General features: G+C 71.9%; 50 protein-coding genes and 2 pseudogenes (2 of these 52 cut by a window edge). 28 read left to right on the plus strand and 24 right to left on the minus strand.

The features are described from left to right. The 3 genes from SLAV_RS05905 to SLAV_RS05915 all read right to left on the minus strand — a co-directional run. On the minus strand, window positions 1-2878 hold the 5' portion of the coding sequence (locus tag SLAV_RS05905; protein WP_030229905.1) for a hypothetical protein. It extends 2627 nt beyond the left edge of the window; the window shows 2878 of its 5505 coding nt (coding positions 1-2878); it begins with the start codon at window positions 2876-2878; its stop codon lies beyond the left edge, outside the window. After that, on the minus strand, window positions 2875-6045 hold the full coding sequence (locus tag SLAV_RS05910) for a DEAD/DEAH box helicase (RefSeq protein WP_030229906.1): 3171 nt from the start codon (window positions 6043-6045) through the stop codon (window positions 2875-2877). The genes SLAV_RS05905 and SLAV_RS05910 overlap by 4 nt, the downstream gene beginning before the upstream one ends. A 172-nt stretch (window positions 6046-6217) precedes the next feature. Beyond that, window positions 6218-7396 (minus strand): serine/threonine-protein kinase, encoded by a 1179-nt coding sequence (locus SLAV_RS05915; protein ID WP_030229907.1) that lies wholly within the window; start codon window positions 7394-7396, stop codon window positions 6218-6220. 343 nt (window positions 7397-7739) lie between these two features. Here SLAV_RS05915 and SLAV_RS05920 point away from each other — a divergent pair, with 343 nt between their 5' ends. Then, entirely contained in the window at window positions 7740-9449 is a 1710-nt protein-coding gene (locus SLAV_RS05920) for a serine/threonine protein kinase (RefSeq protein WP_051840896.1), read from the plus strand. Window positions 9450-9617: 168 nt separating this feature from the next. After that, the gene (locus SLAV_RS05925; RefSeq protein WP_030229909.1) at window positions 9618-10649 is read left to right on the plus strand and encodes an NAD-dependent epimerase/dehydratase family protein; all 1032 of its coding nucleotides are present in this window, start codon (window positions 9618-9620) and stop codon (window positions 10647-10649) included. 21 nt (window positions 10650-10670) lie between these two features. Here SLAV_RS05925 and SLAV_RS05930 read toward each other — a convergent pair whose 3' ends face one another. Beyond that, window positions 10671-11993: an NsdA family TPR-like regulatory protein gene (locus SLAV_RS05930; protein WP_030229910.1), complete on the minus strand. Its 1323-nt coding sequence runs from the start codon at window positions 11991-11993 to the stop codon at window positions 10671-10673. Window positions 11994-12228: 235 nt separating this feature from the next. Between SLAV_RS05930 and SLAV_RS05935 the strand changes: the two genes are divergently transcribed. The 5 genes from SLAV_RS05935 (at window position 12229) to SLAV_RS05960 (ending at window position 16208) form a co-directional block, all read left to right on the plus strand. Then, window positions 12229-12444, plus strand: a complete 216-nt coding sequence (locus tag SLAV_RS05935; RefSeq protein WP_030229911.1) for a hypothetical protein — start codon at window positions 12229-12231, stop codon at window positions 12442-12444. Beyond that, window positions 12441-12707, plus strand: a complete 267-nt coding sequence (locus SLAV_RS05940) for a hypothetical protein (protein WP_030229912.1) — start codon at window positions 12441-12443, stop codon at window positions 12705-12707. The genes SLAV_RS05935 and SLAV_RS05940 overlap by 4 nt, the downstream gene beginning before the upstream one ends. 167 nt (window positions 12708-12874) lie before the next feature. Then, complete coding sequence (locus SLAV_RS05950; protein WP_234333590.1) at window positions 12875-14539, plus strand: radical SAM protein; 1665 nt, start codon at window positions 12875-12877, stop codon at window positions 14537-14539. Beyond that, on the plus strand, window positions 14536-15411 hold the full coding sequence (locus SLAV_RS05955; protein ID WP_030229914.1) for a radical SAM protein: 876 nt from the start codon (window positions 14536-14538) through the stop codon (window positions 15409-15411). Before SLAV_RS05950 ends, SLAV_RS05955 begins: the two co-directional genes overlap by 4 nt. 14 nt (window positions 15412-15425) lie before the next feature. Next, the gene (locus SLAV_RS05960) at window positions 15426-16208 is read left to right on the plus strand and encodes a hypothetical protein (RefSeq protein ID WP_158740658.1); all 783 of its coding nucleotides are present in this window, start codon (window positions 15426-15428) and stop codon (window positions 16206-16208) included. Window positions 16209-16269: 61 nt separating this feature from the next. Here the strand turns inward: SLAV_RS05960 and aspS are convergent, their stop codons facing one another. Further along, window positions 16270-17586 (minus strand): aspartate--tRNA(Asn) ligase, encoded by a 1317-nt coding sequence (gene aspS, locus SLAV_RS05965; RefSeq protein ID WP_030229915.1) that lies wholly within the window; start codon window positions 17584-17586, stop codon window positions 16270-16272. A 462-nt stretch (window positions 17587-18048) separates the two neighbouring features. Here aspS and SLAV_RS05970 point away from each other — a divergent pair, with 462 nt between their 5' ends. After that, window positions 18049-19044 (plus strand): competence protein CoiA family protein, encoded by a 996-nt coding sequence (locus tag SLAV_RS05970; protein WP_078950328.1) that lies wholly within the window; start codon window positions 18049-18051, stop codon window positions 19042-19044. Between the two features lie 21 nt (window positions 19045-19065). Here SLAV_RS05970 and SLAV_RS05975 read toward each other — a convergent pair. Further along, a pseudogene (locus SLAV_RS05975) lies at window positions 19066-19188 on the minus strand (IS5/IS1182 family transposase); the annotation flags it as partial. Window positions 19189-19402: 214 nt separating this feature from the next. Here SLAV_RS05975 and SLAV_RS05980 point away from each other — a divergent pair. Further along, complete coding sequence (locus tag SLAV_RS05980; RefSeq protein WP_030229917.1) at window positions 19403-19897, plus strand: hypothetical protein; 495 nt, start codon at window positions 19403-19405, stop codon at window positions 19895-19897. Window positions 19898-20207: 310 nt separating this feature from the next. Here SLAV_RS05980 and SLAV_RS05985 read toward each other — a convergent pair whose 3' ends face one another. Continuing rightward, window positions 20208-21173 carry a pirin family protein gene (locus tag SLAV_RS05985; protein WP_030229918.1) on the minus strand — a complete coding sequence of 322 codons (966 nt, stop codon included), beginning with the start codon at window positions 21171-21173 and terminating at the stop codon, window positions 20208-20210. A gap of 129 nt (window positions 21174-21302) precedes the next feature. Between SLAV_RS05985 and SLAV_RS05990 the strand changes: the two genes are divergently transcribed. The 6 genes from SLAV_RS05990 (at window position 21303) to SLAV_RS06015 (ending at window position 25594) form a co-directional block, all read left to right on the plus strand. Further along, entirely contained in the window at window positions 21303-21686 is a 384-nt protein-coding gene (locus SLAV_RS05990; RefSeq protein ID WP_051840902.1) for a tetratricopeptide repeat protein, read from the plus strand. A 70-nt stretch (window positions 21687-21756) separates the two neighbouring features. Continuing rightward, entirely contained in the window at window positions 21757-22953 is a 1197-nt protein-coding gene (locus SLAV_RS05995; RefSeq protein WP_037687305.1) for a methyltransferase, read from the plus strand. Window positions 22954-22981: 28 nt separating this feature from the next. Further along, window positions 22982-23737, plus strand: coding sequence for a MerR family transcriptional regulator (locus SLAV_RS06000; protein WP_037687272.1), 756 nt, complete (start codon window positions 22982-22984; stop codon window positions 23735-23737). A gap of 224 nt (window positions 23738-23961) precedes the next feature. After that, the gene (locus SLAV_RS06005) at window positions 23962-24519 is read left to right on the plus strand and encodes a DUF6230 family protein (RefSeq protein ID WP_030229922.1); all 558 of its coding nucleotides are present in this window, start codon (window positions 23962-23964) and stop codon (window positions 24517-24519) included. Continuing rightward, the gene (locus SLAV_RS06010) at window positions 24510-24947 is read left to right on the plus strand and encodes a DUF6114 domain-containing protein (RefSeq protein WP_037687274.1); all 438 of its coding nucleotides are present in this window, start codon (window positions 24510-24512) and stop codon (window positions 24945-24947) included. The genes SLAV_RS06005 and SLAV_RS06010 overlap by 10 nt, the downstream gene beginning before the upstream one ends. Then, on the plus strand, window positions 24944-25594 hold the full coding sequence (locus tag SLAV_RS06015; protein WP_030229924.1) for a hypothetical protein: 651 nt from the start codon (window positions 24944-24946) through the stop codon (window positions 25592-25594). Before SLAV_RS06010 ends, SLAV_RS06015 begins: the two co-directional genes overlap by 4 nt. A gap of 80 nt (window positions 25595-25674) precedes the next feature. Here the strand turns inward: SLAV_RS06015 and SLAV_RS06020 are convergent, their stop codons facing one another. The 9 genes from SLAV_RS06020 to SLAV_RS06060 form a co-directional block, all read right to left on the minus strand. Further along, entirely contained in the window at window positions 25675-26439 is a 765-nt protein-coding gene (locus SLAV_RS06020) for a metallophosphoesterase (RefSeq protein ID WP_030229925.1), read from the minus strand. A 168-nt stretch (window positions 26440-26607) separates the two neighbouring features. Next, window positions 26608-26763: a hypothetical protein gene (locus SLAV_RS40915; protein ID WP_158740660.1), complete on the minus strand. Its 156-nt coding sequence runs from the start codon at window positions 26761-26763 to the stop codon at window positions 26608-26610. Between the two features lie 189 nt (window positions 26764-26952). Then, window positions 26953-27996 carry a hypothetical protein gene (locus tag SLAV_RS06030; protein WP_037687277.1) on the minus strand — a complete coding sequence of 348 codons (1044 nt, stop codon included), beginning with the start codon at window positions 27994-27996 and terminating at the stop codon, window positions 26953-26955. A gap of 408 nt (window positions 27997-28404) precedes the next feature. Then, complete coding sequence (locus SLAV_RS06035; RefSeq protein WP_234333592.1) at window positions 28405-28953, minus strand: hypothetical protein; 549 nt, start codon at window positions 28951-28953, stop codon at window positions 28405-28407. Continuing rightward, window positions 28920-30350 carry a dihydrolipoyl dehydrogenase family protein gene (locus SLAV_RS06040; RefSeq protein ID WP_030229927.1) on the minus strand — a complete coding sequence of 477 codons (1431 nt, stop codon included), beginning with the start codon at window positions 30348-30350 and terminating at the stop codon, window positions 28920-28922. Before SLAV_RS06040 ends, SLAV_RS06035 begins: the two co-directional genes overlap by 34 nt. A 43-nt stretch (window positions 30351-30393) precedes the next feature. Next, the gene (locus SLAV_RS06045) at window positions 30394-30795 is read right to left on the minus strand and encodes a thioredoxin family protein (protein WP_030229928.1); all 402 of its coding nucleotides are present in this window, start codon (window positions 30793-30795) and stop codon (window positions 30394-30396) included. A gap of 81 nt (window positions 30796-30876) precedes the next feature. After that, entirely contained in the window at window positions 30877-32316 is a 1440-nt protein-coding gene (locus SLAV_RS06050) for an aldehyde dehydrogenase family protein (RefSeq protein WP_030229929.1), read from the minus strand. Between the two features lie 151 nt (window positions 32317-32467). Next, window positions 32468-33667: a thiolase family protein gene (locus SLAV_RS06055; protein ID WP_030229930.1), complete on the minus strand. Its 1200-nt coding sequence runs from the start codon at window positions 33665-33667 to the stop codon at window positions 32468-32470. A gap of 228 nt (window positions 33668-33895) precedes the next feature. Then, entirely contained in the window at window positions 33896-34972 is a 1077-nt protein-coding gene (locus tag SLAV_RS06060) for a LacI family DNA-binding transcriptional regulator (RefSeq protein WP_051840904.1), read from the minus strand. A 264-nt stretch (window positions 34973-35236) separates the two neighbouring features. On the opposite strand from SLAV_RS06060, the gene SLAV_RS06065 reads away from it, so the two are divergent. From SLAV_RS06065 to SLAV_RS06085, 5 genes are all read left to right on the plus strand, one after another. Beyond that, a complete protein-coding gene (locus tag SLAV_RS06065; RefSeq protein WP_030229932.1) occupies window positions 35237-36493 on the plus strand; it encodes an MFS transporter in 1257 nt (418 codons plus the stop codon). Window positions 36494-36564: 71 nt separating this feature from the next. Next, on the plus strand, window positions 36565-37260 hold the full coding sequence (locus SLAV_RS06070; RefSeq protein ID WP_030229933.1) for an alpha/beta fold hydrolase: 696 nt from the start codon (window positions 36565-36567) through the stop codon (window positions 37258-37260). A gap of 88 nt (window positions 37261-37348) precedes the next feature. Further along, the gene (locus tag SLAV_RS06075) at window positions 37349-38833 is read left to right on the plus strand and encodes an amidase (RefSeq protein WP_051840907.1); all 1485 of its coding nucleotides are present in this window, start codon (window positions 37349-37351) and stop codon (window positions 38831-38833) included. A 235-nt stretch (window positions 38834-39068) separates the two neighbouring features. Beyond that, the gene (locus tag SLAV_RS06080; RefSeq protein WP_030229935.1) at window positions 39069-39413 is read left to right on the plus strand and encodes a hypothetical protein; all 345 of its coding nucleotides are present in this window, start codon (window positions 39069-39071) and stop codon (window positions 39411-39413) included. Between the two features lie 98 nt (window positions 39414-39511). After that, window positions 39512-40789, plus strand: coding sequence for a PA0049 C-terminal domain-containing protein (locus SLAV_RS06085; protein WP_051840908.1), 1278 nt, complete (start codon window positions 39512-39514; stop codon window positions 40787-40789). Here the strand turns inward: SLAV_RS06085 and SLAV_RS06090 are convergent. The 3 genes from SLAV_RS06090 to SLAV_RS06100 all read right to left on the minus strand — a co-directional run bounded on the left by SLAV_RS06090 (window position 40773) and on the right by SLAV_RS06100 (window position 44398). After that, the gene (locus SLAV_RS06090; protein ID WP_030229937.1) at window positions 40773-42269 is read right to left on the minus strand and encodes a cellulose binding domain-containing protein; all 1497 of its coding nucleotides are present in this window, start codon (window positions 42267-42269) and stop codon (window positions 40773-40775) included. The two genes, SLAV_RS06085 and SLAV_RS06090, sit on opposite strands and share 17 nt — an antisense overlap. A 185-nt stretch (window positions 42270-42454) precedes the next feature. Continuing rightward, entirely contained in the window at window positions 42455-42769 is a 315-nt protein-coding gene (locus tag SLAV_RS06095) for a hypothetical protein (protein ID WP_030229938.1), read from the minus strand. 84 nt (window positions 42770-42853) lie between these two features. Next, complete coding sequence (locus SLAV_RS06100; protein WP_030229939.1) at window positions 42854-44398, minus strand: RICIN domain-containing protein; 1545 nt, start codon at window positions 44396-44398, stop codon at window positions 42854-42856. A 135-nt stretch (window positions 44399-44533) separates the two neighbouring features. Here SLAV_RS06100 and SLAV_RS06105 point away from each other — a divergent pair, with 135 nt between their 5' ends. Then, the gene (locus SLAV_RS06105) at window positions 44534-44998 is read left to right on the plus strand and encodes a type II toxin-antitoxin system PemK/MazF family toxin (RefSeq protein WP_030229940.1); all 465 of its coding nucleotides are present in this window, start codon (window positions 44534-44536) and stop codon (window positions 44996-44998) included. Window positions 44999-45067: 69 nt separating this feature from the next. Here SLAV_RS06105 and SLAV_RS06110 read toward each other — a convergent pair whose 3' ends face one another. Further along, window positions 45068-45880 (minus strand): TIGR02452 family protein, encoded by an 813-nt coding sequence (locus SLAV_RS06110; RefSeq protein WP_030229941.1) that lies wholly within the window; start codon window positions 45878-45880, stop codon window positions 45068-45070. Between the two features lie 107 nt (window positions 45881-45987). Here SLAV_RS06110 and egtA point away from each other — a divergent pair, with 107 nt between their 5' ends. Genes egtA through egtD form a run of 4 tightly spaced genes read left to right on the plus strand, consistent with a single transcriptional unit; the run spans window position 45988 to window position 50373 of the window. Continuing rightward, window positions 45988-47301, plus strand: coding sequence for an ergothioneine biosynthesis glutamate--cysteine ligase EgtA (egtA, locus tag SLAV_RS06115; RefSeq protein WP_030229942.1), 1314 nt, complete (start codon window positions 45988-45990; stop codon window positions 47299-47301). Beyond that, the gene (gene egtB / locus SLAV_RS06120; RefSeq protein WP_030229943.1) at window positions 47298-48632 is read left to right on the plus strand and encodes an ergothioneine biosynthesis protein EgtB; all 1335 of its coding nucleotides are present in this window, start codon (window positions 47298-47300) and stop codon (window positions 48630-48632) included. Before egtA ends, egtB begins: the two co-directional genes overlap by 4 nt. Beyond that, window positions 48632-49390 (plus strand): ergothioneine biosynthesis protein EgtC, encoded by a 759-nt coding sequence (egtC, locus tag SLAV_RS06125; protein WP_030229944.1) that lies wholly within the window; start codon window positions 48632-48634, stop codon window positions 49388-49390. Before egtB ends, egtC begins: the two co-directional genes overlap by 1 nt. Before the next feature lie 11 nt (window positions 49391-49401). Further along, window positions 49402-50373 (plus strand): L-histidine N(alpha)-methyltransferase, encoded by a 972-nt coding sequence (egtD, locus tag SLAV_RS06130; protein WP_394298619.1) that lies wholly within the window; start codon window positions 49402-49404, stop codon window positions 50371-50373. Window positions 50374-50732: 359 nt separating this feature from the next. On the opposite strand, the pseudogene SLAV_RS42230 reads toward egtD, so the two are convergent. The 3 genes and pseudogenes from SLAV_RS42230 to SLAV_RS06145 form a co-directional block, all read right to left on the minus strand. Next, window positions 50733-51263, minus strand: a pseudogene (locus tag SLAV_RS42230) (lysophospholipid acyltransferase family protein); the annotation flags it as partial. Beyond that, on the minus strand, window positions 51260-52063 hold the full coding sequence (locus tag SLAV_RS06140; protein WP_208754732.1) for a GNAT family N-acetyltransferase: 804 nt from the start codon (window positions 52061-52063) through the stop codon (window positions 51260-51262). The gene SLAV_RS06140 and the pseudogene SLAV_RS42230, both read right to left, overlap by 4 nt. A 155-nt stretch (window positions 52064-52218) precedes the next feature. Next, the gene (locus tag SLAV_RS06145; RefSeq protein WP_030241589.1) at window positions 52219-53484 is read right to left on the minus strand and encodes an extracellular solute-binding protein; all 1266 of its coding nucleotides are present in this window, start codon (window positions 53482-53484) and stop codon (window positions 52219-52221) included. A 173-nt stretch (window positions 53485-53657) separates the two neighbouring features. Between SLAV_RS06145 and SLAV_RS06150 the strand changes: the two genes are divergently transcribed. Beyond that, a complete protein-coding gene (locus SLAV_RS06150; protein ID WP_030241592.1) occupies window positions 53658-53873 on the plus strand; it encodes a dodecin in 216 nt (71 codons plus the stop codon). A 108-nt stretch (window positions 53874-53981) separates the two neighbouring features. Here the strand turns inward: SLAV_RS06150 and SLAV_RS06155 are convergent, their stop codons facing one another. Beyond that, the gene (locus SLAV_RS06155) at window positions 53982-54476 is read right to left on the minus strand and encodes a phosphatase domain-containing protein (RefSeq protein ID WP_030241594.1); all 495 of its coding nucleotides are present in this window, start codon (window positions 54474-54476) and stop codon (window positions 53982-53984) included. A gap of 110 nt (window positions 54477-54586) precedes the next feature. On the opposite strand from SLAV_RS06155, the gene SLAV_RS06160 reads away from it, so the two are divergent. Together SLAV_RS06160 and SLAV_RS06165 are read left to right on the plus strand one after the other, a co-directional pair. Beyond that, window positions 54587-55579 carry an LLM class flavin-dependent oxidoreductase gene (locus tag SLAV_RS06160; RefSeq protein ID WP_030241596.1) on the plus strand — a complete coding sequence of 331 codons (993 nt, stop codon included), beginning with the start codon at window positions 54587-54589 and terminating at the stop codon, window positions 55577-55579. A gap of 18 nt (window positions 55580-55597) precedes the next feature. Beyond that, a protein-coding gene (locus SLAV_RS06165; protein WP_078950756.1) for an excinuclease ABC subunit UvrA crosses the window boundary here: on the plus strand, window positions 55598-57229 show its 5' portion. It continues 801 nt past the right edge of the window; 1632 of the gene's 2433 nt are visible here — the first part of the coding sequence; it begins with the start codon at window positions 55598-55600; its stop codon lies beyond the right edge, outside the window.

Genomic DNA, 57229 nt, shown 5'->3' on the forward strand with positions numbered 1-57229 from the left:
CAACCCCAGCCTCCGCCGTCACCACCGGAGCCGTTTTGTACTCCGCGTCCGTCCCGTCCAGCAGCCCCACTTTGTCCAGCGGCCAGAACCACAGCGCGCACCAAGCGTCCATGACCTGCTTGAGGCGCCAGTACGGGGAACCTTCTGCCTCGAAGAGGTCCCTGAAGACCTGCTCCTTGGTCAGCGGGAGGCTCTGGTCCGCGTTCTGCTTGTCGTGGCGGAGGAAGGCGTACTCCTCTGCGTCCTCCTTGCGGCCGGTCCCCCACACGTCGATGGTGCGGGCGATCTCCTGCTCGCTAAGCTCCATGCGTTTGGCGACGAGCTTCCACAAGAATTCGACACGACGTGCTGCAGACTGCAGCCGGGCGAGCTGGCTCGCCTTGCCGCCCGTCGTCTTGGGCTTGGCCTGTACGCCCTTCTTCCATGCCTTGAGCTGGTCCACCTGCGGCCGGGCGAGCTGCTCGACCAGCTTCTTCGCGTCGCCACTCGCCCCCGCGACCGCACCCCAACCAGGGGTGGGCAGGAGGAACTGGTGCACGGCCCCGTCCGGCAGAGGCTGCTCCGTACCGTCCCCGGCCGCACGGAACGGCAACTTGGTCGGCGTCTGCGCGCCGATGGTCCGCTCCTTCTTGATTCGCTCGGCCTCGTACACCCACCGCCGAGCCCCGATCAGGGAGTTGCCACGCCGCAGGTGCAGGCCGAACCAAGGCGCACGCATACCCGGGTGCATGGTGTTGAGCCACAGTGATACCTCGGCGAGCTCCACACCCGTCTCGTTGAGGTCAATCCCGTACGCGTTGTGAAGGGCGACGTACGCCTTCACCTTCTGCTTCGCCTCGAGCGCCTTCGACGTGTCCAGGTTGGCGCCCAGCTCCTCCTGGCGGCGCTTGAGGTACTCCTCCGCGACCAGGTCGATCGCCTTGTTGAGGAATGCTCCGGAGCCGAGGGCCGGTTCGCAGATCGTGTAGCGCAGGAGTTCGCTCGCGCGAGTCCGGACCGTGTTTCCGTCTGCGTCCTTCTCCTGGTCGAGGCGGTGCTTGAGCGCCAGCTCGATGGTGACCTCGGTGAGGGACTCGGGGGTGTAGTACGAGGCGGACGTCTCGCGGTCGCGGCCGGCCAGTCGGTAAACGAACCTGCCCGGGGCGTACTTCTTGGGGCCGCGCAGGCCGTGCTGTTCGGTGTCCTCGGCGGAGTACACGACGTGCGTGTTCTCCGGGTAGTCGTTCAGCCGCTCGGCGGGGACGAGCCAGGATCCCTTCTCAGGGTCGCCGTACTGCTTGCCGGCCTTCTTGGCGCCGGGCTTGGCGACCTCGGCCAGCTCCCTCTTCTCGTCGATGATGCCGGTGTACGACATCAGGCCTTCGTAGACGGCGCCGAGCTGGTTGATACCGAGGTTGCGGTAGGAGATGAAGCCGCCCTGCCGGCCCTTCTGGCCGGCCTCCTTCAGAGTGAGCAGACGCAGCACCTCGTGCAGGGTCTCGTTGCGCAGCCGCAGGTCCAACCACCGCGGCTGATCGTCCCCGTCCTCGTCCCAGCGGGGGTCTAGGACGCCAGTACCGATGAGGGTGATCGCCTTAGGGTCGAACAGCTCGCTGCGCAGCGGCTCGAAGCGGAGCCCGCGCTGTTCGCTGCGCTCGGCGACGGGCTTGTCGTCGCCGGCTTCGGTGCCGTGCGGACGGTGTCCGAAGTTGACCTTGTTGAAGAGGACGTCGAGGGAGGCGTAGAGGTGGAAGCCGTCTCGGCTGTCCTCGTCGACCAGCTTGCGCTCGCGCGCAACCAGCTCGCGCAGCCGGGCGATCGAGTAGCCGGCTTCGTAGGTGGAGTCGTCTGCGGGCAGGATGCCCAGCTCCGGGCGGGCCTCCGCGTACAGGAGGAACAGGATGCGGTAGAGGTAACGCAGAGATTCGCGGGTGAGCTGCTTGGCGAACGGGCCCTTCCGGAGGTCCTCGATCTCCCGCGGCTTGACCTTTGCCTCTCGTAGACGAGCGAGTACTTCGTTCGCGATGATCTCAACCGACTGTTGCAGTCCCTTGCGCAGCTCGGAGTTGACCCCGACGGCGTTGTCCCGGGACGCCTTCAGCAGGTCGTCGATGCGTCTGCCCTTGCCGTCTGGGCGGGGCGCGAGCATGTCGTACGAGAAGAGGGCTGCGAGGAGGGAGAGTTCACCCGCCTTCGCCGTGTCGTTGCGGGCGAAGGCCGCGTCCAGGCTGGCTGCGAGGTAGCGCCCTTCGGCCCAGGCGTTGCGGTCGGCGAGGATGAGCACGCCACCGCACAACAGCAGGACGAAGCGGGGTGCGTCACCGCCGGGCTCGTGGATTTCGCTCTGGAACAGCCAGCCCGCCAGCTTCTCGCCGACTTCGAGGAGACCGTCCGTGGTCTTGAAGGGGTGGAGGAGCGGCCCGGCCTCATCAGGGTCGAGGGCGTCGTCGAGGGAGGCGGTCCAGCCGCAGTCGATGGCGACAATGCCGTCTCCGTGCCACGCGACCTGGAGCTCGTACTCCTTGCCGGCGTTGTGCACGGTGATCGGCTCGGGCCGCTCGCCGTAGCCAAGGGCTTTGAGGACAGTGGAGTGCCAGGTGGCGAGGCGCTCGGCCCACTCCCCCGTCGGGTCGTCGTAGGTGCTGCCGGGCTCTTCCTGCTGGGCGCGGAAATGCAGGAAGGGGCGCACGGTGGCCAGGTAGTCACCTCGGAGGCGGGGTAGGAGTTCGCGCGGGGTGGGCTGGGGATCGTGGGGGTCTGTCTCACGGCCGGTCCACAGCGTAAACAAACCCTCGTCGCCCGCCTTGGCCCGCTTGAGGGTGTTCTCCAGCTCCTCGCTGAGGTAGTGGGCGGAGAGGTATTCGCCGCGGTTGGCGAAGGAGTCATAGGTGTAGCTCATCGTTCGGACTCCTCAGCGTGCGCGGTGGACGCGGTGGTGGCGTGAAGGGGTTCGAGGACGCAGAGGACCCGCAGCATCGGGTCACCCTCGGTCCGCAGGCGGCGCACGAGGTCACGGCGACGGGCTGCCGTGTCGTACACCTCCTTGATGCGGCGCTGCTGGTTTCCTACAGCGATCAGGGCGCCCTGCTCCCAGACCTGCACCCGGTCCTCGTACGGGGCGAGGTAGGAGTCGACCTGCTTGTCGTAATCGGCGCGGCGCTCGCGGAGGTGGCTCTCAGCCGCATCGACGGCTGCGGGCACGAGGCTCTCGAGGAGGTCGGGGTCAACGGGCTCGGCACGACCGGGCATGTCGGGGCCGACACCGCAGGCCGCGAGGAACGCCGAGTCCATGCGCCATACGCGAGGGCTGCCCGCGGCGAGGCCGGTGACGGCCATCCACTCCACGACGGTCGGCTTGCCCGCCGCGTTGGAGTACACCCCTTGCAGGAGGTAGATCGGGTCGGTAAGGGCATCGGGCAGGGCGGCGTCGATCCGCTGGGCCTTGGCGGGGTCGGGCCTGTAAGCGAGGACGAAAGCCTGGTCGTACTTGAGCTTGGCGAGGACCTTGTCCGTCACCCAGTCGAGCACCGGGTGGACGTCGGAGACATAGGAGACATTGGGCCACTGGGAGGTGGGCTGGTCCGTCTTGCCCTGCTTGGCGTTGCGGGCGGCCTCGAGACGGTTGGCGGCGTACTGCTTGTCGAAGGTGATGCTCAGAGTGCCGTCATACTTGGACGTCGTGAGGATCCTCTCCTGCTCCAGGTACGACTTCGGCAGCGCCCGGAAGCGGTACTGCAAGTCGTCGGGCGGAGTGAACTCGATTCGGCCATGGGCCGTCTCGGGCTTCCAGCCGAGGGCCGCGCGCTCTGCCTCCGGGTAGATGAGGTCCATCGCGGCGTGGAAGTACGCCTTGGTGTCGGTGAACACGTGGGGTACGTCGGCCTCGGGCACGGGGGCCGTGCCGAGGTTGGCAGCAGGGGCCGTGGGGTCGGCGAGCCGGGCGTTGGCGCCGGCGAGGAGTCCCGCGAGGACCCCACCGGACTCCTGCTGGGACTGCTTGATGGAGCGCTCAACGGTGCTGCCCTTGATGAGGTCGCGGGTGAGGCGGTCCTCTTCCTTCTTGTCGTTGTAAAGCCCCGTGACGGCCTCGGCGCTGCCCTCACCAGACTCGATCTCGTGCGCCTGGGCCTCGCGCCGCAGTAGGCGGGCGCCGACGAGCCGGTCGTCGAGCGTGAGCATCTCGCCGCTCTCTTCGTCGCGCCGCCAGGGCACGTCGGCGGTGAGGGTGACAGCACGGAACTCCGGGCTGACCGCCTGCCCGTAGCGGTCGATGCGTCCGTTGCGCTGCTCGATGCGGATGAGGGACCAGGGCAGGTCGTAGTGGATGAGGTCGTGGCACTGGTGGTGCAGGTTGACGCCTTCAGAGGCGATGTCACCGGTGAACAGCAGCCGTACCGGCTCTTCGAGCCGGCCGAAGCGGTCGACGATCTCCTGCTGTTGCTGGTCGTTGGTGGTGTCGCCGTGCATGACCTCAACGGCTCCGCCGTACGCCTTCCAGGGACGCGTCGCGTCGGCCTTCGCCTCGTTCTTCCTGAACCCGAGCCGCGCCGGGACCTCCTGGGCCAGCCAGTCCAGGGTGTGGATCCGCTCAGAGAAGATCACGACGCGGCGCTCGGAGCGCGGGTCGACGCCGAGTTCCTTGAGGGTGCGCACGAGCGCGTCGAGCTTGGCGGAGTCCTGGTCGGTGAAGTCCGTGACCAGCGCCTCCAGCTCCGCGAGCGCCTTGCTCTCGGCGGCGAGATCGGCGAGGCGCTCGGGGGTGTCCGCCGCGGCCTTGGCCTTACCCCTCGCAGTACCGGTCTTCGGTTTGTCCAGATAGGCGCGGCGGTTGGCGAGGGACTTCTGCAGGGCGACGTGAGAGGAGAGGAACGCCTTGAGGAAGTTGTAGCCGACCAGCGGATCGGCACAGACCGACGAACGGCTGGAGTTCCCCGGGGTCCACTCGCTCGCGAGCTTCTCCAGAACGGCAACCTCCTTCAGCGTCGCCGGAGCTGGCACCGGCAGGGATTCGCCGCGCTCGGCCCATGGCTTGCCCTTGAGGCTGTCGCGTACCTCACGGTCGGTTTTGGTGCGCCTGATGTAAAGGTGGTCGAGGTCGGCGACCTTGTAGTTCTTGGGGTCGGCGATGGCCGCCGGATCGAGCATCCGGATCAGCTCGGCGAAGGATTCGGCGTCGCCGTTGTGCGGGGTGGCGGAGGCTAGGATCAGCGCATCCGTCTGCTCGGCGAGGCGGCGGGCGAGGCGGTTGTTGCGAGTGCCCTTGTTCACGAGGTTGTGCGACTCGTCGATGACGACTGCGTCCCAGGTGATGTTCTCCAGGTGGTGGGCGTACGTCGCCGACTTGAGGGTGTCGACCGAGACGATGACACGCTTGAAGTGGGCGAACGGGTTCCGGCCTGCCGGGATCTCCTGCTGGATGCGCTGGATGCCGGTGGAGTCCAGGCGCACCAGCGGCAGGGAGAAGCGGGTCCACAGCTCTCGCTGGAACTGCTCCAGCACATGGGCGGGCGTGACCACGAGGATGCGCTCGCCGCGCCCCCGCCGAATCAGCTCCGAGAGCGTGATGCCGATCTCCAAGGTCTTGCCCAGACCGACGACGTCGGCGATCAGCAGCCGGGGCTGCGGATTGCGCATGGACAGGGCCAGCTCGGCGGGGCGCAGCTGATGCTGCTGCCGGTCCATGAGGAAGGAGTCGGCGAGGGCGATGCCGTGCTCGGTCTGCGGCAGCGCGGTCTTGCGGATGACCGCCTCCAGGTGGAGACGCGCCTTGGCATGCTTTGAGGTCTCGTCGGGCACGAGCTCGGTCTTGCGCGGATCGAGCACCTCGATCACGTCCAACCCGGAGTAGAAGATCGCATCCGTGCCACGGACGAACGAGGAAACGCCGCTGACCTCGACCATGAGTCCGTCACGGGACTCAGAGACGGACTTCACGAGCCACTGCTCATGGCGGATGCGCACCTGGGCACCCGGGGCGAAGACCGGCCTGGTACCGGCCGGGTATGCAGACTGCGCCGCATCGGCGTCGCGCCCTTCGGGAACCTCGGGCTGGATCGCCGTGGTCACGTGGTGCTCCTCTGTGGGCTCTGTACTCGTGATGTGCAGTGTGATCGTGCTAGGCCGGCCTGAGGCGGCCGAGAGCGATAAAACGGTCCCCGACGAATCCGAGATCGGTGGCCCTCGCCCTTTCTACCGTCCGGCGACCGGCCTCACCGGTAGAAGTGAGGAGACGAGCGGGTCAGCTCTTCGGCCAAGCGAGCGCCGGCCCCACGGCGTAGCGCTCCCGCAATTCCTCGGCGACCCTCCGGGAAGCCGGAGGACGGCCCCTTTGCGGTGCGGCTGCAGTCGGACTTCCGCCCGCAGGCTCAGACACCCGCTCGACCACGGATGAGGGGGAGGCCGGATCAGATTCACCGCCGCGTAGCGGGACCGAAGAGTCCGCGTCCCCCGGGGACGCGGACTCTTCGCGCAGCAGTTTCTCGAGCGAGTCGAGCCTGTCCAGCATCGGTCCATCAGGCTGCGGCAGCACCATCGTGGAATGGTCCTTCGCCGTCGTCTCCTGGATCAGGGCGCGCCGTGCACGAGCCGGACTCGTACCCAGCTGGCGCATGAGATCGGCGCACTGGCGGGTCACCTCCTCCAGAGAGGGCCGGTCGTCTGCCTTGTGTGCCAGCATGGCCGCCACGACGGGGACCAGTTCATCGGGCAGCCCGGACAGATCAGGGCCGATCTCGGGGTTGACCACCTGCGCGGCGACTGCCTCCCACCGGACGCCGTCGTACGGGTAGTGCTCGGTCGCCGCGTACAGCAGTACGCTGCCCAGGCCGTACACGTCAGCGGCCTGCGTGACGTCCACCTCGCCCAAGGCCTGCTCGGGCGGCATGCAGCGGACCGTGCCGATGACCATGCCGGCCTGCGTGAGCGTTCCCTTGGACGCTCCGACGAAAGCGCCGAGCCCAAAGTCGATGATCACCGGGCCGAAGTCGCCCAGGATGACGTTCTGCGCCTTCAGGTCGCGGTGCACCAGGCCCGCGGAGTGCACGGCGGCAAGCCCCTCGGCCAGCAGCGCGCCGAGGCTCGCCACGAGCGGCGCGGACAGTGCACCCTGGTGCCGCACGATGTCGGAAAGCGGGCAGCCGGGGACATAGTCCATGGCCAGCCAGGGCTGCTCGGCAAACGGATCTGCCTCGATAAAGCGGGCCACGCGGCCGGTCCCCGAGATCGTCCGCGCAATCGCCGCCTCGCGTTCGAAGCGTGCGCGCGTGTGCGGATCCGTACGGTCAGGCCGGATCACCTTCACGGCAACTGGTTCACCCGCGACCGAGTAGGCGAGGTACACCTCCCCCATCCCGCCCGCGCCGAGTCGGCGCTCGACGAGGTATGGACCGATACGCGACGGCAGAGGCGCGCTACTCACCGCACCCCCCTGACTTCCCGTAACGACATCACAGCCCCGCTCGGCGCCTGCCTCCGCTCCGCCGAAGAAAGAGCAGAGCGCAGCAGACAGGGACACCGATGGATCAAGCCCATAGCCTACCGATCACCATCCCACGGGAGAAAGTGATCACATCGGACTAGGCTGATCCCCTCGGCCTCGTGGCCGGAATCAAGCCACTGTGGATGCGGCTCGATGGTCAGCACCAGACGTCGACATCGCTTGCGTTGATCGGCCACAGGGGGCTTGAGTTGCCCGCTACCGTTCGGACGGTACCGCGCGACCCATCCCCGTGCTCAATCGTTGAGGATCTTCCTTGAGCTCTGTGATCAGCCCGCTCCTTTCCGGCGACCCGGTGCAGATCGCCTCGTACCGGCTCATCGGCCGTCTCGGCTCAGGCGGCATGGGTACGGTGTACGCAGCATTGGATGACCAGGCCCGCAGGGTTGCGCTCAAGGTGGTGCACCCTCAGTTCGCCGCTGACCCGCAGTTCCGCGCCAGGTTCCATCGCGAGGCAACGGTGCTCCGTAGGGTCTCCGGGCCGTGCTTGGTCCCCTTCGTCGACGCGGATCCGACCGCCGACATCCCGTGGCTGGTTACCGAATACGTGCCGGGCCCCACCCTGCACGAGCACTTGGTTACGCATGGCCCGTTGTCCGGCGTTCAGCTGAACCTGTTCGCGGCCGGCACGGCGGCCGCTCTGGCCGCAGTGCACGCCGCCAAAGTCGTCCACCGTGACCTCAAGCCGGCCAACGTGATCCTTTCCCCACACGGCCCCCGCGTTCTTGACTTCGGCATCGCCCATGTGACGGACGGAACCGCAGTCACACGCACGGGCGTCACAACCGGCACCCCGGGCTGGATCAGTCCAGAGCAGTACCGAGACGGCACGACAGACAGCCTGGGAGACGTGTTCGCCTGGGGTGCGCTCGTCGCCTACGCCGCCACCGGCCGCCCTGTGTTCGGGACAGGAGCCCCGGACGTGGTCGCGTACCGAGTCCTGAGCGAGGAACCCGACCTCGAAGGCGTACCTCAAGACCTCCGGGCAGTAATCGCGTCCTGTCTGGCCAAGAAGCCGTCCCAGCGCCTGCCCGCGAAGGATCTTGCTCGGACCACTTCCGACCTCCTCGGCAGCGCGGCAACTCAGATCCTTCCCGCCCCAGAGCAGCCGGCAGCAGTCCACGAGCTGATCGCCACACAGTGGCGCATTCCCACCGTCGAAGACCCGGCCTGGAGCACAGGCACCCAGCGCCGGCCAACCAGACGCGGAGTCTGGGTGCGCCGCGGAGCCTTTATCGCGAGCACGGCAGCCGTCGGTGCTCTCTGTGCTGCACTCCTCGGTCTCCTCCCGTCCGACGCTTCACCGACGGCGCCGTCTGACGGCGCCACCACATCCGCCCCTCTGGCCAGGGCCGACGACCGGCCGCCTGTTCCAGAGCCGTCGAACAGCACCCCCGCACCCACCGCTGTCGCGGACAAGCCGAGCCCCACGCCAGCCTCCTCCGTACCGCGGCTGACCCGAACCGAAGTCCACACCATCGCTCCATGGGCCGTCGGCGGCAGCGCCCCGGCCAAGGGAATCGTGGTCACAGAGGACCTTGTCGGGGCGTGCTGGAGCAGCTCGACCAAGACCCAGCGCACAGACGCCTGGCGCTGCACCGCCGACAGCACCATCCTCGACCCTTGCTTCGCTCCGGACGTGGGTCCGGAACACCCGGTACTGCTGTGTATGGGCGCCGACCCGAACCTCATGCGGCGCTTGACCCTCACCGAAACGCTGCCCGGCAACAACTTCCACATCCCCGGCGGCCCCGTCCCCACCCCCTTGATCATCGAGCTCGCCAACGGCAAAACGTGCGCATTCGCCGGGGGTGCTACCGACTCGCTCGCAGGCCAGCGCCTCAACTACTTCTGTGACGGCGGCGGAAGCGTGTACGGAGACCCCGACCAAGACCACCCTCTCTGGACCGCCGCCTATCGGGCAGAGCAGGCGAACACCACCATCAACACTCCCATCAAGGCTGCTTACCAATAGGCCACCGCCAACGGAGCGTTCGACCCTCAGTAGACGTGTACGTGCGGCGTGCCCTACTTCCCATTCCAGCGGCACCGTGGGATGGCCGTCCATCGTGACCTGGACGCCATGGCAGCTTCGAGACAGACGGGATGGTGCCGCATAGCGGTTCGTGGCAGGGTCGTCCTCATGCGGATTCTCGTGATGGGTGGCACCTGGTTCCTCGGCCGGGCGATCGTTGACGACGCGCTACGACGCGGGTGGGAAGTGACTGCGTTCAACCGCGGCCGTTCCGGTGCGGTCGACGGCGCCGAGACTGTCCGGGGAGACCGCACCAGCCCCGAGGACTTGAAGCGGCTCGCCACGCATGGGCCATGGGACGCCGTGATCGACACCTCCAGCAGCGAGTTCCCGCCCCGTGATGTGCTCCTCGCAGCCGATGTCCTGCGACCCGTCGCTGCCCGGTGGGTTCATGTCTCCACGGTGTCCGTATATCAGGGCTGGCCCCACCACCCGCTCACCGAGGACTCCCCGTTGCTGGAGTGCCCCCCGGACGCCGACGAATCATTCGGGCACACCGGCCCCGACGGCAGCCCGACGAAGTACGGGTTCCAGAAAGCGGGCGGAGAGGCCGCGGTGCGGGCTGCCTTCGGGGATGACGTGGTGTTCCTGCGGCCGGGGGTGATCTTGGGCCCCGGTGAGTACGTCGGCCGCCTTCCCTGGTGGCTTGCCCGTGCACAACGCGGCGGCCCGATCGTCGTCCCGGCACCGGCGGCACAGACGATCCAGCCCGTTGACGTGCGCGATGTCGCCGCCTTCGCCGTTGACCAAGCCGTCGCCGATGTAGCCGGCCGGGCATATCGGGCATATAACGTCGCCCATCCGGATGGCGTCAGCTGGGCAGAGTTCATCTCCACATGCCTCACGGTCACCGGTGGCGCCGGCCGCCCGGTGTGGGTCGATGCTTCGACTCTTACCGCGCACGGCGTCAAGCAGTGGACGGAGCTCCCTCTGTGGCGTACCCATGCCGGGGTGTGGTCCGTCGACGCCTCCCTCGCCGTTTCATCCGGGCTTCGCTGTCGTCCGATCGCTGAGACCATCGCCGAAACCTGGGCGTGGATGCAGGCAGATGGGCGACCGGTCGAACACCCGAGGTGGTCTGAGCACGGCGTGGAGGCGGGCAAAGAGGCCAAGATCCTCGCCTCCCTCGACCACCGGTAGGTACGGAGATGGCACGGGGGGTCAGGGTTCGATGGCGAGGAGTCGACCCCCGGTGCCCCACTGCCTCGGTGCAGACAGTCGCCCGAACTCCTCGATCTGCTCGCCGAGCGTGATGGCCTTTGCTGCCCCCTGGAACACGGGACCAGTCAACGCCCGCCGCAGTGTTCCGGTGCGTTCCAGCAGGCCCGCCACACGCTGCTCCGCCGGGATCGCCCACACCGTCTCCAGTGTCACTGCCGCGGCGTCCAGGTCACCCCGAAGAACCTGCGCGGCAGCAAGGTCAGCCGAGGCCTTCCCGCGGACTGATGCTGACTGCCGGGCCGACGGCCGCGACGCGACGAGATCCAGCGCTCGCTGAGCCGTCACCTCCGCTCCCGCCCCGTCACCGACGAGGAGGGCCGTGGTGCCGTTGGACATGAGCAGTCTTTCCTCGGTGAAGGCGAACTCACCGCCCACGTCGTCGTGCAGCTCGTCCCGCTCACCACTGTCCTGCTCCGTCGACGCGACGAGGGCCCGGGTCGCCCGCTCCCGGTCTCCGAGGTGCCCGTGAGCGCGGGCCTCAATGGACAACAGTCGCCGCCGGGCCGTGTCGCCCAGCCCCGCGTACGACAGCGCCGTGCGCGCCTGTCGTACGGCCTCCGATGGCCGACCCGTGAAGTACGCACAGATCGCCAAGGACCCAGTCGCGTAAGCCCGCAGCGGGTCGAAGCGCGCCATCTCCCCGTACAGAGCCGCCGAACGGGCGAGCCGGGCCGCGTCGTCCAAGGCTCCGAGGTCAAATGCGGCGGTCGAAAGCAGCGCGCACGCCTGCCCGGCCACAATCAGCAGGTCCTGTTGCTGGGCGGGCACCTGCGTGAGCCCCCTCTGATGCTCCGCCTCCGAGCGCAGAGCTTTCGCCCGCCGGAACGCGTCGAACGCGCTCACGGCGCCATACGAGCGGGCAAGGGACAGGGCGTCCTCGCGGAGCTGGTCAACGGTGGTATCGGATACGGACTGCGCGGCGGCAGCCCCCGCTTCATCAGCGGCGTCACGTGCGGTCATAGCAATGTCACCTTCAAGGTTGTACGCAGTGGGAGCGCCCGAGACCGGGGCTGACGAGGCAGGTGGAGGCCCGAATAACGCTGCGGCGTCCACGTCGAATAACTGCTCCAGCGCCCGGCACATGTCCGGCCCGGGCAGCGTCTTGACTCTGCCTGATGTCCACCGTCGAAACTGAGCCTCCGACACCGTCAGACCCGGCACGCCAGCCTGTGTCGCCGCCCGCTCGAAGGCCGTGACGAAGTCCCTGTACCGCCACTGCCGTTGCTGGACTAACAGCCACAGCAACGTCGCCGGCTCGTGCATCGGTCGCTCCCTCACTGTCAGGATTCGGGCCACATCGCCCCGCTCCCCTTCGTTGCCTACCCGTCAACGCCCATGCGACGCAATGGAATCCGCCCAGATGACATGACAGCGCCATCCCCATGACACCCCGCTCACCCTGGCGAGCACCAGATGACACCCGCCGCGTCGTGGTCGTGACACCCACACCAGAGGGACTCTTACGCCACCCCAACGAGCCCAGCGAAAGGGAGCGGACGTGAGCAGCCCCCGGCTTCCCCGCCGAACCCCCGGTGAGACCAATACGCAGTACGCGGCAGCCGTGGCCCCCTACACGGAGACGGACGCGAGCTCGCCGTCGGGACGCCGCAGTCTGCCCCGGGCCGCCGAGGCGTTCCGCACCCAGCAGGGCGACCCCGCCTCGTGGAGCTCCGCGCAGTGGGACGCCTTCCTCGACCTCGGGGGCGCTCAGTGATCACGACCACCGACGCGAACCTTTGGGTCACGGAGGACGTCAGTCACCGGCTCCTCGGCCGGGCGGTCGCGCAACCGTCCAGCGGACGGCGCGGAACTGTCGGCACCGTCCTGATCTACGCCTCGAAGGTCAGCAACAGGGTGGTCAAGACGGTGGCTCACATGCGCCCGCTCGACGACTCGGGACGGGAGTGGACCGCCGATCCGGGCACCCTCCAGCCCCTACGGCCGATCGCCTCCGACTTGCCCGCAGGCAAGAGCTGAACAGGCTTCCCTCCCTCTGTCGACGAAGGTCGGCAGAGGGAGGGGAACGGCGTCTCCAGGGCGCCGTGTGTGAATCCGCAGTGTCCTACAGCACCAGGCCGGCTGCTGCCGGAGCGAATCACAGCTGCCCAACCAGGGCAGTCACCCTCCCATCAAGGAGATCAGTCATGCCGAAGCCCAGGCGAGAGAAGCAGAACCACCTGATCTACGCGGACGTCGTGGACTCCAAGTCCAAGGCGGGCGTGTGGATGGGGGAGCGCGCCTCCTTCCGCGACAAGCAGGCCCGCATCCTCGAGGCCCTGAAGGACCGCACCGACTGGGTCAACCTGGAGGGCGCGGTCATGGTCATCAGCGCCGAGCCCGCCGGCCTCACGGTCATCGCGCCGAACCCGACGCTCCCCGGTGTCATCGTCCTCTCCGACGGTGGATCCCCCGCGGCTTCCGCCCGGCTCCAGGCCGACGCTGAGGACAAGGTCCGCGCCGTCATGGCCGAGCTGGGATCGCCGAAGAGGAAACGGCGGCCTGACCCAATGGCCACTCCCCAGCTGCTGTGGGGGAAATACTTCCAGTACGACCGGGACGGGGAGGCTGTCCTCCTCGACCCGATCACGCTGGAGAGTGTGCTTCTCGACTCCGGCGAGGTCTCTGACCTCGCCGGAGTCTCCCCGACCGCGACGCACTTAGCCCTCGCCGGGCTCGGCTTCACCCAGGACGGCCCCGCGGACGACCGCCGTGAAGCACTCCACCACCGCCTCCACACCCTGGGCATCGACCCGACGCCGCGCCGAATCAGCGGCCTCCGGGTGGTGCTCACCGACCGCTGCAACATGGCCTGCACGTACTGCTTCGTAGACACCAACACCGGCAAGCCGGACATGACGGAGCAGGAACTCGCCGCCGGCCTTGAGTTCCTGTTCGAGCAAAACGCCGGGCAGGAGGAGGTCTCGATCCAGTGGTTCGGCGGCGAGCCGACCATCCGCTTCGACCTCATGCAGTACGGCGACGAACTCGCCGACACCCTCGCAGCCCGCTACGGCGTCGAGCGGGTCCGGCGCACGGTCGTCACCAATGGCGCCCGTCTCACGGACGAGGCCCTCGATCATTTCGTACAGCGCGAGTACGGGGTGGGCATCTCCATCGACGGCCCTCCGGGGATCAACTCGGCGAACCGGCTGCTCCTCGGCGGGCAGCCGGCGGACGACCGCATCCGCCGCAACGTCCGGCGCCTGGTCGAGGCGAAGGGCCTGCACGTCGGCTGCAACCTCACCCCGACGGCGTCGAACATCGGGCGCCTGGCCGAGAGCGTGCAGTGGATCATCGACGACCTCGGCCTCAAGTTCATCTACGTCAACACGCCCATCCCCACCGGGGGCAAGTGGCGGGTGAACGGAGCGGAACTGGCCCGGGAGCTCTACGAGGCCCGTCTTACCGCGCTCGGGAAGGGCGGGATGCTGTTCTCCGTCCTCGATCGGGCTTTCCAGGCCCTCGACACCCGCCGGCCGATGCTCTTCGACCACATGCAGGGCGACCGCAGCCTCAATGCCGCTCTGCTGCCCGGCGACCGAGTCAGTGTGTGCGACATCAACTTCACCGAGCCCTCGTTCCTCCATACACTCGACGAGCTGCGCGCGGACCCCGCCCTTCTCACAAGCGCAACGAAGAAGGTCGCGCCCATCCCCGCGTGCGGCGACTGCCCGGCGCTTGCCATCTGCGGCGGCCCGTCCCGCAACGAGCAGGCGCTCATCGGCGGCAACACCCCCGACCCGCAGATGTGCGCCTTCTACACCAGCACCCTTGCCGTTGCGGTGTGGGACAACACGGGGGTGCAATGAGCGCCCCCGCGCGTACGGCACTGGTCTCGACGGCGGGGCATTGCGAGGTCGCTTGCAGTTTCTGCTTCCGGGCCGACCGCGCCCGCGGCTTCCTCACCATTGCGACGTACACACGTGCCCTGTCGCGGCTGAAGGAGACCGGGGTGGAGGGGGTGTGCCTGACCGGTGGTGAGCCGACCCACCACCCGGAGCTCCGGCAGCTCGTCCGCCTGGCTCTCCAGTTCGGCATGACGGTGTCGATGGTGACCTCGGCCCGCTCGGAGGCGGAGGTCTCCGCCCTCGCAGAGGTTGCTCACCTTTTGACCAACGTGACGGTCTCCGCAGACTCACAGGGCGCTATGGCACTCGGCCGCACTACCCGGACCGCGGCTTCGGCTGTCACGACGCTGGACGCCGTGGATACCCCCTCGAAAGTCCTGCACCTGACCTACTGGGACGTGGAGGGGGAGGAAGCCACACAGCTCGCCGGCCTCGTGGCGGGGAAGGGGATCAACGTCCAGCTGAGCCCCGTCCTCGTCTCCGAAGACGCCCTCCGCCGGGACGGTCGATCGATCCAGGACGCCTTGAGGCAGAGGGCACGCGATACTGCGTCGCTCGGTCAGCACCTCCGTCTGTCCAACGGATACCGGTCCTACCTCGACGATCTTCGGCGAATGCAGCTGACCAAGGAGGAGATCCACCCCTGCCGGTCGGTAACCCTCTACGTGTCCGCCAAGGGCGAGGTACGGCACTGCCCCTATGGCACATCCGAGATCAGCGTTCACGCCTCGCGTACCGAGATCCGCGCCTTCCTTGACGCGCCTGCCACGGACCGCGTCGTACCCGACTGCGCCGCCATCTGCCGACCCGCGTCCCGCGACTGTGCGGCCTGACCTTGGAGGTCCACGTGCAACCGTCGGTCTCCGTCACCGACCCTCACGACTTCAGCACCCACTGGAGGCAGCCGCCGAACTTCCGCATGCAGGTCCCGTTCGACTACCTGTTTCTGCCCGCGATCGACATCCTCGATCACATCCGTCGGGACGACGAGGTTCGCTTCACGGTCCTCGGCGAGGACGACTGGGCGGTGCGCATGGAGCGCACCGCGGCGTTCCGCACGGCCCCGGTCGAGGAGATCGCCACCTGGCCATTCCGCCTGGTGCACTTCAACCTTGCCCGGTTCTACGGCGAGCTCCTGGCCGGCTTCCAGGAAGAGGTAATGGTCCCCTGGCGCACCTACCTGTCGGCTCAGGGATTCACGTGGCAGCGGTGCGCACCCATTCTGTTCCTGTCCACCGAAGGAGCGGCCTCGACCTACCACAACGACAACTCGCACGGTCTTGTCTGGCAGGCCCAAGGGGTCAAGACCTTCCACAGCTACCACAACCCCGATAGGCACCTCTCACCCGAAGCCGCGGTCCTCGGTGAGACCACCGCCGAGGATCCCCCATCGCACGCCAAGGCAGACCGGCAGTCGGTGACGATGCAGCCAGGTGACCAGCTGTGGAGCCATGCCCTGACACCGCACTGGGTCACCACCGAATCGCCCCTCGCCCTCAGCGTCACCCTCTCCCACGGCGGGCTGTGCCGCCGCGGCCGGTACGCCGACCGTGAGCTGGCCCTGCGCAACCACTGGGACAAGAACCCCGACGAGGCGTGGACCCTCGACCTGGGGCACACCCGGTACTGAGCGAACCACCTCTGCCCCACCGCCATGCCAGCGGTGGGGCAGAGGTGCGTCTACCCCTGGCTCAGGGGGTGAGGCGGTTCGGCCCGCGGAACAGGAACGCGGCCTCGCGGATCGAGTCCAGGCCGAGCATGACCATCAGAATCCGGCCCAGGCCGGCGCCGAGGCCGCCGTGCGGCGGGCACCCGAAGCGGAAGATGTTCATGTAGTCCTGCATCGGCTCAGTGTTCATGCCCTTTTCCTCGGCCTGCTTGAGCAGTACGTCGGAGCGGTGCTCTCGCTGGGCCCCGGTGGTGATCTCCAGGCCTTTCCAGAGCAGGTCGAAGCTGAGCGTCAGGTCCGGCCGGTCTGCCGGACGCATGTGGTAGAAGGGCCGGATGCTCGCCGGGTAGTGCGTGATGAACACAAACTCGTGACCCGTCAGCTCCTTCATGTGGGCGGCGATGGCGCGCTCCCCTTCGGGGTCCAGGTCCTCCTTGACGCCTTCGGGGTCCCAGCCGCCGGCCCGCAGGATCTCCTGAGCCTCGGCCATCGTGATCCTGGGGAACGGGGCCTCCGGCACGACGACCTCGATGCCGAAGACTTCCCGGATGGCCTCACCATGGACCTCGGCGACCTTCGCGATGGCGTGGGCGAGCATCCGCTCCTCGAACGCCATCACGTCCTCGACGTCGTCGATCCACGACAGCTCGACGTCCACGCCGGTGAACTCGGTCGCGTGTCGGGAGGTGAACGACGGCTCAGCCCGGAAAACTGGACCGATCTCGAAGACCCGGTCGATGCCGGCTGCCACGGCCATCTGCTTGTAGAACTGCGGAGACTGGGCGAGGTAGGCCGACCGGTCGAAGTACCCGAGCTTGAACACCTCCGCGCCGGACTCCGAGGCCGTGCCCATCAGCTTCGGCGTGTGCATCTCGGTGCAGCCGTTCTGCATGGCGTACTCGCGCAGCCCCTGCTCCAGGGTGGTCTGCGCCGCAAATACCATCTGCGCCGTCGACCGCTTGCGTACGTCGAGGAACCGCCAGTCGAGCCGGTGCTCGGGGCCGGTGTTCTCGTCGATCGGCAGGGGCGTCTCCGCCCGGTTCAGCACCTCGACCGATTCAGGGACGAGCTCCAGGCCGCCCAGCTTGACCTGGGCCGCGTCCACGACGCGGCCAGTGATGCGGACGGCGGACTCGGGGGTAAGGGACTCCAGGACGGCTTCGAGCGGGCTGCCGTCGCGCTTGTGGGTCACCTGGACCATGCCGGAGTGGTCCCGCAGGATGACGAACTGCATCTTGCGTTGAAGCCGAAGGGCGTTCACCCAGCCGGATACGGTGACGGTCTGGTCGAGGTGTGCGCGTAGGTCGGAAGCCAGTACGCGGCTAGTCGTGTGGATCATCGCAGCCCTCCAGGGGCGTCGTCATGATCCCTTGGAAGCGTGGGCGAGAAGGGTACTCGCGGTGCCACCACGCCTTTGCCACCGCCAGATAGCGGCGGCCTCATTCAGCCCGATGACGGGGGCAAACCGGCGGGGCATTGGGCCCGAAGGCCTTTCCTCCCCGCGCTCGGGAGGGTCTTCACCACGGGTGCAAGTCCGCCTTCACAGCTGCCGGCGGCTCTCTCTGCTCGCGTGATCCGTGGTTACTTGTCTCCGTCAACGCATTGAGAGGAGGATACGGATACGTTCAGCCTCGACGCAACGGAAACGATCGAGACACGCTTCTGGAATCGCGCACAGCATGGGCCTCAGCACGTCTGTCCTATAACCCGAGCCCGTCGTCCACCACGCCATTGTGCTGATGCCCCCTGGTCGTAGCAGCCCGAGAATTGGATGCTGGCCGCGATATGGGAGGGGTGGAGCGTGCAAGACGACTTACTGGTGGTCGGCTTCGACCTGGAAACAGGGCGGGAAGTGCATGTGGCCGAGCAGCCGCCGGAATACTGGAGGCAGCGTGGCTACGGCGGCACACGACAACTGGTGTGCTTCTACTGCTTTCACGGGTTCGAGGCACCCGCCGGTACGCGTGTGCCGCTGCTGACCCGAGGGCGCCTGGGCGGAAAGGTGCGTACCCATTTCGCGCACCCCTCTGGACAAGCTCCCGAGGGCGGTCACCATCCCGAGACTGTCTGGCACATCACCACCAAGCACACGCTGGCCCGGTGGGCGCGTAGCCGCCCGGGTGTCACCGCCGTACGACTGGAGCAGTGGACCCCGGACCAGGACCGCCGCGCAGACGTTGCCGTTCGGCTGGAGGACGGCACACGCCTCGCACTGGAGGCGCAGCGGATGCTCATGACCGATGAGGCGTGGCGGGCCAGACACCGCGACTACCAGCGGCAGGGCATCGTCGACGTCTGGTTTTGGCCGCCCCGTGTCCACTTCCCCCACATAGTCCTGTCCGAGGGCCTGCCGGTGTGGTTCTACGTCCCCTCAAAGGGAATGGCTTGGACGGCGTTCGGCCGGGCGCACCAGAAGGTGCACCGGTGGTGGGAGGTGAAGAACCCGGCGGTGTTCGGTCTGCACCATCCGCCTTGCCCGCTGGACGATTTGGAACGGCAGGCCGTACCGCTTGGCGAGCTGAACCTGGACCAGCAGGGCGCTGTGCTCCCGCGGAACCTGCGACAGAAACTGAGCGACTCCCAGCGGGAAGCCCGCGAGGAGGCAGCGGTGCGGCGGGAGAGCGCAGCGCGGTACGCCCGCCAGCTGCGCGAAGCACAGCAGCGGCGCGACGAGGCCGACAGGCACCCGAAGCCACTGCCGGCCCCTCGACTGCCGCACGGCGCCTTGCGATGCACGGTGTGCCAGCGACCCTTGGCACCGGAACTGGCTGCGGCCGGACGTCACCTTCTGTGCTGACCAGAGGGCATCCCGACAGTAGACGCACTGAGCCAGGTCGGTGATGCGGGCGGTGCTGCAGCGGAGCTTCCGCCGGAGGCGCCAGCCTTTCCACTTAGCCATGGCCTGCTCGTCGAGGCAGCGGATCTTGGCGTGCGTGCTGTCTGGCAGCAGACGGACTCGAGAGCCCTGCTCAGGCAGGCCAGCCAGCAACGACTTTCGGTCAACATTATTCGGACGCAGCGAGACGCAGCTGGACGCCGGCGGACTCACACGAACACAGCCGAACGCAGTGGGGCGGGGCTTACCGGGGCTCCGCCTGTCCGGTCTGCATCCGCCCCTCGTTTCGGCCGGAGCGTACTGCGCAACACTTCATGTCATGCCGAGCTTTCAGCAGAGGAAGGCCGTGGGCGACGCTCACGAGAAGCACGTTGCCGAAGAGCTGACCGCGCGTGGGTGGTCGGTCAACCCGTGGGGGCAGGGAGTCCTCACCCAGCCTGTTCAAGCCGCGCTCTGCAAGACCGACAGCTCGCTCCGGTGGACTCCTGACCTCCTCGCCGCCAGGGGCGATCGCCTCACGATGATCGACTGCAAGAGCAGCATGACCAGTCGGGCCACGGGCCGCCACGCGATCGAGCGGGCCGCGGTCCGCTCGCACTTCCAGCTCGTCGCCTGGACCGAGCTGCCCATCTACTACGTGTTCGACAACCTCGACGTACTGACTCCGTACGACGCCCTCACTGCGGGGCAGACCGGCCCGCACTCGCTCTCGGGTTCGGGAGCGCCGTACCTGCTCGTGCCCACGACGGAGTGCCGCACCTTTGACTCCACCTTCGGCCTGCGGAAGCACCCCGTCGCACGCGAAGCTGCTTGAGCTCCGAGCCGCAGCGAGATCTGCCGCTCGGGTACAACAGGCTGCACTGAGCGAGATCACACCCCGTCGCTCCTACGACGCAGGCGTCTCGACACCTCCCCTGGCTGACGAACCGTCACCAAAGTCAGCATTGGGTCAGCATTGGTCCTGGCAAAGCTGACCCCAGCCGGTCATACATGGGAAGGATCGACACCCCAGAGATGGTCCTTCTGGAGCCTCGACAAGCCCCTCCGGCTGAACGATCACCACCGGATCGACCTCGCCCCTCGGCTGAGTCTCGGCCGATCCGCCTTCCTCACAAAACCGCAGGTCAGCGCACCCGTCCCCGCGACTTAAGACGCGTGGGCGGGAGCTCCGGAGCGGGGATCGGGGGGCCGTCGTAGCCCTTTACCTCGCCGAAGCGGGTGCCCTCCATCCAGTCCTGGCGGGCCTGTACGATCTCCTCGTTGGAGCGGCCGATCCAGTTCCAGAACATGACGATCTCCTCCTCGAACGGCTCGCCCCCCAGCAGCATCAGGCCCGCGTCCGAGAGGGCGTGCAGGGGGAGTTCGGTGCGGCCGCAGCCGAGGTAGAGCATCGAGCCCGGCAGGACGGGGACGCCGTCGACGCGGGCCTCGCCCGACATCGACAGGACCGCGTATTCGAAGTCCGGGTCCAGCGGGAGGCGGGTCTCGGTGCCGGCCGTGAGGGTGAGGTCCGCGCCGACGATGGGGGTGTACGCCGTGCCGGGCGAGGTCGCCGTGTCGAGGGTGCCCAGGATCACGGTCGCGGTGAGGCCCGGGGCGGTGACCGTCGGGAGGTCGGCGTGGTGCTGGAAGTGCGGGTCCACCTGCCGGTGGGCGTCCGGCAGGGCCACCCACAGCTGGGCTCCGTGCAGGAAGCGGGCGTGCGGGCGGGGGCTCTCCTCGGAGTGGCTGATGCCCCGGCCCGATGTCATCAGGCCCAGCTCGCGCGGGCGGATCGTGGCGAGGCTGCCGACGCTGTCCCGGTGCAGGACCTCGCCCTCGTGGAGCCAGCTGACCGTCTGGAGGCCGGAGTGCGGGTGCGGGGCGACCTGCATGCCGGACTCGTCCGCGATGTCGTCCGGGCCGTAGTGGTCGACGAAGCACCAGGCCCCCACCATGCGGCGGCCCAGGTTCGGCAGGAGGCGGCGGACCTCGGTGGCCTCCCCGAGCTTGACGGTGCGCGGGCTGAGGAGTTCGCGGACCGGTTCGGCGACGACGAAGCCGCGGCCGCCGCACGTGGCGAGAGCGGGCTGGCGATCGAGATTGCTCATACGGCACAACTTAACGCCGCCGGGCCCGGCAGCCCCCGTTCCGCTTCGCGGAATGTCCGTCCCCGCGACGGTGTTGCAGCCACCGATGACCGACAGCGCACACGAGAGCGAGCGGAAGGGGCCGACGGCATGGACGTGACGACGGGGAAGAAGAAGGTGGCGGACACCGCCGCGGACGCGTACCACGCGCACGGGACGACCGCCGAGCGCTGGGCGCGCGGGCAGCTGTTCTTCGAGGCCCGGGAGTACACGACGGCCGCCCGCGTCCTGGTGTCGGTCGCCGAAGAGGCCCCGGAGCAGCTGGCTCCGCGGCTGCTGCTGGCCCGCGCCTACTACCACTCCGCGCAGCTCTCCCGGGCCGAGGCCGAGCTGCGCGCCATCCTGGAGCGGTGGCCGGTGGAGGACTACGCGCGCCTGATGCTGGGCCGCACCCTGGAACGGCTCGGCCGGGCCGACGAGGCCCGCCCGCACCTGCGGATGGCGGCGGCGATGGCCGGGGAGTTCCCCCTGTAGGGCGCCGTCCGGCCCCGCGTGTGCGGGGCCGGGGGGCGGCCTCGGCTAGCCTGGGTTCCATATGAACCGCCTGACCACGCCATTCGGCTCCTACGAACTCACCCGCTTCCCCGCCGACCCGCGCGACCGGCTCCGTGCCTGGGACGCCGCCGACGAGTACCTGCTGCGTCATCTCGACGCCGGTACCGGCGAGCGCGGCCCGGTGGACCTGGCCGGCGCCGGGCAGATCACCGTGGTCGGCGACCGCTGGGGGGCGCTGACGACGGCCCTGGCCGCGTACCGTCCCACGCAGATCACCGACTCCTCGCTGACCCGCGCCGCCACCGAGGGGAACCTGGACCGGGCCGGCATCGGCACCGCGAAGTCCACGGTGACCCTGCTGACCACCCAGGACGCCCCGCCCGAGCGGATCGACGTCCTGCTGATCAGGGTGCCCAAGAGCCTGGCGCTGCTGGAGGACCAGCTCTACCGGCTGGCCCCGCACGTGCACGAGGGCACCGTGGTCGTCGGCGCCGGCATGGTGAAGGAGATCCACACCTCCACGCTGCGCCTGTTCGAGAAGGTCCTCGGGCCGACGAAGACCTCGCTCGCGGAGAAGAAGGCCCGCCTGATCTTCTGCACCCCCACCGCCCCGGGCGCGGCCCGTGCGGCGGGCACGGGGCCGTGGCCGGTCACGTACACGGTGGACGAGGACGGGGGCTCGGGCGCCGGGCTGACCGTGGTCAACCACGCCGGGATCTTCTGCGCGGACCGGCTGGACGTCGGCACCCGCTTCTTCCTCCAGAGCATCCCGACCAACACGGACGGGGCCCGCGTCGTGGACCTGGGCTGCGGCAACGGCGTCGTCGGCACGGCGGTGGCCGTCGCCGACCCGGACGCCGAGGTCGTCTTCACGGACGAGTCGTACCAGGCGGTCGCCTCCGCGCGGGCCACCTACGAGGCCAACGTCCCGCCGGGCCGGCGCACGGCGGAGTTCCGGGTGGGCGACGGGGTCGCGATGCTGGAGCCCGGTTCGGTGGACCTGGTGCTGAACAACCCGCCCTTCCACTCGCACCAGGCGACGACGGACGCGACGGCGCTGCGCATGTTCGCGCAGTCCCGCAAGGTGCTGCGCACCGGCGGGGAGCTGTGGGTGGTGGCCAACCGTCACATGGGCTACCACACGCACCTGCGGCGGCTCTTCGGCAACAGCGAAGTCGTCGCGAGCGAGCCGAAGTTCGTGGTCCTGCGGGCGGTCAAGCGGGAGGCGCGGCAGCGCCCCATGTGACCTGCCGGTACGTCCTACACTCGGCCGCGTGAGCAACGGGGCGCGGACGGACACGGGCGGGGAGCGGCGCTACCGCCGCGAGGAGGTGGCCCGGGCGGCCGGCGTGAAGGTGCGCAACCTGCGCTACTACCAGGAGCGTGGGCTGCTGCCCCCGCCGCGCCGCGAGGGCCGGATCGCCTGGTACTCCGACGACCACCTGACCCGGCTGCGCCTGGTCAGCGACCTGCTGGGGCGCGGCTACACCGTCAACGGCATCGCGGAGCTGCTCGCCGCCTGGGAGCAGGGCGGCGGTCTGTCCCAACTCCTGGGTCTGGAGCGGGAGATGACCCGGGACTGGGTGCAGGAGGACCCGGTGTCGATGACCCGGGCCGAGCTGCGCGAGCTGTTCGGCCCGGCGGCTTCGGCCGAGGACACCCGGCGGGCGGCCGAGCTGGGCTACGTACGCCTGGACGGGGACCGGGTCACGTACCCGAGCCGGCGGCTGCTGGAGGCCACGGTGGCGCTGGTGCGGCAGGGGGTGCCGCTGGCGGAGATCCTGGACGCCGGGGACTTCGTCCAGTCCCAGGCCGCCGCGCTCGCCGACCGGTTCGTGGGGCTGTTCCGGCGGCACGTGATCGGTCCGGACGGGCTGGAGCGGCTTTCGGCCACCCAGCTGGATCACATCCGGGAGGCGGTGGCGGCCCTGCGGCCGGTCGCGGGTGAGGTGGTGGCCGCCGAGTTCGCGCGGGCGATGGCGCGACGGGTGGAGGCGGAGGTAGCCGAACTGCTGCGTACGGAGCAGTAGGAGTCGGCCGAAAAGGTGCGCTCACGCAACCTTGCCAACCACCATTGGCACTCTTACATTCAACTCGTCGGTAACAAAGGTGCACAGCCGAGATAAGGGACGATCTCATGGCAAGCTCACCGAACTTATCCGAACCGCCCGGCGGGGAAGGCGCGGCCTCCCCGGACACCGCGGACGCAGCCGACAGAGGTGAGGGCCGGGTCCGCTGGCGCCGGTTCGCCCTGTTGACCCTGCCCGCCGTGGCGGTGACCGCGGGGCTGGGCATCGCCCTCGCCCAGGGGGCGCTCGCCGCCTCCTTCGCGGTGTCGGGGCAGCAGTTCAAGGTGTCGGCGACGAGCCTGGAGGGCGAGGGCTTCGCCCAGTACGGCAGCGTCGACGTCAACGCCCGCGAGGAGCTGATCCCGGTGGCGGTCACCGCCATCAAGGAGGCCAAGCTGCACAGCCTCTGCCAGTCGGTGGTCACCACCCTCCCGGTCATCGGCGACATCTCGCTCAACCTGACCGCGGGCAAGAAGGACCCCGTCGAGGCCAGCAACCTGTTCGTGGACGCGACCCAGCTCGCCGGCGACGCGGTCTTCAAGAACATCGAGATCGGCCGCGACGCCTCCACCCTCGACAAGGGACCGGCCGAGGCGGTCGGCATGCAGGACCTCTTCGCCCAGCAGGCCGACACGGTCACCATCTCCAACCTGCAGCAGACGGCGTGGGCGACCAACGCCGGCACCTTCAAGCTCTCCGGGCTGAGCATGAACATCAGCAAGGGCAAGAAGGAATGCTTCTGAGCCGCTGGCGGCGGTGGCGGCGCGCCCGGCCCTTCTGGGGCGGGCTCTTCGCGGTCCTGGCCGGGGCCTGGATCTGCGTACTGCCGCTGGCACCGCTGAAGATCATGCTCCAGCAGGGGGTGGCGGGGATCCCGTCCGTCCTGATGGGGATCATCATGATCGTCCTCGGTCTCACCGCCTGGTTCTCCCCCCGGCAGCGCTCCCTCGCCGGGGTCCTCACCACGCTCATCGCCACCGCCGCGCTGGTCCTGTCGAACCTCGGCGGGTTCCTGATCGGCACCCTGCTCGGCATCCTCGGCGGCGGGCTGATGTTCGCCTGGCAGCCGTACGCCGCCCCGCGCACCGGGGGCTCCGCCGCCCCCGCCCGGCCCTCCCCCGCCGGGGACTCCCCCACTCCGCACCCCGATCCCCAAGGAGCACAGCCATGAGCCGTACGCGTACCGCGCTCGCCCTCGGGATGGCGGCCGCGGCCGCCCTGACGGTGGCCTCCGCCACCGCCACCGCCGCGCCGTTACCGCTGGCCGGGTCGACGACCGTCACCCCGGCCGGGCACGCCTTCCAGGCCACCCTCAGCGGGAAGGCCACCCTCAAGGCCGGTTCGGTCACGGTGACCTGCTCGGTCTCCGTCTCCACCGGCACGGTGCCGGCCGCCCCCGGCAACCACAACGCAGCCGGGCCCGTCTCCTCGCCCATCTCGCCGCCGACCTACAGCTCGTGTACGTCGAGCATGCCGGGCGTGACCCCGACCGTGACCACCAGTGGCGCCTGGTCGGTGTCCATGCAGAACGGCTCCCCGATCACGGCCACCATGACGGTGCCGACCGGCGGTCTCGTCGTCCACACGACCGGACTCGCCACCTGCACCGTCACCGCCGCCCCCTCAGGTCCGGCGTCCGTGCCGGGCACCTGGGCCAACGGCGCCCCGTCGAGCCTGACCTTCACCAACGCCTCGGTCCCGGTCACCGTGACCGGCGGCTTCGGCTGCCCGACGAGCGCCACCTCGTCCACCTTCAACGCCGTCTACAAGGTCGCCGACACGACCGACCCGACGCAGCAGATCACCGTCGCCCCCTGACCGGTGCGTCCCCCGTACACCGCCGTCCCACCGTTGCCGGGAACCCCCGGTGCCGGTGGGACGTTCGGCTGCCGACGCCGCTACGGCCGGTCCACGACCACCCGGTAGTGCGTCGTGAGCCGCCCGTCGTCGCCGATCACGTGGAAGGCGACGGCTGGCGGCTCGTCGAGGTGGACGTGGTGCCCGGGATCCGTCTGCGTCTCCCAGGGCAGGCGCAGGGTGGACACCACCCCGGGCGCCACGAGCAGCGGGCGGCCCGCGAAGGTGGTCGCCGCCGCCGTGTGGGCGTGCCCGCACAGGAAGGCGAGCAGGTGGGGGTGGCGCTCCGCCAGGGCCGCGAGCCGCTCCTCGCCGAACTGCCTGATCCCGTCCACGTACGGGGTGTGCAGCGGGACCGGCGGGTGGTGGAAGGCGACCAGTACCGGCACCTCGTGCGGGGTCCCGGTGAGGATGCCGTCGAGCCAGGCGAGCGTGGAGTCCTCCAGGTACCCCTCGTGCTTCCCGGGGACCGAGGAGTCGCACACGGCCAGGACGAAGCCCTCGCCGCGCAGCACCTGGTCGACGGGCTCCGCGGACGGCTCCTCCTGGCCCAGCAGGACCCGGCGGAACGCGACGCGCTCGTCGTGGTTGCCGGGGCAGACGACGGCCGGATGGCGGGTGGCGAGCGCCTTGCGGGCCTCCTCGTACTCGGCCTCCGTCCCGTGATCGGCTATGTCACCGCTCATCAGGACCGCGTCCAGGTCGTACGGGAGGGCGTCCAGGTACTCCAGTACCGCGCGGGTGCGCTCGGCGGCACGGGTCCCGCCGTCGAGGTGGACATCACTGAGCTGCGCGATCACGATCACGAACGGTGGCTCCTTCGTCGCCGGTGCGGGGCCGTCGCCGGCGCGGCGCGTGACGGTCGGTCACGGCCCGGCCGGGGAGGGCGCGTCCGGCCCATTCAACAGGGTGCGCGCACGGACGCCTCCCCCGGCCGCGGGACGCGGGGTGGTGTCCGCCGCCCGGCCCCGGACTCAGGGCCCGACGCGCGGGCGCCGGCGCCGCCGGAGTCGGGTCAGGCCCCAGCCGGCCGCCGTGAGGACGACCGCGGCCCCGGCGAGGGAGGCCACCGCCGTACCGGTGGAGGCGAGCGCGCCGCCGCCGGCCGGGGTGGTCCCCGTACCGCCCACGGTGCCGGCGGGCCCGGCGTGGCCGGTGGCACCGGCGGCCGTGGCACCCGTACCGGCCGAGCCACCCGAACCGCCGGACCCGGACCCGGAGCCGGACCCAAAGCCGGAGCCGGAGCCGGAGCCGGAGCCGGAGCCCGAGCCGGAGCCGCCGGTGGTGCCGTCGCCCGGGCTCGCCGTGCCGGCACCGTCCTACCCGCCCGTACCGCCGGCCGTGCCTGCGGTCGTACCGCTGCCCGGAGTGGTCACCGTGAGGGTGACCGGTGCGGTACGGCTGGTTCCGCCGGTGTTGCGGAACTCGGCGCGGCAGCGCCGCCCGTCGAGGGCGGCCTCGGCCGTGAAGGCGTACTCCGCAGCGGTCGCCCCCGCCACCGGCTGCCGGCTCTTCCCGCCGTCGGCACTGGACTGCCAGGCCACGGAGGGTTCGGGCGTGCCCTCGGCCCGCGCGGTCAGCGACACCCGGGTGCCCGCCGCGGCGGAGCGGTCCGACGGCTCCTCGGTCACCTTCGGGGACACGGACCGTTCCAGTCGGGTGATCTTCCCCTCGGCCGGGCTGGAGACGAAGACGCTCCAGCCGCCCGGTGTGACCGCGAGCGCCGCGAACCCCGACTGGCCGTGGTTGCCCGGGAGGGCGACCGGTGCCGCGGCCTCCCGGAGGTCGGTCGTGCGGTACACGGCCAGCGTCCCGTCGCCGTCGCTGCCGGGCCGGGAGGGGTCGCCCTCGTCCTGCCAGGCCACGAACGCCTCCTGCGTGAGCGGGTCGAAGCGCGCGGCCCGGGGCAGGTCGGTGCCCCGGATCGTGCCCAGCCGTACGCCCGTCGCGTCGTGCACGACGATCGAGGTGTCCAGGCCGACCCAGAGCGCTCCGGTCCGCGGATCCACTTCCGTGAATCCGCCGGGGCCGTCCCCGGCCGGGAGTTCCACGGTCCCGGCGACGCGGAAGGCCGCGGTGTCGATCCGGTGGACGCGGCGGTTGCCCGTGTCGGTGAACCAGACCGTGCCGCGCGCCGGGTCCACCGCGAACGTGTCGCCGCCCTCCAGCGTGAGGGAGCGCCTGACGGCGGCGGTCGCCACGTCCACCTCCGACAGGACGGGCCCCTGGGCGATCAGGACCGACCCGGGCGTGACCCCGGGCCCGGCGTCGGTGACGGTCGCGCCCGCCGCCCAGGCCCCCGCCGCGGCCGGATCCCCGTCCTTGGCGGTGCCGATGCCGCGCAGCGGGTAGCCGAAGACCACCCCGTCTGCGGGGAGCGGTGCGATCAGCCGGTGGACGGCCCGCCGGCCGAGGGCTCCGGTGGGGGCGGGGACCTGGCCGACGGTGCTGCGGAGGGTGCCGTCGGCCGGGTCCAGGACGTGCAGGCCGCTCTCGTTGGCCCCGGTCGTTTCGGGCAGGTCGTCCGAGCCGACGTACAGCTTCTTCGACTCGGGGTGGAGCAGCAGGTCGCGGGGGCGGCCGGCGGGGGTGAAGGAGGCCGTGGGCCGGTACGCGACCGTGCCCTGCGGTACGTCGTCCCGGGTCGCGGGCCGGTCGGCCGGTGCGGCTGCCTGCGCCGCCGCCGGGGCGAGGACGAGGACCAGCCCGAGGGCGGCCGCCGCGGCGCCCGTGCGGCGGGGGCCAGGGGGTGGCGGGGTGTCACGGCCGGGTCAGTTGAAGGTGACCGGGACGTGGACGTCGTACGAGCGGTTGGCGGAGTTGAAGTGGTCGGCGCGCGTGACGACGGCGCACTCGACGGTGTCCCCGCAGATCTGGCCGTTGCCGAGGTCGGCCTTGACGTGGATGGTGACGCTGAAGGTGCCGCCGGGGCCGTAGGCGGAGGTGTTGGGGAGGGTGCCGCCGAAGGTGCTGTCGACCCAGTGGGCGGCGCCGGTGGTGCCCGCCTGGTCGGAGCCGCCCAGGCAGGGGGTGGGCTTGCCCGAACCCTGGGGCCCGTTCACCGCGCACAGGCCCACGTAGACGCCCTTGGCGGGGTTGAAGCCGCTGCCGGTGACCGTGACGTTCTGCCCGGCGGCGGAGGCGGTGGCGGGCGCGGTGAGCGCGAGGCGCCAGGTGCCGCCGCCGTCGGTGACCGTACGGGTGGAGGTGGCCGCCGAGGCGGCGCCGGCCGCGCCTCCCCGGTCTGGCCGGAACCCGGCACCCTGTCCGGATCCACCTGCTCCCGCTACCCCCGGTACGCCTCCAGCAGCCGCAGCCACACCTCACTGATCGTCGGGAAGGAGGGAACCGCGTGCCACAGCCGGCCGATCGGCACCTCGCCCACCACCGCCACCGTCGCCGCGTGCACCAGCTCGGCCGCGCCGGGCCCCACGAAGGTCGCGCCCAGGAGCACCTCGCGGTCGAGGTCGACGACGATGCGCGCCCGCCCCCGGTACCCGTCGGCGTACAGACCCGCACCGGAGACCTTGCCGAGGTCGTAGTCGACGGCGCGCACCCGGTGCCCGGCCCGCTCCGCCTCGGCGAGGGTGAGGCCGACCGCGGCGGCCTCCGGGTCGGTGAACACCGCCTGGGGCAGCGCCTCGGTGTCGGCGGTGGCGGCGTGCGCGCCCCAGCGGCCCTCGTCCAGGGCCGGCGATCCGGCCGCGCGGGCGGCGATGGCCGCGCCCGCGATCCGGGCCTGGTACTTGCCCTGGTGGGTGAGGAGCGCCCGGTGGTTGACGTCCCCGACGGCGTACAGCCAGTCGTGCCCGGGCACCCGGCAGCCCTCGTCGACACCGATCCAGTCGCCCGGTGTCAGCCCGACCGTCTCCAGCCCGATGTCCTCGGTCCGCGGCGCCCGCCCCGTCGCCATCAGCAGCTCGTCGCCCTCCAGGGTCTCGCCGCCCTCCAGCACCACGGTCACCGGTCCGGCCGGGCCGTCGCGTACGACCGCCTCGACCGCCACGCCGGTGCGCACCACGGCGCCGGCCTCGGTCAGCGCCTCGGAGACCAGTTCGCCCGCGAAGGGTTCCATGCGCGGCAGCAGCCCGGATCCCCGTACGAGGACGGTCACCCGGGATCCGAGGGCCTGCCAGGCCGTGGCCATCTCGGCGGCCACCACGGAGCCGCCCACGATCAGCAGCCGGCCGGGCACCCGCCGGGAGGAGGTGGCCTCGCGGCTGGTCCACGGCCGGGCCCCGGCGATCCCGGGGAGGTCCGGGACCACGGCCCGGGTGCCGGTGGCGACGACCACCGCGTGCCGGGCCGCCAGGATGTGGTGCTCCCCCTCGGGGCTGGTGACCGCGACCTTGCGGACCCCGTACAGGCGGCCGTGGCCCCGGTACAGGTGGGCGCCGACGGAGTCCAGCCAGTCGAGCTGGCCGTCGTCCTTCCAGTCACCCGTCCAGTAGTCGCGGTGCGCGAACACCGCCTCCGTGTCGAGCGGCCCCTGGACCGCCCCCGCCAGTCCGGGCACCCGGCGCGCCTCCGACCGGGCGAGCGCCGGGCGCAGCAGGGCCTTGCTGGGGACGCAGGCCCAGTACGAGCACTCGCCGCCGACGAGCTCGCTCTCCACCAGTGCCGTGCTCAGCCCGGCGGCGCGGGTCCGGTCGACGATGTTCTCGCCGGCCGGGCCCCCACCGAGCACCACGACGTCGTACTCCACCGCTTCAGTCATGCGGTCCAGTGTCACCGCACCGCGGGGGGCGCGTCCCGCAAGGTCAGGCCTCCGGCGTGCCGGGGGTCCCGTCCGCCCCCGGCGCCGGGGCCGACTCGGCGATCTTGGCCCGGACCTCGTCCATGTCCAGGGCTCTGGCCTGCCCGATGAGGTCGGTCAGCGCCGCCTCGGGCAGCGCGCCGGGCTGGGCGAAGATGGCCACCTGGTCCCGGACGATCATCAGCGTCGGGATCGAGGTGATCTGGAAGGCCGCCGCCAGCTCCTGCTGCGCCTCGGTGTCCACCTTGGCGAAGACCAGGTCGGGGTTGGCCTCGGAGGCCTTCTCGTAGACCGGGGCGAACTGCAGGCAGGGTCGGCACCACCCGGCCCAGAAGTCGATCAGCACGAACGGGTTCTCGCTGACCGTCCGGTCGAAGTTCTCCTTGGTGAGCTCGGTCGTAGCCACGGTTTCCGGACCTCCTGATCGCAGTGTGTCCTGCTGCAACGATCGGCCGGCGCCCGGAATTCCGCGGGGCCGGCCGGGTCGCTAGAACGGGTGGGCCGGCGCGGTGGTGCGGGCCGTGGTCCAGCGCAGCTCGGTGAAGGCGTCCAGGTTGGCCTCGCCGCCGAAGCGGGCACCCGTGCCGGAGGCGCCGACCCCGCCGAAGGGGGCCACCGCCTCGTCGTTCACGGTCTGGTCGTTGATGTGCGCGATGCCGGTCGGAATGCGTTCGGCCAGCTCCATGCCGTGCCCCGCGTCGCGGGTGACGATGCCCAGGGAGAGCCCGTAGGGGCCCGCCGAGGCCAGCTCCACCGCCTCGTCCTCCGTCGCGAAGGACCGTACGGGCGCCACCGGGCCGAAGACCTCCTCCGCGTAGGCCGGGGTGTCGTCGGCGACCCCGGCGAGCACGGTCGGCCGGTAGAACAGGTCCCGGTGGGTACCGCCCGCGACCAGCTTGGCGCCCTGCTCCACGCTGGCCTCGACCAGGCCGTGGACCCGCTCCAGCTGGGTCCGGTCCAGCAGCGGGCCGAGGTGCACGGGCTCGCGGTACGGGTCACCGACGGCCAGGGCCTCGGCGCGGGCGGCGAGCCGTTCCACGTACTCGTCGTAGAGCGAGGCGTGGACGAGGTGGCGCCCGGCGGTCATGCAGATCTGGCCCTGGTGGAAGAAGGACCCCCAGGAGGCCTGCGCGACGGCGGCCTCCACGTCGGCGTCGGCGAGCACGACGAGCGCGGAGTTCCCGCCCAACTCCAGGTGCGCGCGGGTGAGATGACGGCCCGCCAGTTCGCCGACGGAGCGCCCCGCGGCGGTGGAGCCGGTGAAGGACACCACCCGCACGCGCGGGTCGGCCACCACCGCGGATCCGGTCCGCGCCCCGCCGGGCAGGACGTGCAGCAGCCCGGCCGGCAGCCCGGCGGCCGCGAACACGGCGGCGAGGGCGAGACCGCCACAGACGGCGGTACGGCGGTCCGGCTTGAGCAGGACCGCGTTGCCGAGCGCGAGCGCAGGCGCCACGGAGCGGATCGAGAGGATCAGCGGGGCGTTGAAGGGCGCGATCACCCCGACCACCCCCGCCGGGACGCGCCGGGTGAAGGAGAGCCGGGGCGCCTCGCTCGGCAGCACCTGCCCGACCGGACGGGAGGCCAGCGCGGCGGCCTCGTAGCACTCCTGGGCGGCGACGTGCAGCTCGAAGTCCGCCTTGCCGGGGACCGAGCCCGACTCCCTGACCAGCCACTCCCGCAGTTCGGCGGCATGGGCCGTGAACAGGTCCCCGGCACGGCGCAGCACGGCCGCCCGCTCCGGGTGACCGGTCCGCGCCCAGTCGCGCTGGGCGGCACCGGCCCGTACCGCGGCCTCCCCCACGTCGGCGGGGCCGGCGAGGTCGAGGGTGGCGAGGGTACGGCCGGTCGCGGGTTCGACGACCGGGGCCGTGCCCCCGGTGAGGGTGGGTCCGTCCTGCCAGAGAGTCGGGTCGAGCAGTGGCATGACGCGGGGCCTCCGGATGGGGGTGGGCGGGGCGGGGGGCGGCAGCACGCGCCATCGTGCCAGACCGGGGGCACCACTTCTGTTCAGTTATTGGGCAGTTGACGGAATCCGGTGACCGGAAACGATCGACTCCCCCGGGGCGCGGGCGGGTTCAACGCTCCAGGACCAGCGCGATGCCCTGCCCGACGCCGATGCACAGCGCCGCCATGCCGGTACCCGAACCGGCCGCCGCCAGCTGGTGGGCGACGGAGCCCGCCAGCCGGGCGCCCGAGGCACCGAGCGGGTGGCCGATGGCGAGGGCCCCGCCGCGCGGGTTCACCGCGGCCGGATCCAGCTCGGGCCAGGCCCCGAGGCAGCCCAACGCCTGGGCCGCGAAGGCCTCGTTGAGCTCCAGGACGGACAGGTCGGCCAGGCGGCGGTCCGCCTTGGCCAGCGCCCGCGCGACGGCGTCGACCGGGCCGAGGCCGAAGAGCTGCGGCTCGATGCCGGTGACGGCGCAGGCGCCGATCCGGGCCAGCGGCTCGCGCCCGGTGGCGGCCAGCCCCGCCTCGTCGGTGAGCAGGAGGGCGGCGGCCCCGTCGTTGAGGGGAGAGGCGTTCCCGGCGGTGACGGTGCCGGAGCCGTCGCCGCGGAAGGCGGGCTTGAGGCGGGCCAGGGATTCGGGGGTGGACCCCTCGCGGATGGACTCGTCACGCAGCAGGTCCACGCCCGGGTAGCCGACGACCTCGCCGTCGTAGAGCCCGCCGGCCCAGGCGGCGGCGGCCTTGCGGTGGCTCTCCAGGGCGAACAGGTCCTGCGCCTCGCGCGAGATGCCGTGCTTCTCGGCGATCAGCTCGGCACCCTCGCCGAGGGAACCGGTCCACTCGGGGGGCATGGCCGGGTTGGTCATCCGCCAGCCGAGGGTGGTCGACCACATCTGCTGGTGCCCGGCCGGGAAGGCGCGTTCGGGCTTCTGCACCACCCAGGGGGCGCGGGTCATCGACTCGACGCCGCCCGCGATGGCGACGGAGGCGTCCCCGACCGCGATGGCGCGGGCGGCCTGGATGACGGCTTCGAGTCCCGAGCCGCAGAGCCGGTTGACGGTGACGCCGGGCACGGTGACCGGCAGTCCGGCGAGCAGCACGGCCATGCGGGCCACGTCGCGATTGTCCTCGCCGGCACCGTTGGCGTCGCCGAAGACGACGTCGTCGATGCGGGACGGGTCCAGGTCGGGCGTACGGTCCACCAGGGCGCGCACCACGTGGGCGGCCAGGTCGTCCGGCCGGATCCCGGCGAGGGCCCCGCCGAACTTGCCGATCGGGGTGCGGACGGCGTCGACGACGTACACGTCGCGGACGGTGCGGATGCTCATGGGGTCGCTCCTGGGCGGATCCGTACGGGCGGCGGCGGCGCGCGACGGTGCCGGTGTGGGCACCGGGACGCACCCCCGGGGCACGCCCGGTGGGGCGCGCCCGCAGTCTCCGCCCCCACGTCACCGCCTGTCAACGGCCCCCCGGACCACCCCTCGGACACCGGACCGGGGGCGGGCCCGGGGCTCGAAGCCCGGGACCCGGAGCCCGGGCGCCCCGGACTCCCGCCGTCAGGTGGATTCGCGGCGGACCGCCGTCGCGGACATCAGGTCGTGCCGCCCGGTGATCTCGGACGGCTCCCGCACCGCGCGGTCCACCAGCGAGGCCAGATGGTCCCCGGTCGGCAGCTCGATCTGGACCGTGCTCAGCCGCGGGCGCAGCAGCCGCCCGATGAGCAGGTCGTCGGCGCCCATGACGGCGACGTCTCCGGGGACGTCCAGCCCCTCGTCCTGCAGGGCCCGCATCAGCAGCATCGCGTACTCGTCGTTGTACGCGAACACGGCGTCCAGGCCGAGCGAGCGCCAGCGGCCCGCCAGCTCCGCCGCGGACTCCTCCGTGTAGGCCATCGGCAGCACCTGGGTCCGCGCACCCGGCACCGACCGGGCCCCGGCCAGCCGGGGCGCGGAGAAGAGCTCCAGGCCGTCCTCCTCCGGGACGATGACCCCGATCCGGTTCCGGCCGCGTTCCACGAGGTGGGCGGCGGCCCGTGCCCCGACCTCCGCCTGGTCCATCACGAGGGCGTGGGCCCCCGGTACGCCGACCGGGCCCAGCGTTATCACGGCGCGCGCCCCGGCCCGTTTGAGGGTGGCGACGTTGTGCGCGGACAGGCTGACCTCCCCCAGCGAGATCACCGCGACGGGCCGCAGTTCGGCCCACGCCCGCGCCGCCTCGTCACCGGTCAGGCCGAGGCTGCCGTACTGCACCACCGTGTAGTCGAGGCGGCGCAGGGCCCACTGGAGCTCGTTGAGGAAGGCGCTGTACAGCGGGCCCACCGGGACGTGCGAGGTGGGCAGCAGGACGATGCGGGTGTGCCCGGCGCGCAGGCTGCGCGCGGCGGCGTGCGGGACGTAGCCCAGTTCCTCGGCGGCCTCGCGGACCTTGCGGCGCGTGGGCTCGCTGATGCGTACGGCTTCCGCGTTGTTCAGCACGTACGAGACCGTCGCGCGCGACACGCCGGCCAGGCGGGCGACATCGGCGCTGGTCGGGACGGGTGCGGGTGCCGGTTCGGGGGGCGGGGTGGCCGGGGTCCGGCGGCTGCGCGGCTTCGGCGAGCTCGGGGGGATCGGCGCGTTCGATGAGTGAGACATTGCCGAGGCATCCTTCCAGACCGATCACGTCCGGGGTCTGGCGGATGGCCGGAAACGGGTGCTACACAGTGGTTACACGATTCATTGACACGTGTAACCCGTGACGTCACCACGTCACCCGAGCGCCGCCCTCCCCGCTCCACGAGGCAGCGCCACACGTGTCCCCGCCGTGCCGCCGCCCCGTCGCGTTCCACCGCACCCCGCCCTCGCGACGGGGCGGCGCGCACCCCCTCACCCGCTCGCATTCCTGCCCAGGAGGGCACCGTGGCCCTTTCCTCCCCCGGCACCGGCAACGCCGCCGCCACCTCCTCCCGCACGTCCGCCGCCCCGGCCCCCGGACGCGGCCTGCTCCCCCTGCTGCTCGTCGGCAACACCGCGATGTACTCGCTGTACATCGGCGTCGGCGGCATCCTGCTCGCCCTCCAGGTCGAGCAGGTCGACCCGGCGCACAAGGTCTCCGACTTCGGCCTGATCGCGGGGGTCTCGGCGATCTTCGCGACGGTCTTCAACCCGGTCGCCGGGGCACTGTCCGACCGCAGCGGACGGCGCAACCCCTGGATCCTGGGCGGCGGCCTCGCCGCCGTGCCCGCCATGTTCCTGCTCGGCCTCGCCGACACCGTCCTGCTCATCACCATCGCCTGGTGCCTCGGCCAGGCCGTCATGAACGTCTACCAGGCCGCCCTCGCCTCGGTCGTCCCCGACCGGGTCCCGACCGCCGCCCGCGGCAAGGCCTCGGCCGCCGTCGGCCTCGGCCTGCCCTTCGGCTCGGCCCTCGGCGCCCTGGCGGGCGCCGCGTTCTCCGAGGACCACCGCACCGGCTACCTCGTCTTCGGCGCTCTGGTGGCGGCCGCCGCGGTGCTGTTCACCGCCTGCACCCGCGAGCAACGGCTCCCGGCGCGCGCGTCCCTGCCGGTCCGGGCCCAGCTGGCCGCCTTCACCGGCGCCCTGCGCGACCACGACTTCCGCTGGGCGTTCACCGGGCGCGCGCTGCTCGTGCTCGGGTACTTCGCCGTCAGCGGCTACCAGCTGTACATCCTGCAGGACCACACCGTGCTGCCGGACGGGATGGAGCCCGAAGCGGCGGTGGCGGTGCTGGTGCCGCTGACGAGCGTGGCGATGGTCCTGTCCACCGTCCTGGGCGGGTACCTCTCCGACCGCTTCGACCGCCGCAAGCTGTTCGTCGGCGCCTCGGCCCTGCTGTCGGCGGTGGCGCTGGTGATCCCGGCCGTCTCGGCGAGCTGGTCGGCGATGCTGGCCTTCTCCGTGGTCAACGGCCTGGCCTTCGGCTGCTACATGGCGGTCGACACCGCCCTCGTCACGATGGTGCTGCCCAACGCCGAGGACGCGGCGCGCGACATGGGCGTGCTCAACATCGCGAACGCGGGACCCCAGATCGTCGCACCGTTCATCGCCTCGGTGATCGTCTCGGTGAGCGGCGGCTACACCGCGCTGTTCGTCGCCGCCGCCGCGCTGGCCGTGGCGGGGGCACTGGCGGTACGGCCGATCCGCGGCGTCCGCTGACGACGCCGCTCCCCCCCTCTCATCCCCTTCACTCCTTCCTCCTTTCCCCTTCCTTCGAGAAAGGCTCCACCGTGCAGTTGCGCACCCAGACCTGGGGCGAGGGCGACCGCCTCGCCCTCCTCGTCCACGGCATCATGTCCGACCACCGCACCTGGCGCCGGGTCGGTCCCGCCCTCGCCGGGCGCGGCTACCGGGTGGTCGCCGTCGATCTGCGGGGCCACGGCGCCAGCGGGCGGGGCGAGTACGGCCCCGAGCTCTTCGCGGACGACCTCGTCGAGACCCTGCCCGTGGGCGCCGAGCTGGCCGTCGGGCATTCCCTGGGCGGCCTGACCCTGTCCCTCGCGGTGGAGCGCCTGAAGCCCGCGCGGGCGGTGTTCTCCGATCCGGCCTGGCACCTGGCCCTTCCCGCGGCGGGCTTCGGGCCCGAGCTGTTCGCCGACTTCAAGACGGCCGGCCGGGAGCGGATCCGGGCGATGAACCCGCGCTGGGACGAGGAGGACGTGGACGTGGAACTGAGCACCCTCGCCGTGTGGGACGAGGCCACCGCCCTCGGCCTCGCCGCCCTGGCCGGCCGGGACCTGCTGCCCGCGGCCCCGGTGGTCCCCTCGCTCGTCCAGCTCGCCGACCCGAGCTTCCTCGTGTCTCCCGAGCGGGCCGCGCTGCTGGCGGAGCGAGGTTTCGAGGTCCGTACGGTCGCCGGGGCCGGGCACACCATCCACCGGGACGACTTCGACGGCTTCATGGCCTCGCTGGAGGGCTGGATCTAGCAGACCCGCCGACCCGCCGGCCGTCCCTTCCCGATCGGGGCCGCCTCCCCTTACCGTCGGTACTACCGATCGGTAAGGGGGAGGTCCGATGACGGACTCGTGGTACGCGGACGGTGCGGCGGGGCCCTTGGGGGCCCACGCCCCCGAAGGACCGACGGGCCTGCGGGAGATGGCCGACGCACTGGCCGAAGGCAGCGTCACCGCACGCCGGCTGACCGAGCGTTCGCTGGAGCGGATCGCCGCGTCCCGGGCCTCGCTCAACGCCTTCCGGATCGTCCGGGCAGAGGCCGCCCTCGCGGAGGCGGACGCGGCGGACGTGCGGCTGGCCCGCGGTGAGCGGCTGCCGCTGCTGGGCGTACCGGTCGCGGTCAAGGACGACATGGACGTGGCCGGGGAGCCCACCGCCTTCGGCTGCCCCGGGGTCTTCCCGCCCAAGGCCGCCGACAGCGAGGCGGTGCGCCGCCTGCGCGCGGCCGGGGCCGTGATCGTGGGCAAGACCCAGACCCCTGAGCTGGGGCAGTGGCCGTTCACCGAGGGGCCCGCCTTCGGCGAGACCCGCAACCCGTGGAACCCGGCCCACACCCCCGGCGGTTCCTCCGGCGGTTCGGCCGCCGCCGTGGCCGCGGGGCTGGTGCCCGCGGCGCTCGGCTCCGACGGCGCGGGCTCGGTGCGGATCCCCGCGGCCTGGACCCACCTGGTGGGGATCAAGCCACAGCGCGGGCGCATCTCCACCTGGCCGGAGCCCGAGTCCTTCCACGGGCTCACGGTCAACGGCGTGCTGGCCCGTACGGTGGCGGACGCCGCGCTGCTGCTGGACGCGGCGAGCGGACCCGCCCCGGAGGACCTCCACCGCCCGGCACCGTTCTCGGCGGTGGAGGCGGCGGGCCGGCCGCCGGGCCGGCTGCGGATCGCCCTGTCCTACGGGACGGCCTTCACCGCCTCGGCGACCCCCCTCGACCCCGTGGTCCGTGCCGCAGTGGAACGGCTGGCCGGGCGGCTGGAGGCGCTGGGCCACGAGGTGATCCCGGAGGATCCGCGCTACGGCCCCGTCGGGCCCGCCTTCGTGCCGCGCGCGACGGCCGGGGTACGGGAGCTGGCGGCGCGGGTTCCGGACCCCGGGCTGCTGGATCCGCGTACCCACGGGGCGGCTCGTACGGGCCGTCTGCTGGGCGGGCCGGCGCTGCGGCTCTCACGGCGGGCCGAGGGGCTGCTGCGCCGCCGGACCGGGGAGATCTTCGACCGCTTCGACGTGGTGCTGACCCCGACGACGGCCACCCCGCCCCTGCGGATCGGCGCTCTTGCCGGGCTGGGGGCGCTGGCCACGGACCGGGCGATGATCGCCGCGTGCCCGTACGCCTGGACGTGGAACGTGCTGGGCTGGCCGGGTGTCGGCGTCCCGGCGGGGTTCACCCCTGACGGACTGCCTCTGGGCGCACAGCTGTTGGGCCCGGCGGAGTCGGAGCCGAGGCTGCTGGCACTGGCGGCGCAGCTGGAGGCGGCGGAGGACTGGGCACGGCACTGGCCGCCGGTAAGTGCCCGCCCGGAGACGGGACTTGCGCCTTCGGCCCGTTGACCGTCCGGGTGGAGGAGGACTCCTCGCCGATGAAGACCACTGGTACGGCAGGGCTCTTCGTCCAACCGGTGCTGGACGGACGGAGGTCGGCCGGTCCTGGCGGGTCTGCGGGCACCCCCGAGGAGAGGAAGACCGCAACATTCGGCCACCTGTCTCATTCGCATATGATTCGGCACGCCCGGCTCGCGGCGCGATCCGGACTTCTCCAACTCCATGCAGAACAGGTGGCTTTGCCATGCCCAGAAACCTCAAGTTCGCCTCGGTCGCCCTGGCCGGCGTCCTGGCCGCGACCGGCCTGACGGCCGCGACGGCCTCGCCCGCTGCTGCCGCGCAGACCTGCCCCTGGCCGTACGTCTGCTTCCTCGACGGCAACGAGAACATCCTGACGATGTACAAGGACACCGGCTGGCAGCCCACCAGCGCCAAGACCCGCACCGCCCGCTGGGTGACCGACTCGCGCAACCAGGACTGCGCGTACCTGAAGTACGCCAGCGGCTACGTCGACCAGATCCGCCCCGGCCAGAGCTTCGGCCTCGGCTCCGGCGTCGTCGAGATCAACATCACCAACGGCTGCCCCTGATCCTCCGGGCCCCGGCCTTCCCCGGCCACCGCGACGGGGGCCTGGGGAAGGCCGGATCCGCCTCCCCGCCCGCGCACCCGTATGTAATGTCACATCGCATGATGTTCTTACGCCGCGCGGCCCTCGCCGCCGCCCTCCTCGGCGTCACCGCCGTCCTCCCGCCCGCCGCCGCTCACGCGGACCCCTCCCCCGCCTGCCGGGACTCCCCGGCCACGGCAGCCGCCCCCGTGCCGGACCCGGAACAGAGCCGCCTGGCGGACCCGAGGACCGCCGCGTTCCCGGAGCGGGCCGGACTGGACTCCTTCGTACGGCGCTTCCCCGCCGCCCTGTGCGCCACCCGCGACGCCGCCGGGGCGCAGCGCCTCCTCGACACGTGGGGCGAGGCGCTCTGGCAGGCCGCCGTGAACCGCGCGCAGGGCCGCCGGACCGGCGGTGACCTCCCCGCCGGCGACGACCGGCCGCTCTACTGGGCCAGGCTCGCCATGACCGTCCGGCTCGCGCGGTGGCAGCCGGAGTTCCCCGTTGACCGCGCGGCCCTGAAGTCCCGGTTCGAGGACGCCTCGCGCGGACTCACCTCCAACGCGTTCCGCCCGGCCCCGGGCGTGCGGCGGATCTTCGTCAGCGGCTTCGACCCCTTCGGCCTGGACGCCGAGCTGCGCCGGGCCAATCCCTCCGGCTCGGCGGCGCTGCGGCTCAACGGCCGCCGGATCACCCTGGCGGACGGGACCACCGCCGAGATCCGGGCCGTCGTCCTGCCCGTCCGCTACGCCGACTTCGACGCGGGCATCGTCGAGCGCGCCTACGGACCCCGGCTGGCGGCCGGTCCGGGCTCCGCCGACATGATCACCAGCATCAGCCAGGGCTACCCCGGCATCTTCACCCTGGAGGCCTGGGCGGGCCGGGCCCGTTCGGCGGACCCGTACCCGGACAACGCGGACGCCCTGTCCGGCGGTACGTACGAACACCCGGTCACGGCTCCCGGCCTCGGCCCGGGCGCGGAGTTCCTGCGGACCAGCCTGCCGACCGGCGCCATGACCGGCGTTCAGGCGCCCTACCCCGTACGCCTGAACACCGCCGTCACGGAGATACCGGCCGGACAGCAGGGCCCGGTGGACCGGGCGGACGGACCCACCCCAGGATCGCGCGCCGTGGCGGGCGGAGGCGGCGGCTACCTCTCCAACGAGGTGGCCTACCGCTCCAACCGGCTCCGCCTGGAGCTGCGCCCCGACCTGCCCGGCGGCCATCTGCACACCCCGGTGCTCACGGGACTGCCCGCCGACCCCGGCCAGTTGACCGGGGCCGACTTCGAGCGCAACGAGGACGCGATCACCGAGGAGGTGCTGGCAGTGCTGCGCGCCTCTAACGCAGGGCGCTGAACGCCTTGGTGAAGGCGAGGGGCTGCTGGAGGACCGAACTGCACGTGGCGTCCGCGTGGTCCACTGCCCCCGCCGCGCACTGCTTGTCGCGGGCCGCCGACCACATGGCCAGGCGCCCGATCCCCTTCGAAGCCGCGAACTCGACGAGCTGCGTCGCGTCGGAGACCGAGAAGACCTCCGTCGCGACGTCGTTGACGCCGATCATCGGGGTGACGGCGACGGCCTTCCATGCCGCCTGGTCCGAGAGCCCGAGCACGCCCTTCAGCTGGGCCTGGGTCGCCGTCGCGGCCTGGATCGCGTACTGGCCCATGTCCCCGCCGTACGCCGGGCCGTAGTCCATCGCCATGATGTTGACCGCGTCGATCCGCACGCCGTTCTTCTTCGCGTCGGCCAGCAGCGCCACGCCCGGCTGGGTCAGCCCCTCGGGCATCACGGGCAGGGTGAACGCCACGTCCAGACCGGGGTGGGACTTCTGCAGCCGGGCTATGGCCTGGGCGCGGCGGGTGTTGGCGGCGGTGTCCGGGAGGGCGGCGCCCTCGATGTCGAAGTCGACCTTGGTGAGCCGGTACTGGTCGATGACCTTTCCGTACGCGGCCGCGAGGTCGTCGGTGCTCGCGCAGTTCAGCGCCAGCTCGCGTCCGGCGGCGCCGCCGAAGGACACGCGGACGTCCCCGCCCTTGGCGCGCAGCGCGCCGATCTGGGCGGCCACCTTGTCGCTCGCCAGGTCGGTGACCCCGCCCCACAGCGGGGAACATCCGCCGCCCGAGGTCACGAAGGCGAGGTGGAACTCCTTCACCCCGGTGCGGGCCACGGTGTCGAGCAGGTCGTAGGCCGGGTAGAGGGAGGTGTCGACGTACGGGGCGAAGCGCGCGCCGGCCCCCGGAGCGGGTGCGGGCACGGTCGGGGACGCCGTGGCGGTCGGGGTCGCGGTGGGGGTGGTGGGGGTCGCGGTGGGGGTCCGGGTCGGAGCCGTCGGCGCGGGGGTCGGGCTACCCGTGGGGCCGTCCGTGGGCCGTCCGCTGGGCTGCGGGGTCGCGCCCTGGTCGACGGAGCACTTCACCCCGTCGATCAGGCACCGAGTCGGGACGCCGGGGGCGGCGGACCCGCTCGCGACGAAGCCGACGGTGACGGAGGCCCCGGGGGCGAGGGTCCGGTTCCAGCTCGCGGGCTTCACGGTGACGTGCTGGCCGGAGACCGTGTGGGTTCCGTTCCACAGGGAGTCGATCTTCGTGCCGGCCGGCAGGTCGAACTGCAGGGTCCAGTCCTCCCGGGCCTGGCCCGTGTTGTTGGTGACGACGTACTGCCCGGTGTAACCGCCGCTCCAGGAGCTGGAGGTGGTGTACACGGCACCGACCGAGGTGGCCTGGGCGGTCCCGGTGAACGCGAAGGCGGCGCCACCGATCACCGCCGCCGCCACGATCGCTCCCGTGATCTTCGCCTTGCCGCTGGTCGTACGGCGGTGACCGACTGTGCTGCCCATCGCGTGCCTGCCTCTGTGTTACCGGGGAGTTGGGGTGCGGCAGCACGCTAGCCTCACGGAATCGGACATTCCCCCCCTTCCGGCCCGTCGGCGACGAGCCTTAGGGTCCGCTTAAGGCGGCGGTAAGAGGGGGATGAGGATGCGGACCTCCGGCCCCCGCGCGGACCAAAGGCTTTGATGGTCCGTCAGCCGCGCCTTCGGACGAGGCCGAGGAAGACCGGGCCCGCGACGGCGGCGCCCAGGGCCGTGCCGGCGGTCGCCTGCGCGGGGGTGTGGTCGCGGAGCCGCACGCGGGACCGGCCGACGAGGGCGAGGACGTATCCGGCCAGGACCCAGGGGCCCGTAGCCGAGGCCAAGAACGCGGCGAACGCCCCCCAGCCGACTCCGGCCGCGCCCTCGGCGTGCCATCCGGTCAGCAGCGCCACGGCGACGGTCCACGCCCGGGGTTCGAGGCCGTCGGTGATCCGCCGGGCCAGGGGGTGCTCCGTGCCACCGCCCATGTGCCCCCCTCGTCTCCGGCCCTGATCATGCCGGCGGTCCGGGCCGGGCGCGGGCAGGGGGGCGCCGTCGTCAGGGTTGGCGGGTCAGGTGTTGGGGCCGCACTCCAGGACGCCCTTGGCGATGCCCTTGAACGCGCCGGTGAGCATGCCGATGGCGACTCCCTCGGGACCGGTCAGGGCACCCATGGCACCTCCCACGACGATGCTGGTGCCGATCTTCTTGGCCATGCACTTGTCGTGCTCGTCGCCGCTCTCGGAAGCGGGGGCGGACGCGGAAGCGGAAGCGGCGGCGATGCCCGCGGGGGTGCCGCCGCCCAGGGAGAAGGTCGGGGGCGTGATCGTGCCGGTGACCGTGTCGCCGGTGACGCCTTCGACGGTCTGGGTGACGCTGTTGCCGGCCACCGTGAGGACGACCCGGTGGGCCGTGCCGCCGGTGTCCGTGACGGTGCCGGGTTCCACCGTCGCGATCGTGGCGCCGTCGGCGCCGACGACCCGGACACCGTTCTTGTGGGCGGCCAGCCTGGCTCCCGCGGGCACGTCCATGGTGCCCGTCGCGGTCCGCGCGAGCGCGGCGGGCGTGACGTCGGCGCCGCCGGTGCCGCTTCCGGGCGCCTGCGGGCTGGTGCGGGCCACGTACATGGTGGATCCGGCGGCCGAGTTGACGACGGGGACGGTCACGGTCGCGTCGGTGGTCCACGGCTGGTTGTCGGTGTCGAAGGTCCACGTGCCGGTGACCTTCTTGCCGACGGCGGCGAAGTCGACCCAGCCGTAGTTCCCGGCCGGGACGTCGACCGCGATGCCGTTCACGGTGGTCTCGTCGGACTGGTAGGTCTGCGTGGCGGTGAGCTGGTTGGAGATCATCGCCTGGACGGGGGCGGAGACGCCGACGGATGACGACAGGCCCACGGAGAACGACTGCGCCCAGCCGGAGTGGTAGATCGTGGTGAAGACCTGCTTCATGGTGCCGCCGGTGTCGTTGTACCAGACCGACGAGGCGGGCTGCCGGGGCAGGACCTCGGGCTGCCCTTCGGACCTCTGGGTCCACGAGCAGGTGGAGGTCCGCTTCGCGCACAGGTCGGCGTAGTAGTCGAGGGCGAGGGCCCTCGCCTCGGCCGCCTTCGACGCGGGGACCGTCCACTGCTGGCTCGCGCCGCCGTTGCACACGTTGGGCTGGGCGAGGATGCCCCACAGGTGGAGGCCGCCCCGGTTGTCCATGCAGTACTCGGTGCCGCTGGAGTCGTCACGGCGGACGATGCCGAAGCTGTTGGGCCTGCCGTCCACGGGGCGGAAGTGCCATTGCTCGCCTTCCTTGCCGCAGGACTGCTGTACGGCGGGCTGGGAGGCGTACACGCACTTCCCGGAGGAGGTGTTGGCGAGGTTGAACGTACCGGGGGCGCCGAGCCTGATCAGCCGCCAGTTCGTGTAGTTGGTGCCGTCGGGGGTGACGGAGATCTGGTTCCCGTCGCCGTTGCCGGTCGCGTTGAGGGTGCCGTCGGTGTTGGTGAAGGTGTAGGCGTCGGTCGCGGCGGCCGCGGGCGTCGCGGTCGCCGCGAGGACGGGTAAGAGGAGGGTCAGGGCGGCGGCCGGCGCGGTGAGGAGCTTCGCGGCCCGCTTCAGGTTTTTGTTCATGATCGCTTTCTGTGGTGAGCCCGTGTCGTTTCCGTGGCTATCACGTCGCGTTCGGTGAACACAGGGCCGCCGAGCCGGGATGGCGGATTCCCGACGCGGCCCGACGGGCCCGCGGAACCTAGTAATCTCCGCGGGATGACGGCACTTTCGCACCACGGCAACGGCCACGTCGAGCAGCCCGGACGGGGCGGGGACACCGCCACCGTCGAGGCCGATCCGCATGCCATCGGGCCCGTGCGGACCGAGTACGCCCCGGACCACGACGGGGATCCCGACCCCGGCGAGATCGTCTGGACCTGGGTCCCCTTCGAGGAGAACGACGGCCGCGGCAAGGACCGCCCGGTGCTCGTGGTCGCGCGGGAGGCGGGCGGGCACACGCTGCTCGCCGTCCAGCTCTCCAGCAAGCGCCACGACGCCGACCGGGAGTGGGTGCCGATCGGCTCCGGGCCCTGGGACGGCGCGGGACGTGAGTCGTGGGTCGACCTGGACCGGGTGCTGCGCGTCCACGAGTCGGGCATGCGCCGCGAGGCCTGCGCGCTCGACCGGGGCCGCTTCACGCTGGTGACGGACCGCCTGCGGGAGCGCTACGGCTGGCAGTAGCACGCGGTCCGCCCGTCCGGGATCCCCCGTCGGAATCCCCGGAATCCCCGGAATCCCCCGTCGGCCCCGTCAGGACGGAAAGGCCCGTTCGAACGCCTCACGGGGCTCGGGGGACCGGTCCAGGATCCCGAAGACGACCTCCTCGAACACCCCCGCGAAGCGGCCGGTCAGCAGCGCCCTGAAGGCCTCCGCCACCTGCGCCGGGTCGTTGCGGAACACCCCGCACCCCCACGCCCCCAGCACGAGGCGCCCGTACCCGTGCAGCGTCGCGACCTCCAGCACCCGCTCGGCCCGCCGGGCCAGGGCGCCGGGGATCTCGTGCGCCCGCTCCGGCTCCTGGCGGCGGATCGTGCCCGCGTTCGGCGCCGGGGAGGTGAGGAAGCCGGCGCGGAACGGCACCTCCAGCAGCTCGCCCCGGTCGTCGCGGAAGACGGGCACCCCGGGCGAGTGAATCACCCGGTCGGTGTAGAAGGTGCTCTTCCCCTCGCGGTGCACCTCGTAGTACTCCGGGGCCTCCAGGAGGGTCTCGTAGAGGGCCGAGGCGCGGCACAGAGCCTCCTCCTGCGCCTTGGCCCCGCGCACGTACCCGCCCCCGGGATTGCGGGCCGAGGCGAAGTTCAGGACCGCAACCGGACCGCGCCCCGCGAGGCGACGGGCTGCGACCGTGCTGCTCTCCCCCGTGACCTCGAAGACCGTCGCGGCCGTACCGCCGATGGACCCGCCGTCTGGAATGACCGGGTTTGGCCCATATATTCTGGTTCCGGCCTTGGCTTCCGCCAGGCCGGCGGCGAGGGAGATCCGCCGTCCCGACCGCGTCCGGTACCCCCCGGCCGCCAGGATCAGCGCGTTCTCCCGCGCGATTTCACGCAATCTGCTGCTCACGTCGCCATCCTCGGTGCGGACCACCGGGACGGCAAAGGCATTTGTGTCCCGGGCACGGGTAGGCACGGGTGACATCACTGCCGACGACAGGAGGCGAGGTTCCGGTCATGACCGAGGACTCACCCGCTCCCCCCGCGCAGGACTTCGCCCAACCGCCGCTCACCGAAGCGGCCGCCGAGGACCTGGTCCACGGCATCTGTTTCAAGACCGGGCCGCCCCGGCTGGTCGGCGCCGAACTGGAATGGCTGGTGCTCGACGCGGAGCGGCCCTGGCTGCCCCTGCCGCCCGAGCGGCTGACCGCGGGCCACGAGGCCGCCCGCGCCCTGCCCCTGCGGTCCCGCCTCACCGCCGAGCCGGGCGGCCAGCTGGAGCTCAGCTCCGCCCCGGCCGCCTCCCTCTCCGACTGCGTGGACGGCCTCCAGGCCGACCTGACCGCCGTCCGCGCCGCCCTCGGCGACCGCGGCCTGGTACTGCGGGGCCTGGGCCGCGATCCGCGCGGCCCGCAGCGCCGCCTGCTGACCAGCCCGCGCTACGAGGCCATGGAGGCCTACTTCGACCGGACCGGCCCCGCCGGCCGCGCGATGATGCGCTCCTCCGCCTCCGTCCAGGTCTGCGTGGACGCGGGCCACGAGGAGCCCGGCCCGCTCGGGCACGGCCGGCGCTGGCGGCTGGCACACCTGCTGGGTGCCGTGCTCGTGGCCGCCTTCGCCAACTCCCCCGCCCGCGAGGGCCCGTACCGGGGCTGGAAGTGTGCCCGGCAGGGCATCTGGAGCGACATCGACACGCGCCGCTCCCTCGCCCCGCCCCTGGACGCCGAGCCGCGCGCCGCCTGGACGCGGCACGCGCTCGACACCGAGGTGATGTGCGTACGGGCGCACGGGGACGGGCCCTGGGCGGTGCCGCGCGGGCTCACGTTCCGCGACTGGCTGCGCACCGACGGCGGCCACGGCCTGCGCCGGCCCACCGCCGGGGACCTGGAGTACCACCTCACCACCCTCTTCCCGCCGGTCCGGCCCCGCGGCCACCTGGAACTGCGGATGATCGACGCGCAGCCGGGCGAGGACGGCTGGCTGGTGCCCACGGCCGTCACGCACGCGCTCTTCGACGACCCGGAGGCCGCCGAGACCGCCTACCGGGCCGTGAAGGCCCTGGCCGACGCCTACGGCAGCGCGCGCGCCCCGCGCAACGCGCTGTGGCACACCGCCGCCCGGTCCGGACTGGCCGACCGTGACCTGCGCACGGCCGCCACGGCCTGCTTCGAGGCGGCGGCCGAGGCGCTGCCGCGGCTGGGGGCGAGCACGCACGTGCGGGACACCGTCGGCGCCTTCGCCGAACGGTACGTACGGCGCGGCCGCTGCCCGGCCGACGACGCCGGGGACCACGAACTCCTGCAGCCCATCGGGAAGGGACAGCGCCCGTGACCACCGAGACCCACCCCGAGACCGAGACCGGTACCGGTACCGGTCGACTGCGGGAGCGGGCCGTCGCCGCCCTGACCGCGGCCCGTGCCCGGACGGCCGCGCTCACCGACGCCGTCGACGACCGGGACCTGACCGCGCAGCACTCCCCCCTGATGTCCCCGCTGGTCTGGGACCTGGCGCACATCGGGAACCAGGAGGAACTCTGGCTGCTGCGCAACGTCGCCGGCCGAGCGTCCATGCACCCCGAGATCGACCCGCTGTACGACGCGTTCGAGCACCCCCGTGCCGAGCGCCCGAAGCTGCCCCTGCTGGGCCCGGGGGCGGCCCGTTCGTACGCCGCCAAGGTCCGCGGACGCGTCTTCGACCTGCTGGAGCACACCCCGCTGGAGGGCACGCCGCTGCTCGACGGGGGCTTCGCCTTCGGGATGATCGCCCAGCACGAACAGCAGCACGACGAAACGATGCTGATCACCCACCAGCTGCGGGCGGGCGCACCCGTGCTGACCGCGCCCGACCCCGAGCCGCCGCAGGGCCCGCCCCCGGCCGCGGCCGAAGTCCTGGTACCGGGCGGCCCGTTCACCATGGGCACCTCCGCCGAGCCCTGGTCGCTGGACAACGAACGGCCCGCGCACACCCGGGACACGGCCCCCTTCTGGATCGACACGGTACCGGTGACCTGCGGCGCCTTCCGGGCCTTCATGGACGACGGCGGCTACGGCGAGCGCCGCTGGTGGGCCGACGCCGGCTGGGAGCAGATCCGCACGCACGGCATCGGGGCCCCGCTGTTCTGGCACCGCGAGGGCGGACAGTGGCTGCGCCGCCGCTTCGGGGTGACCGAACCGGTGCCCGAGGACGAGCCGGTGCTGCACGTCAGCTGGTACGAGGCGGACGCGTACGCCCGCTGGGCGGGGCGGCGGCTGCCCACCGAGACGGAGTGGGAGAAGGCCGCCCGGTACGACCCGGCCACCGGCCGCTCCCGCCGCTACCCCTGGGGCGACGCCGATCCCACCCCCGCCCACGCCAACCTGGGCCAGCGCCACCTGCGCCCGTCCCGCGCGGGCGCCCATCCGGCCGGGGCCTCCCCGCTCGGGGTGCGCCAGCTGATCGGCGACGTGTGGGAGTGGACGTCCTCGGACTTCCTGCCGTACCCCGGGTTCCGCGCCTTCCCGTACCGCGAGTACTCGGAGGTGTTCTTCGGGCCGGAGCACAAGGTGCTGCGCGGCGGCTCCTTCGCCGTGGACCCGGTGGCCTGCCGGGGCACCTTCCGCAACTGGGACCTGCCCGTACGACGGCAGATCTTCTCCGGCTTCCGCACGGCGAGGGATGCCTGATGTGCCGTCACATAGCCTATCTGGGCTCGCCCGTATCGCTGGGGCGGCTGCTCGTCGAGCCGGAGCACTCGCTGGTGCGGCAGTCCTGGGCGCCGCGGCGGCAGCGGTACGGCACCGTGAACGCGGACGGCTTCGGCGTGGGCTGGTACGCCGAGGGCGATCCCGTCCCGGCCCGCTACCGGCGGGACCGGCCGATCTGGGGCGACCCGGGGTTCCCGGACCTCGCCCGCGTGGTGCGCAGCGGGGCCTTCCTCGCCGCCGTGCGCGACGCCACCGTCGCCGGGGCGGACGGGGAGGCGGCCGCCGCCCCCTTCGCCTCGGGGCCCTGGCTGTTCAGCCACAACGGGAGCCTGCGGGACTGGCCGGACTCGGTCGCCGAGACCGCCTCGGCGTTGTCTGCCCGGGAGCTGCTGGACCTGGCCGCGCGCACCGATTCGGCGCTGGTCTGGGCGCTGGTGCTGCACCGGCTGCGGCAGGGCGACGACCTGGGCACGGCTCTGGCGGAGGCGGTCCGCGAGCTGGCCGGCGCCGCGCCGGGCTCCCGGCTGAACCTGCTCCTGACCGACGGCGCGGCGATCGCCGCGACGGCCTGGGGGGACTCCCTCTGGTACCTCTCCGATCCGCCGGCGGGTCGGGTGGTCGTGGCCTCCGAGCCCTACGACGACGATCCCCGCTGGTACGAAGTGCCCGACCGGACCCTGCTGAGCGCCACACCCGCCCGGGTCACCCTGACCCCCCTCAAGGAGACCACCCCGTGAACGACTTCCAGATGACCCGGACCCTCGACGAGAACGCCGCCGAGGTCGCGCTGCGCACGGACGTGCTGAGCGGGCTGACCCGCTTCCCCAAGGAGCTGCCGCCGAAGTGGTTCTACGACGCCCGGGGCAGCGAGCTCTTCGAGGAGATCACCCGGCTGCCCGAGTACTACCCGACGCGCGCCGAGCGGGAGATCCTGCTGGAGCGGGCCCAGGAGATCGCTTCCGTGTCCGGGGCGCGCACCCTGGTGGAGCTGGGTTCGGGTTCCTCGGAGAAGACCCGGCACCTGATCGAGGCGATGCCCGCGCTGGAGACGTACGTCCCGGTGGACGTGAGCGAGAGCGCGCTGACCGGCGCGGCCGAGTCCCTGCTGGCGGAGCATCCGCGGCTGCGGGTGCACGCGCTGCTGGCGGACTTCACCCGGCCGCTGCGGCTGCCGGAGTCGGCCGGGCCCCGGCTGGTGGTGTTCCTGGGCGGCACCATCGGGAACCTGCTGCCGCCGGAGCGGGCGGTGTTCCTGGCGTCGGTACGGGCCATGCTCTCGCCCGGCGACGCCCTGCTGATGGGCACGGACCTGGTGAAGGACGAGGCCGTGCTGGTGGCGGCGTACGACGACGCCCGGGGGGTGACGGCGGAGTTCAACAAGAACGTGCTCGCGGTGATCGACCGGGAGCTGGGGGCGGATTTCCACACCGCCGACTTCGCGCACGTGGCGGTGTGGAACCGGGAGCACGAATGGATCGAGATGCGTCTGAGGGCCCGGGAGGCGGTGACGGTGAAGGTCCGGGCACTGGATCTGGTGGTGCCGTTCGAGGCGGGTGAGGAGATCCTGACGGAGGTCTCCGCGAAGTTCCGTCAGGAGGGTGTGCGAAAGGAACTGGCGGAGGCAGGGCTGGAGTTGACCCAGTGGTGGACGGACTCGGAGGGACGTTTCGCGTTGTCCCTCTCCGTGGCGGACGGAACCGTCGCCGGCTCGGCGGACTGATGCGGCGGGGGTGAGGGGCGCTGCTGCGCGGGCACGCCCGCCAGCAGTTCCCTTCCGTCCCGCGACTGCGGCTCCCGCTCGCGGCCGAGGCCGGGCCCGTCCCCGTCGAGGACGGCCAGCCGGGCCGCCGCGGCGAGTTCCCGCCGGTCCGGGTGACGGCCCGGCGGGATCCGCGGGAGCAGCCACACCTCGGCGCTCACCCCGCGGGCGCGGGCGATCCGCCACAGGGAGGCGGTCAGCGGGTCGTCCCCGACGAAGGCGGGCGCCCCGGCGACCTCCCCGTCCGCCAGCCGGTAGCGCAGCCGCACCGGCTGTACGGGGACCCGTGCGTCCAGCGCCGCCTGGAAGGCGGCCCGCCGGAAGGGTCCCTGGGCGCGCCCGCACCAGGTGGAACCCTCGGGGAAGACGGTGACCCGGTTCCCGGCCAGCAGGGCCCGGGTGACGGTCGCGACGGTTTCGGGCAGGGCCCGGATCCGGTCGCGTTCGATGAACAGGGTCCCCGCGCGGGCGGCGAGGGCGCCGAGCACCGGCCAGGCCCCGATCTCGCTCTTGGCCAGCATCCGGGACGGCAGGACCGCCGTGACCAGCGGGATGTCCAGCCAGGAGATGTGGTTGGCGACGATCAGGCGGCCCCCTTCCCCGCCGGGGGCGCCGTGCACGGTGATCCGTATCCCGAGGGCCCGCAGGAGCGCGGCGGACCAGGCCCGGATCACGGCGTGGCGGGGGCGGACGGGGAGCATCCGCACCGGTGCGGCGGCCGGGACGGCGAGCAGGAACAGGGCGAGGGCGGTGGCGAGCCGGAGCACCGCCCTCGGGATGCCCGCGGCCCGTCCCGGGTGGTCCGCGCAGGCCTGCGGGGTGCAGGGCGCCGTGGGCAGCCAGACGCTCATGCGCCCGGGGCGAGCGAGAGGAAGTGGTTCAGGTAGCGCGGGTTGGTCCGGCGCAGGGACAGCAGCACGTACAGGTCGGCGCAGCCGAACGCGGCGTCGAGGGCGGGCTCGCCGCAGACCCAGGCGCCCAGCCGCAGGTAGCCGCGCAGCAGCGGCGGGAGCTCCATGCGTCCGGGGACGGTGACGCCCTCGGGGTTCCAGGGGAGGTGGGGGGTGACCCGGTACTCCTGGGGGGCGAGGTTGCGGGCCAGGACGGTCTCGCGGGTGGCGGCGGCCAGCACCCCTCCGTCGGCCAGCGGGATGGAGCAGCAGCCGGCCAGCCAGTTGTGGCCGGAGCGCTCCATGTAGCGGGCGAGCCCGGCCCAGATCAGGGCGATGACGGCGCCGTTGCGGTGGTCGGGGTGGACGCAGGAGCGGCCGACCTCGACGAGGTCGGGGCGGATCGGGGCGAGGGCGGAGAGGTCGAACTCGCTCTCGGAGTAGAGGCGGCCGGCGACGGCGGCGCGTTCGGGCGGGAGCAGCCGGTAGGTGCCGACGACCTGTCCGCTCTCCTCGTCGAGGACGAGGAGGTGGTCGCAGAAGGCGTCGAAGGAGTCGGTGTCCAGGCCCGGCTCGGGGCCGTCGAGGCGGGCGCCGAGCTCGCCGGCGAAGACCTGGTGGCGCAGGCGCTGGGCGGCGCGCACCTCGTCCTCGTTGCGGGCGAGGCGGACCGCGTACCGGGGGCTGGCCGGGGCGGGCGGTGCGAGGGGGGAGGGCGCGGGGGGTGCGAGGGGGGACGGGGACAGGGGTGCGATGGTCATGGCTGCTCCTGATCCGGGCACGTGGAGCCGGGCCGCAGGTGGGCGGGCCCGGCTCCTTTACTTCTTCCGTGACCGGCTGGATTCGACATGACCGCTCAGCGGCACTTGGATGTGCGGACGCTGAACTCAGCGGACCGGTGTCCGGCGTACGGGTGTCAGCGGTCGGAGCTGAGGACCCTGCTGACGGTGTCCGATGCCTTCTTCGCCGCCGTCGCGGCGTCCTGGCCGTTCAGGACGGCCGTCATGTACGCCTTGACGGGGTTCTTGGCCTCCACCTCGGCCCAGCGCGCGGACTTGGGGGTGGCCCGGCCCTGTGCGGCGCCGGAGGCCATGGCGGCGGCTCCGTCGTTGCCGTCGACGACGTGCGCGAGGGTGGTCTTGTTGGGGACGTAGCTCATCGTGCGGGCGAGCTCGGTCTGCCACTTCTCGCTGACCAGCGCGGTGATCACGTCGACGGCGTGGGCGCGCTGCGCCGTCTTCTCCGGGATGATCAGGTCGGAGCCGCCGGTGAAGACGGCCCCGGGCTTCTCGGGGGTCTTGCCGGGTATGGGGAAGAAGCCGAGCTTGCCCTTGAGGGCGGGATTGGCGGCCTCGATCTGGGCGGCCTGGCCGGGCGGGGCGATGATCTGGGCGACCTGGCCGCGGGCGAAGACCTCGGACTGCGGGGGCGTCTCCTCGTCGGCGCCCTTGGGCCCGTCGCCGAGGCCCTGGAGCTGCTTGTAGAACTCCATTCCGGCGAGGGCCTTCTCGTCGTCGAGGGTGCCGACCCACTGGCCGCTGGTCTCGACGGCGAGGTCGCCGCCCTCGTCCCAGATGAACCCGGCGAGGACGTACCAGTTCTGGCCGGGCAGGTAGATGCCCTGCTGGTCGCCCTTGTCGAGCTTCTGGGTGTCGGCGATCCACTCCTGGCGGCTCTTGGGCGGGGTCTTGATCCCGGCGCCCGCGAACAGGTCCTTGTTGTAGATGACCACCCGGTTGGCGGCGTACCAGGGGACTCCGTACTGGGCGCCGTTGATGCTTCCGGGGTCGGAGAGGCCCTTGAGCCAGTCCTTGCTGCCCCATTCGCGCAGGCCCTCCAGGGTGAGCTCGGAGAGGCCGCCGGTCTCCACGTACTGGGCGACCTGGGTGTTGCCGACCTCGATGACGTCGGCGCTCTCCCCGCCCTTGCCGGCGAGGACGGCGTTGACCTTGTCGCCGATGCCCTTCCACTCCTGGATCTTCACGTCGAGGTCGATGCCGGGGTGCTGCTTCTCGAAGTCGGCGGTGAACCTGGCGATGAAATCGTCGGAGGCGCTGCCCTTCATCAGCCAGAGGGTCACCCTCTCGGAGCCGCCGCCCGAGCCGGCCGACTGGCCGCCGCAACCGGTCAGTGCGGCGGCCGCCGCGAGGGCCGTGCACACGGCGAGGAAGCGCATCTTCACGAGGGTCACGGGGGTCACCTTCTGGGGATGGATCTCAGATGGCTTGAAATTGGCATAGACCAATGGGTGGGTCAACCCCCTTTCACCCGGGATTGTTCACGCAAAGTTCGCGGACCCGGGCTTACTGGGGCACCGTGGAACAAGGCAACAGCGACGACTGGCGGGAGACCCCCATGTCCAACCACACCTACCGGGTGACCGAGATCGTCGGCACCTCCCACGAGGGCATCGATCAGGCCATCCGGAACGGTCTGGCCCGCGCGGGCCAGACCCTCCGGAACCTGGACTGGTTCGAGGTCACGCAGATGCGCGGGCACATCGAGAACGGGCAGATCGCGCACTACCAGGTAGGGCTGAAGGTGGGCTTCCGCCTCGACGGCGAGGACTGACGGGCTCGGGCGGTACGGATCGACGGCGAGGGCCGCGAGGACGACGCGGGCGGGGGCGACGGCTCCGAGGACGGGGCGGAGCCCACTGGCTGCGGCGGCCGGCTCCGCTCAGGTGCGGCCCTCGCCCTCCTGGGCGTCCTTCAGCTCCGGCGCCTCCGCCGCCCAGTCCGCCAGGACCACCCGGAAGCCGGCCGCGCGGGCGGCCTGGCAGACGAGCTCGTCGTCGTCGACGAGCATGCGCACCTCGCGCCCGCGGGCGAGCCGCTTGAGCACGTCCAGCTTGGTCAGCCGGGCCGGGCGCCGGTCCTGGTCGCCGCGCATCCAGATCCGCCCCTCGGGCAGCCCGTGCCGGACCAGCCAGTCCTCGGTGTCCGCCCGGCACCGCTCCGGCCGGCCGGTCAGGTACACGACCTCGCAGTCCGCCGCGCGCTCCACCGCGAGCGCGACGCCGCGCGCCAGCGGGGGATCGGCCGGAGCGGCTCCGAAGAAGCCCTCCCAGTCACGGGGCCGGCCCTCCAGGAAGTGCTGGCGGTGGCCGGTGTCGGCCAGGGTGTTGTCGATGTCGAACACGGCCAGCGGGCGGCGGGATGCGGTCTCGGTCATGACGGCAGCGTAGGCGCCGCCACCGACAGCGGACAGGGTGGGCCGGTCCCGGACGGACGCCCTGCGTCCCGCACCGGGAATCCCCGCCGGCACCACGCGTTGACACCGTTGTGATCACAAGAATCTCGATCCTGGACCGCTCCCGCACCCGCGAAGGGCACCCCGCCCCCGAGGCACTGCGCGACACCGTGGAGCTGGCCCGCGCGGCGGAGGAACTCGGCTACCACCGCTTCTGGGTGTCCGAACACCACAGCGTGCCCGGGGTCGCGGGCTCCGCCCCCACCGTCCTGGCCGCCGCCGTGGCCGCCGCGACCCGGCGGATCCGGGTCGGCACCGGCGGGGTCATGCTGCCCAACCACCAGCCCCTGGTGGTCGCCGAACAGTTCGGGGTCCTGGAGGCGCTGTTCCCCGGCCGGATCGACATGGGCCTGGGCCGTTCGGTCGGCTTCACGGGAGGCATCCGCCGCGCCCTGGGCCGGGACACCGGGGACGCCGACCGCTTCGAGGAGCAGCTGACCGAGCTGCTCGGCTGGATCGACGGCACCCAGCGGGCCCACCCCGAGGTGCACGCCCGCCCCGCCGAGGGGCTGCGGGTGCCGGCGTACGTACTGGCCACCGGCGAGGGCGCGGGGATCGCGGCCCGCGCCGGGCTGCCGCTGGTGGTGGGCGACCTGCGCTCCCGCGCCCGGCTCGCGGAGGCGGTCGGACGCTACCGCGCGGAGTTCCGGCCCTCCGCCCGGCGCTCCACGCCCTACGTCATGGTGTCCGGGACCGTCGCGGTCGCCGCCACCGAGGAGGAGGCCCGGCGGATCCTGGTCCCGGAGGCCTGGGCGCTGGCCCACTCCCGCACCCGGGGCGTCTTCCCTCCCCTGCGTCCCGCCGCCGGGATCGATGCGCTGGAGATGACCCCCAAGGAGCGGGAGCTGTACGAGGGCGCCCTCGCGGGGCACGTCGCCGGCACCGAGGAACAGGTCGCGGCGGAACTGGCCCGGATCGCGGAGAGCACCGGGGCGGACGAGCTGCTCGTCACCACGTCCACGTACGACCGGACGGCCCTGCTGGACGGCTTCACCAGGCTGGCCCGGATCGCCGGGCTGTCGTAGGGCCCTAAACTGGGGCGAATGCGCCACTCCCCCGATGCCCCCGGTCCCGCCGTCCCCGGTCCCGGTCCCGGTCCCGGCCGCGACGCCGTCGACCCCTGCGTACGGGTGCGGGGCGCCCGGGAGCACAACCTGCACGGGGTCGACGTGGACATCCCCCGCGACACCCTGACCGTCTTCACCGGGGTCTCCGGCTCCGGGAAGAGCTCCCTGGCCTTCGGCACCCTCTACGCCGAGGCGCAGCGCCGGTACTTCGAGTCCGTGGCCCCCTACGCCCGGCGCCTCATCCACCAGATCGGCGCCCCGAAGGTGGACGCGGTGACGGGGCTGCCGCCCGCCGTCTCCCTGGAGCAGCGCCGCTCCTCCCCGGGCTCGCGCTCCTCGGTCGGCACGGTGACCCTGCTCTCCAACTCCCTGCGGATGCTGTACTCCCGGGCCGGTACGTACCCTCCGGGCGCGCCGCGCCTGGACTCGGACGCCTTCTCCCCCAACACCGCCTCCGGCGCCTGTCCTTCCTGCCACGGGCTGGGGCGGATCCACCGCACCAGCGAGGAACTGCTCGTACCCGATCCCTCGCTGTCGATCCGTCAGGGGGCGATTGCCGCCTGGCCGGGCGCCTGGCAGGGCAAGAACCTGCGCGACGTCCTGGAGGTGCTCGGCCACGACGTGGACCGGCCGTGGCGGGAGCTGCCGGCGGCGGAGCGCGAGTGGATCCTGTTCACCGAGGAGCAGCCGGTGGTCACCGTGCACCCGGTGCGGGACGCCGACCGGATCCAACGCCCCTACCAGGGCACGTACATGAGCGCCCACCGCTATGTGATGCGGACCTTCTCGGACACCAAGAGCGCGACCCTGCGGGCGCGGGCCGAGAAGTTCCTCACCGACGCGCCGTGCCCGGTGTGCGAGGGGCGCAGGCTGCGGCCGGAGGCGTTGGCGGTGACCTTCGCGGGCCGCACCATCGCGGAGCTCGCGGGGCTCGCGCTGAGCGAGCTGGACGGCGTACTGGCGTCCTTCCGGGCCGAGGGCGAGGCGGCCCGGGTGCTGGCGGAGGACCTGCGCGGGCGGATCGCGCCCGTCGTGGAGCTCGGTCTCGGCTACCTGAGCCTGGACCGGACCGCGCCGACCCTGTCGGCGGGCGAGCTCCAGCGGCTGCGGCTGGCCACGCAGCTGCGGTCGGGGCTGTTCGGGGTGGTGTACGTCCTCGACGAGCCGTCGGCGGGGCTGCACCCGGCCGACACGGAGGCACTGCTCGGCGTACTGGACCGGCTCAAGTCGGCCGGGAACACCGTCTTCGTGGTGGAGCACCACCTGGACGTGGTACGGCACGCGGACTGGCTGGTGGACGTCGGCCCGCTGGCCGGGGAGCACGGGGGACGGGTGCTGTACAGCGGCCCGCCGGAGGGGCTCGCGGGGGTGGCGGAGTCGGCGACGGCCCGCCACCTGTTCGCGCGGCCGGCGGCGGTGGCGGCCCGGCCGGTCCGTACGGCCACCGGGACGGTCCGGGTCACCGGCGCCGACCGGCACAACCTGCGCGACCTGTCGGTGGAGTTCCCGCTCGGGGTGTTCACGGCGGTGACGGGGGTGTCGGGTTCGGGCAAGTCCACGCTGGTGGGCCAGGTGCTCGCGCGGGAGGTCGACGGGCGGCTGGCGGAG

It is taken from the genome of Streptomyces lavendulae subsp. lavendulae, from assembly GCF_002803845.1.
GTDB classification, from domain to species: Bacteria; Actinomycetota; Actinomycetes; order Streptomycetales; family Streptomycetaceae; genus Streptomyces; species Streptomyces lavendulae.

What these genes read in the sequence shown, in the direction of transcription:
- SLAV_RS05925 (WP_030229909.1), top strand. Translation starts at nt 9,618, where the DNA reads ATGCGGATTCTCGTGATGGGTGGCACCTGGTTCCTCGGCCGGGCGATC.
- SLAV_RS05930 (WP_030229910.1), bottom strand. Translation starts at nt 11,993, where the DNA reads ATGCACGAGCCGGCGACGTTGCTGTGGCTGTTAGTCCAGCAACGGCAG.
- SLAV_RS05950 (WP_234333590.1), top strand. Translation starts at nt 12,875, where the DNA reads ATGCCGAAGCCCAGGCGAGAGAAGCAGAACCACCTGATCTACGCGGAC.
- SLAV_RS05955 (WP_030229914.1), top strand. Translation starts at nt 14,536, where the DNA reads ATGAGCGCCCCCGCGCGTACGGCACTGGTCTCGACGGCGGGGCATTGC.
- aspS (WP_030229915.1), bottom strand. Translation starts at nt 17,586, where the DNA reads ATGATCCACACGACTAGCCGCGTACTGGCTTCCGACCTACGCGCACAC.
- SLAV_RS05980 (WP_030229917.1), top strand. Translation starts at nt 19,403, where the DNA reads ATGCCGAGCTTTCAGCAGAGGAAGGCCGTGGGCGACGCTCACGAGAAG.
- SLAV_RS05985 (WP_030229918.1), bottom strand. Translation starts at nt 21,173, where the DNA reads ATGAGCAATCTCGATCGCCAGCCCGCTCTCGCCACGTGCGGCGGCCGC.
- SLAV_RS05990 (WP_051840902.1), top strand. Translation starts at nt 21,303, where the DNA reads ATGGACGTGACGACGGGGAAGAAGAAGGTGGCGGACACCGCCGCGGAC.
- SLAV_RS06010 (WP_037687274.1), top strand. Translation starts at nt 24,510, where the DNA reads ATGCTTCTGAGCCGCTGGCGGCGGTGGCGGCGCGCCCGGCCCTTCTGG.
- SLAV_RS06015 (WP_030229924.1), top strand. Translation starts at nt 24,944, where the DNA reads ATGAGCCGTACGCGTACCGCGCTCGCCCTCGGGATGGCGGCCGCGGCC.
- SLAV_RS06040 (WP_030229927.1), bottom strand. Translation starts at nt 30,350, where the DNA reads ATGACTGAAGCGGTGGAGTACGACGTCGTGGTGCTCGGTGGGGGCCCG.
- SLAV_RS06050 (WP_030229929.1), bottom strand. Translation starts at nt 32,316, where the DNA reads ATGCCACTGCTCGACCCGACTCTCTGGCAGGACGGACCCACCCTCACC.
- SLAV_RS06055 (WP_030229930.1), bottom strand. Translation starts at nt 33,667, where the DNA reads ATGAGCATCCGCACCGTCCGCGACGTGTACGTCGTCGACGCCGTCCGC.
- SLAV_RS06060 (WP_051840904.1), bottom strand. Translation starts at nt 34,972, where the DNA reads ATGTCTCACTCATCGAACGCGCCGATCCCCCCGAGCTCGCCGAAGCCG.
- SLAV_RS06075 (WP_051840907.1), top strand. Translation starts at nt 37,349, where the DNA reads ATGACGGACTCGTGGTACGCGGACGGTGCGGCGGGGCCCTTGGGGGCC.
- SLAV_RS06080 (WP_030229935.1), top strand. Translation starts at nt 39,069, where the DNA reads ATGCCCAGAAACCTCAAGTTCGCCTCGGTCGCCCTGGCCGGCGTCCTG.
- SLAV_RS06085 (WP_051840908.1), top strand. Translation starts at nt 39,512, where the DNA reads ATGATGTTCTTACGCCGCGCGGCCCTCGCCGCCGCCCTCCTCGGCGTC.
- SLAV_RS06090 (WP_030229937.1), bottom strand. Translation starts at nt 42,269, where the DNA reads ATGGGCAGCACAGTCGGTCACCGCCGTACGACCAGCGGCAAGGCGAAG.
- SLAV_RS06095 (WP_030229938.1), bottom strand. Translation starts at nt 42,769, where the DNA reads ATGGGCGGTGGCACGGAGCACCCCCTGGCCCGGCGGATCACCGACGGC.
- SLAV_RS06100 (WP_030229939.1), bottom strand. Translation starts at nt 44,398, where the DNA reads ATGAACAAAAACCTGAAGCGGGCCGCGAAGCTCCTCACCGCGCCGGCC.
- SLAV_RS06105 (WP_030229940.1), top strand. Translation starts at nt 44,534, where the DNA reads ATGACGGCACTTTCGCACCACGGCAACGGCCACGTCGAGCAGCCCGGA.
- egtA (WP_030229942.1), top strand. Translation starts at nt 45,988, where the DNA reads ATGACCGAGGACTCACCCGCTCCCCCCGCGCAGGACTTCGCCCAACCG.
- egtC (WP_030229944.1), top strand. Translation starts at nt 48,632, where the DNA reads ATGTGCCGTCACATAGCCTATCTGGGCTCGCCCGTATCGCTGGGGCGG.
- egtD (WP_394298619.1), top strand. Translation starts at nt 49,402, where the DNA reads ATGACCCGGACCCTCGACGAGAACGCCGCCGAGGTCGCGCTGCGCACG.
- SLAV_RS06140 (WP_208754732.1), bottom strand. Translation starts at nt 52,063, where the DNA reads ATGACCATCGCACCCCTGTCCCCGTCCCCCCTCGCACCCCCCGCGCCC.
- SLAV_RS06150 (WP_030241592.1), top strand. Translation starts at nt 53,658, where the DNA reads ATGTCCAACCACACCTACCGGGTGACCGAGATCGTCGGCACCTCCCAC.
- SLAV_RS06155 (WP_030241594.1), bottom strand. Translation starts at nt 54,476, where the DNA reads ATGACCGAGACCGCATCCCGCCGCCCGCTGGCCGTGTTCGACATCGAC.